Origin of the sequence: Paenibacillus baekrokdamisoli, from assembly GCF_003945345.1 — a bacterium.
Classification (GTDB): Bacteria; Bacillota; Bacilli; order Paenibacillales; family Paenibacillaceae; genus Paenibacillus_Z; species Paenibacillus_Z baekrokdamisoli.
On sequence record NZ_AP019308.1, the window covers coordinates 461371 to 519041 of the forward strand.

General features: G+C 45.7%; 49 protein-coding genes, 3 pseudogenes, 2 riboswitches and 1 other annotated feature (1 of these 55 running past the window's edge). Of the genes and pseudogenes, 45 read left to right on the forward strand and 7 right to left on the reverse strand.

Annotated features, from left to right (window positions below):
- The 4 genes from EKN16_RS01900 to EKN16_RS01915 all read left to right on the forward strand — a co-directional run.
- Nucleotides 1-243: the 3' portion of an ATP-binding protein gene (locus EKN16_RS01900; protein ID WP_232016154.1), read on the forward strand. The gene continues 2877 nt to the left of window position 1, outside the view; only the last 243 of its 3120 coding nucleotides appear in the window; its start codon lies beyond the left edge, outside the window; it ends in the stop codon at nt 241-243.
- A complete protein-coding gene (locus EKN16_RS01905) occupies nt 240-1367 on the forward strand; it encodes a response regulator (protein WP_125653451.1) in 1128 nt (375 codons plus the stop codon). The genes EKN16_RS01900 and EKN16_RS01905 overlap by 4 nt, the downstream gene beginning before the upstream one ends.
- Nucleotides 1368-1657: 290 nt before the next feature.
- The gene (locus EKN16_RS01910) at nt 1658-5248 is read left to right on the forward strand and encodes a collagen binding domain-containing protein (protein WP_125653452.1); all 3591 of its coding nucleotides are present in this window, start codon (nt 1658-1660) and stop codon (nt 5246-5248) included.
- Nucleotides 5249-5372: 124 nt separating this feature from the next.
- Nucleotides 5373-5454: riboswitch (cyclic di-GMP riboswitch) on the forward strand.
- Between the two features lie 39 nt (nt 5455-5493).
- A riboswitch (cyclic di-GMP riboswitch) is annotated at nt 5494-5576 on the forward strand.
- Nucleotides 5577-5591: 15 nt separating this feature from the next.
- Nucleotides 5592-6407 (forward strand): transglutaminase-like domain-containing protein, encoded by an 816-nt coding sequence (locus tag EKN16_RS01915; protein ID WP_125653453.1) that lies wholly within the window; start codon nt 5592-5594, stop codon nt 6405-6407.
- Nucleotides 6408-6477: 70 nt separating this feature from the next.
- On the opposite strand, the gene EKN16_RS01920 is transcribed toward EKN16_RS01915, so the two are convergent.
- The 3 genes from EKN16_RS01920 to EKN16_RS01930 form a co-directional block, all read right to left on the reverse strand.
- Complete coding sequence (locus EKN16_RS01920) at nt 6478-7143, reverse strand: class D sortase (protein WP_125653454.1); 666 nt, start codon at nt 7141-7143, stop codon at nt 6478-6480.
- A gap of 270 nt (nt 7144-7413) precedes the next feature.
- Entirely contained in the window at nt 7414-8286 is an 873-nt protein-coding gene (locus tag EKN16_RS01925) for a carbohydrate ABC transporter permease (protein WP_125653455.1), read from the reverse strand.
- 15 nt (nt 8287-8301) lie between these two features.
- A complete protein-coding gene (locus EKN16_RS01930; protein WP_375782029.1) occupies nt 8302-9159 on the reverse strand; it encodes an ABC transporter permease in 858 nt (285 codons plus the stop codon).
- 238 nt (nt 9160-9397) lie between these two features.
- Here EKN16_RS01930 and EKN16_RS01935 point away from each other — a divergent pair, with 238 nt between their 5' ends.
- The 18 genes and pseudogenes from EKN16_RS01935 to EKN16_RS02015 all read left to right on the forward strand — a co-directional run bounded on the left by EKN16_RS01935 (nt 9398) and on the right by EKN16_RS02015 (nt 29836).
- Nucleotides 9398-11230 carry a sensor histidine kinase gene (locus tag EKN16_RS01935; protein WP_232016155.1) on the forward strand — a complete coding sequence of 611 codons (1833 nt, stop codon included), beginning with the start codon at nt 9398-9400 and terminating at the stop codon, nt 11228-11230.
- Complete coding sequence (locus EKN16_RS01940) at nt 11211-12845, forward strand: response regulator (RefSeq protein WP_125653457.1); 1635 nt, start codon at nt 11211-11213, stop codon at nt 12843-12845. Before EKN16_RS01935 ends, EKN16_RS01940 begins: the two co-directional genes overlap by 20 nt.
- Before the next feature lie 79 nt (nt 12846-12924).
- Nucleotides 12925-14607: a type 2 periplasmic-binding domain-containing protein gene (locus EKN16_RS01945; RefSeq protein WP_125653458.1), complete on the forward strand. Its 1683-nt coding sequence runs from the start codon at nt 12925-12927 to the stop codon at nt 14605-14607.
- Nucleotides 14608-14837: 230 nt separating this feature from the next.
- Nucleotides 14838-15869, forward strand: coding sequence for an ABC transporter substrate-binding protein (locus EKN16_RS01950; protein ID WP_125653459.1), 1032 nt, complete (start codon nt 14838-14840; stop codon nt 15867-15869).
- Between the two features lie 157 nt (nt 15870-16026).
- On the forward strand, nt 16027-16659 hold the full coding sequence (locus tag EKN16_RS01955) for a hypothetical protein (RefSeq protein ID WP_125653460.1): 633 nt from the start codon (nt 16027-16029) through the stop codon (nt 16657-16659).
- A gap of 38 nt (nt 16660-16697) precedes the next feature.
- Nucleotides 16698-16820: pseudogene (locus EKN16_RS33655) on the forward strand (helix-turn-helix domain-containing protein); the annotation flags it as partial.
- Between the two features lie 78 nt (nt 16821-16898).
- Entirely contained in the window at nt 16899-17684 is a 786-nt protein-coding gene (locus tag EKN16_RS01960) for an ABC transporter substrate-binding protein (RefSeq protein WP_183530627.1), read from the forward strand.
- Between the two features lie 76 nt (nt 17685-17760).
- Nucleotides 17761-18219 (forward strand): hypothetical protein, encoded by a 459-nt coding sequence (locus tag EKN16_RS01965; RefSeq protein WP_125653461.1) that lies wholly within the window; start codon nt 17761-17763, stop codon nt 18217-18219.
- A 130-nt stretch (nt 18220-18349) separates the two neighbouring features.
- Nucleotides 18350-19596: pseudogene (locus tag EKN16_RS01970) on the forward strand (ABC transporter ATP-binding protein); the annotation flags it as partial.
- Between the two features lie 113 nt (nt 19597-19709).
- Nucleotides 19710-20744 carry an NAD(P)/FAD-dependent oxidoreductase gene (locus EKN16_RS01975; RefSeq protein ID WP_125665762.1) on the forward strand — a complete coding sequence of 345 codons (1035 nt, stop codon included), beginning with the start codon at nt 19710-19712 and terminating at the stop codon, nt 20742-20744.
- A gap of 285 nt (nt 20745-21029) precedes the next feature.
- Nucleotides 21030-21389, forward strand: coding sequence for a DUF1304 domain-containing protein (locus tag EKN16_RS01980; RefSeq protein WP_125653462.1), 360 nt, complete (start codon nt 21030-21032; stop codon nt 21387-21389).
- A gap of 315 nt (nt 21390-21704) precedes the next feature.
- Complete coding sequence (gene nikA / locus EKN16_RS01985) at nt 21705-23357, forward strand: nickel ABC transporter substrate-binding protein (RefSeq protein WP_232016156.1); 1653 nt, start codon at nt 21705-21707, stop codon at nt 23355-23357.
- A 19-nt stretch (nt 23358-23376) separates the two neighbouring features.
- A complete protein-coding gene (nikB, locus tag EKN16_RS01990) occupies nt 23377-24327 on the forward strand; it encodes a nickel ABC transporter permease (protein ID WP_311545628.1) in 951 nt (316 codons plus the stop codon).
- A gap of 6 nt (nt 24328-24333) precedes the next feature.
- Nucleotides 24334-25224: an ABC transporter permease gene (locus EKN16_RS01995; protein WP_125653464.1), complete on the forward strand. Its 891-nt coding sequence runs from the start codon at nt 24334-24336 to the stop codon at nt 25222-25224.
- A 14-nt stretch (nt 25225-25238) separates the two neighbouring features.
- Nucleotides 25239-26051, forward strand: coding sequence for an ABC transporter ATP-binding protein (locus tag EKN16_RS02000; protein WP_125653465.1), 813 nt, complete (start codon nt 25239-25241; stop codon nt 26049-26051).
- A 12-nt stretch (nt 26052-26063) separates the two neighbouring features.
- Nucleotides 26064-27260, forward strand: coding sequence for a staphylopine family metallophore export MFS transporter CntE (cntE, locus tag EKN16_RS02005; RefSeq protein ID WP_125653466.1), 1197 nt, complete (start codon nt 26064-26066; stop codon nt 27258-27260).
- Complete coding sequence (locus EKN16_RS02010; RefSeq protein ID WP_125653467.1) at nt 27257-28039, forward strand: ATP-binding cassette domain-containing protein; 783 nt, start codon at nt 27257-27259, stop codon at nt 28037-28039. The genes cntE and EKN16_RS02010 overlap by 4 nt, the downstream gene beginning before the upstream one ends.
- Nucleotides 28040-28723: 684 nt before the next feature.
- Nucleotides 28724-29836 (forward strand): slipin family protein, encoded by a 1113-nt coding sequence (locus EKN16_RS02015; RefSeq protein WP_125653468.1) that lies wholly within the window; start codon nt 28724-28726, stop codon nt 29834-29836.
- A gap of 97 nt (nt 29837-29933) precedes the next feature.
- Here the strand turns inward: EKN16_RS02015 and EKN16_RS02020 are convergent, their stop codons facing one another.
- Nucleotides 29934-30611, reverse strand: coding sequence for a TetR/AcrR family transcriptional regulator (locus EKN16_RS02020; RefSeq protein ID WP_125653469.1), 678 nt, complete (start codon nt 30609-30611; stop codon nt 29934-29936).
- Between the two features lie 172 nt (nt 30612-30783).
- Between EKN16_RS02020 and EKN16_RS02025 the strand changes: the two genes are divergently transcribed.
- Nucleotides 30784-32235 carry a DHA2 family efflux MFS transporter permease subunit gene (locus EKN16_RS02025; protein ID WP_232016157.1) on the forward strand — a complete coding sequence of 484 codons (1452 nt, stop codon included), beginning with the start codon at nt 30784-30786 and terminating at the stop codon, nt 32233-32235.
- Between the two features lie 341 nt (nt 32236-32576).
- On the opposite strand, the gene EKN16_RS02030 is transcribed toward EKN16_RS02025, so the two are convergent.
- On the reverse strand, nt 32577-33395 hold the full coding sequence (locus tag EKN16_RS02030) for a helix-turn-helix domain-containing protein (RefSeq protein WP_125653471.1): 819 nt from the start codon (nt 33393-33395) through the stop codon (nt 32577-32579).
- A 247-nt stretch (nt 33396-33642) separates the two neighbouring features.
- Here EKN16_RS02030 and EKN16_RS02035 point away from each other — a divergent pair, with 247 nt between their 5' ends.
- The 9 genes from EKN16_RS02035 to EKN16_RS02075 all read left to right on the forward strand — a co-directional run bounded on the left by EKN16_RS02035 (nt 33643) and on the right by EKN16_RS02075 (nt 44201).
- Nucleotides 33643-34452 carry a phytanoyl-CoA dioxygenase family protein gene (locus EKN16_RS02035; RefSeq protein WP_125653472.1) on the forward strand — a complete coding sequence of 270 codons (810 nt, stop codon included), beginning with the start codon at nt 33643-33645 and terminating at the stop codon, nt 34450-34452.
- A 120-nt stretch (nt 34453-34572) separates the two neighbouring features.
- Entirely contained in the window at nt 34573-35319 is a 747-nt protein-coding gene (locus tag EKN16_RS02040; RefSeq protein WP_125653473.1) for a phytanoyl-CoA dioxygenase family protein, read from the forward strand.
- A 41-nt stretch (nt 35320-35360) separates the two neighbouring features.
- Nucleotides 35361-36206 carry an AraC family transcriptional regulator gene (locus EKN16_RS02045; protein WP_164522641.1) on the forward strand — a complete coding sequence of 282 codons (846 nt, stop codon included), beginning with the start codon at nt 35361-35363 and terminating at the stop codon, nt 36204-36206.
- 88 nt (nt 36207-36294) lie between these two features.
- Nucleotides 36295-36858, forward strand: coding sequence for an FAD-dependent oxidoreductase (locus tag EKN16_RS02050; RefSeq protein WP_125665766.1), 564 nt, complete (start codon nt 36295-36297; stop codon nt 36856-36858).
- Between the two features lie 156 nt (nt 36859-37014).
- Nucleotides 37015-38178 (forward strand): metallophosphoesterase, encoded by a 1164-nt coding sequence (locus tag EKN16_RS02055; protein ID WP_125653475.1) that lies wholly within the window; start codon nt 37015-37017, stop codon nt 38176-38178.
- Nucleotides 38179-38288: 110 nt separating this feature from the next.
- On the forward strand, nt 38289-40619 hold the full coding sequence (locus EKN16_RS02060) for an alpha/beta hydrolase family protein (protein ID WP_125653476.1): 2331 nt from the start codon (nt 38289-38291) through the stop codon (nt 40617-40619).
- A gap of 133 nt (nt 40620-40752) precedes the next feature.
- Nucleotides 40753-40978 (forward strand) — a binding site (T-box leader).
- Between the two features lie 55 nt (nt 40979-41033).
- Nucleotides 41034-42899 (forward strand): arginine--tRNA ligase, encoded by a 1866-nt coding sequence (locus tag EKN16_RS02065; RefSeq protein ID WP_125665768.1) that lies wholly within the window; start codon nt 41034-41036, stop codon nt 42897-42899.
- Between the two features lie 165 nt (nt 42900-43064).
- Nucleotides 43065-43493 carry a MarR family winged helix-turn-helix transcriptional regulator gene (locus tag EKN16_RS02070; RefSeq protein WP_375782028.1) on the forward strand — a complete coding sequence of 143 codons (429 nt, stop codon included), beginning with the start codon at nt 43065-43067 and terminating at the stop codon, nt 43491-43493.
- 72 nt (nt 43494-43565) lie between these two features.
- On the forward strand, nt 43566-44201 hold the full coding sequence (locus tag EKN16_RS02075) for a nitroreductase family protein (protein ID WP_375782027.1): 636 nt from the start codon (nt 43566-43568) through the stop codon (nt 44199-44201).
- Between the two features lie 422 nt (nt 44202-44623).
- Here the strand turns inward: EKN16_RS02075 and EKN16_RS02080 are convergent, their stop codons facing one another.
- On the reverse strand, nt 44624-45640 hold the full coding sequence (locus EKN16_RS02080; protein WP_125653478.1) for a LacI family DNA-binding transcriptional regulator: 1017 nt from the start codon (nt 45638-45640) through the stop codon (nt 44624-44626).
- Nucleotides 45641-45773: 133 nt separating this feature from the next.
- Here EKN16_RS02080 and EKN16_RS02085 point away from each other — a divergent pair, with 133 nt between their 5' ends.
- The 12 genes and pseudogenes from EKN16_RS02085 to EKN16_RS02135 all read left to right on the forward strand — a co-directional run bounded on the left by EKN16_RS02085 (nt 45774) and on the right by EKN16_RS02135 (nt 56794).
- Nucleotides 45774-47564 carry an L-fucose isomerase gene (locus EKN16_RS02085; protein WP_125653479.1) on the forward strand — a complete coding sequence of 597 codons (1791 nt, stop codon included), beginning with the start codon at nt 45774-45776 and terminating at the stop codon, nt 47562-47564.
- A gap of 98 nt (nt 47565-47662) precedes the next feature.
- Nucleotides 47663-48322, forward strand: a complete 660-nt coding sequence (locus EKN16_RS02090; protein WP_125653480.1) for a class II aldolase/adducin family protein — start codon at nt 47663-47665, stop codon at nt 48320-48322.
- A 51-nt stretch (nt 48323-48373) separates the two neighbouring features.
- Complete coding sequence (locus tag EKN16_RS02095; RefSeq protein ID WP_125653481.1) at nt 48374-49867, forward strand: rhamnulokinase; 1494 nt, start codon at nt 48374-48376, stop codon at nt 49865-49867.
- A gap of 130 nt (nt 49868-49997) precedes the next feature.
- Nucleotides 49998-50426: an L-fucose mutarotase gene (gene fucU, locus EKN16_RS02100; protein ID WP_125653482.1), complete on the forward strand. Its 429-nt coding sequence runs from the start codon at nt 49998-50000 to the stop codon at nt 50424-50426.
- Between the two features lie 17 nt (nt 50427-50443).
- Nucleotides 50444-50566, forward strand: coding sequence for a hypothetical protein (locus EKN16_RS33400; protein ID WP_260182343.1), 123 nt, complete (start codon nt 50444-50446; stop codon nt 50564-50566).
- A gap of 560 nt (nt 50567-51126) precedes the next feature.
- Nucleotides 51127-52287, forward strand: coding sequence for a GerAB/ArcD/ProY family transporter (locus tag EKN16_RS02105; protein ID WP_125653483.1), 1161 nt, complete (start codon nt 51127-51129; stop codon nt 52285-52287).
- Nucleotides 52217-53650, forward strand: a complete 1434-nt coding sequence (locus EKN16_RS02110; RefSeq protein ID WP_232016158.1) for a spore germination protein — start codon at nt 52217-52219, stop codon at nt 53648-53650. Before EKN16_RS02105 ends, EKN16_RS02110 begins: the two co-directional genes overlap by 71 nt.
- 3 nt (nt 53651-53653) lie before the next feature.
- On the forward strand, nt 53654-54796 hold the full coding sequence (locus tag EKN16_RS02115; RefSeq protein ID WP_125653485.1) for a Ger(x)C family spore germination protein: 1143 nt from the start codon (nt 53654-53656) through the stop codon (nt 54794-54796).
- Between the two features lie 148 nt (nt 54797-54944).
- Nucleotides 54945-55286, forward strand: a pseudogene (locus EKN16_RS02120) (GH36 C-terminal domain-containing protein); the annotation flags it as partial.
- Between the two features lie 57 nt (nt 55287-55343).
- Nucleotides 55344-55772: a phage holin family protein gene (locus EKN16_RS02125; protein ID WP_408636344.1), complete on the forward strand. Its 429-nt coding sequence runs from the start codon at nt 55344-55346 to the stop codon at nt 55770-55772.
- A gap of 144 nt (nt 55773-55916) precedes the next feature.
- The gene (locus EKN16_RS02130) at nt 55917-56291 is read left to right on the forward strand and encodes a YhjD family protein (protein WP_125653487.1); all 375 of its coding nucleotides are present in this window, start codon (nt 55917-55919) and stop codon (nt 56289-56291) included.
- Between the two features lie 125 nt (nt 56292-56416).
- Nucleotides 56417-56794, forward strand: coding sequence for a cupredoxin domain-containing protein (locus tag EKN16_RS02135; protein ID WP_125653488.1), 378 nt, complete (start codon nt 56417-56419; stop codon nt 56792-56794).
- Nucleotides 56795-56867: 73 nt separating this feature from the next.
- Here EKN16_RS02135 and EKN16_RS02140 read toward each other — a convergent pair whose 3' ends face one another.
- Nucleotides 56868-57125, reverse strand: a complete 258-nt coding sequence (locus tag EKN16_RS02140) for a hypothetical protein (RefSeq protein WP_125653489.1) — start codon at nt 57123-57125, stop codon at nt 56868-56870.
- Between the two features lie 158 nt (nt 57126-57283).
- Here EKN16_RS02140 and EKN16_RS02145 point away from each other — a divergent pair, with 158 nt between their 5' ends.
- A complete protein-coding gene (locus EKN16_RS02145) occupies nt 57284-57571 on the forward strand; it encodes a Dabb family protein (RefSeq protein ID WP_125653490.1) in 288 nt (95 codons plus the stop codon).
- The last annotated feature ends 100 nt before the right edge of the window (nt 57572-57671 follow it).

Consider the following 57671-nt stretch of genomic DNA (forward strand, 5'->3'; position numbering starts at 1 on the left):
GTGGCTATTATCGACAACGGTGTCGGAATGGATGCGAATGCGGTGGAGAAATGGCTTGAAGGAAGCTCGAATCCGACTACTGGAATTGGACTCCGTAATACGGATAGAAGGCTGAAGCAAATCTACGGCAAAGGCTTGCAAATACAAAGCCAACCGGATCAAGGTACGACGGTTGCTTTCCGGATTCGAGAGAAGATCTTCCCCTCGCTATTCGATACCTCATCAAAGGAGATGAAGGAATGAACGTGATATTGCTAGACGACGAGCCACTTGCACTCAGAAGCTTGGAGCATCAGTTGAAACGATTCAGTGGCGTGAACATTATTGGGACGTTCTCCTTCCCGCAGGATGCTATCGCAGCCGCAGAGAAGCTAAGGCCGGACGTTGCTTTTATCGATATTGATATGCCGGAAATGAATGGTATTCAAGTAGCGGAGAAGCTCCTGATAATGGATGATTCCATGTCCATTGTCTTTGTTACGGCCTATGAGGAGTATGCAGTTAAGGCGTTCGAATTGAATGCTCTTGACTACGTGTTAAAGCCGGTGCAGCCGAGTCGTCTTGAACAGACGGTTACCAGACTTCTCAACGAGGTGAGGATATCTCGCGCGCAAGCCCACTCGATTGAGGAGGAGGAGCCTGAAGCCGATGTCCGCGTGCAATGTTCTGGAACCATGAACGTCTTTGGTCTCGATGGGAAGCCTCTGTCATGGAGAACAGCCAAGTCCCGCGAATTGTTCGCCTATTTGGTTTACAAACGAGGACAACCGGTGCGGAAGGAGACGCTGCTTGAATTACTGTGGCCTAACTTCGATGAGAAAAAGGGCTTTACCCAATTGTATACGACGATCTACAGGCTCCGTAAAAATTTTGAGTCCGCGGCACTGAACATCAAGCTGCTGAGCAGCGGGGACGGCTACTGGCTTCGGAGCGAAGACCTCGCGATCGATATGTTGGTTTGGGAAGAGGCCATTAACAAGCTTCCGCCCCTTGGGGCCGAATCAGCGACTGCCCATCAGCGTCTACTAGATGCCTATCCGGGCGATTATTTGGATGAACATGACTACCTGTGGTCGGAGGGGGAGCGCCAGCGTCTACGGAGTTTGTACTATCGACAGACCGTGCAGCTTTGCCGCTTCTGGACCAGTGAAGGCTTGGGTAAAAAGGCGGCAGATTTGTACGAGAGGCTGCAGCGGCAGTTCCCTTTCGCGGAGGAAATATATGAAGCTCTGATCGAGTTATATGCTAATGAAGGTCATTATTCCTTAGCCCAGAGGCAGTATGAGTTTCTCGCCGACATGATGCGTTCGGAATACGATTCGGAGCCATCAGAAGAAGCGATAAGGCTTTATAAGGGAATTCGTTAGAGAGTGGAGTAATTCATAGGAGTCGAGCAGAAGTAAGACACTGCTCGACTCTTTTTTTGTTGTCAGCGGTCCCAGAAGCGGGTTTCTCGAATTTGGTCAGATTTTGTATAGTTATGGACTTTATGATAGAGATTGTAGGTTTTGTTTGTCGAAAGGAAGAAGAAGCGTTAAAGAAAGGATTCGAGAAAGTGCTGATGCTAGGCTAGCCCGTAGTAGCGAGGATACTTAGCAACAAGGGAATTACATAATCACTAGGCGGGTAATTAAGAAATGGAGGCAGTTACAGAACTATGGTGAAAAGAATAGGAATGGTCGTTATTGGATTTTTGCTCCTTTTGCAAAGTGTGAATGGATTAAATCGCATGAATGAGGTTAATGCGGCATCCAACCAAGGGGTTATCGAGGAGAATATCTTGACAAGTGCGTCAATGAACGTAACAAAGAATGGCGCTGAGGTACCGCTAGACAAGCCGATAGAAATCGATGACAACATGGTTGTCACCTTAAATTACACATGGGAGTTTCCAGATCAGCATGGTTATGTGGGCGGAGATACATTTACATTCTATCTTCCGGACCAGTTCAAAATTGTTGGCGGTCCTCTCTCGGGTGTTCTGACGGACGAGTCTATCGGGACGTACACCGCTTCTACTGATCCTTCAGATCCTACTTCACCCGATAGGGTCAAAGTCGTCATGACATTCTCCCAAGATATCGATGCTGATAAGGTAGGCGGTACTCTAACTTTTAACACAAAGTGGAACAAAACTAAAATTACGAATACGACGGAAGACATTAAACTTGTTAAGATTGGTAACGATTGGACAACTTACACGCTTCATTTCACGCCTACTGTCAGCAATACCATTGAAAAGAAGGGTACTCCTGATAAAAGCAAAAATGCTAAAAACATCAACTGGACCATCGATGCGAATAAAAAGCTGGACACGGTTACTAATGCCGTCATAACAGACTTAATTCCGGTTGGACTAGAGCTAGATCCAGCATCTATTCGAGTAACCCCCTTAAATGTAAATCTTGCAGGTCAAACATCAGTAGATCCCGCTGCTATTGATCTTGATCCAACTACCGATTACACGGTTGGAAAAACGGGTGCAGGTAACGATAAGGACTTTAAAATTACCTTCACACATGCGATAACATCTGCCTATCGCATTCAGTATTCAACGAAACTAACACAGCGAATCGAGCATTTTGAGAACACGGCTACATTAAGCGGTGATGAAATAGCTCCTGCTTCTACTACCGCTACTGTTAATATCGGCTACGGTAAGTTATTGGAGAAAGACTCTTCCTATAATTCCACTACTCAAACGATCACTTGGAAGGTCAAATACAATTACGGAGAGCTGGATATTCCGCAAGTCAATGCCAAGCTGATCGACCTGTTCAATGATAGTCAAAGCTTGGTTCCCGGATCGCTTAAAGTATATGAAATGACCATTGATGCAAATGGAAATGGAACTCGGGTCGGCGAAGTACATAATTATTCAGCTCCGACAATTCCAGCTGCAAATAATAAGGTTGGATTTGGAATTGAATTTAACACGGACATTCAATCTGCTTATGAAATTGAATACCAGACCCAGCCAGTCGAACCCGTGTATGAAGGTACTACCATTACGAATACCGTTACTTTGGACGGTGGAGATTCGGTCGATCGAGGACAATGGATTAATCAGCTATTTGGAAGCAAATCTCGTGTGAGTGTGGATTACGCAACCAAAACCGTGAAATGGAAAATCAACATCAATGGCAATAACCTGCCTATGAATGCATTGACGATTAAAGATAGTTTCCTTGGTAGTAAGCTTGAATTGCTGCCTGGCACACTGACGATCAATGGATTAAATCCATCTGATTATAATGTGATCTACGATGGAACTCCAGCTGACTACACAAAGGGATTTGAAATTCAACTAAACCACCTGATTTCGAACGCATTCGAAATTACGTACGAAACTAGTTTCTTCAAAGATGATTGGAATGTGAGTACAGCTAATAACTCTTCTAATAAGGCTGTAATCGCTTGGACAGATGCTCAAGGAAGTCATTCCATTAACGCTACTGCATCTTTCGATCCGAATGAAGAAACCAAGCACAATGGCTTCAAGAATGGCTCTTATAATCCGGTTACGAAGCTAATCACATGGAATGTTGGTGTCAACTATAATGGGAAGGCGATTAATGCTGCCGAGTTAGTAGACCCATTGCTTGCTGGACAAACATTAGTCCCTGGTTCATTGAAAGTGTACGGCATGACTGTCAAGAACGGTGGGGGGGTCGATATAGATGCTACCCCTGCTGACGCAACTGTTTATACCAGTACTGTTGATGCAGACAACAAGCTGCATGTGAAATTTACAAACCCAATTACCACCCCGTATTATATCACTTTCCAAACAAGTCTAGATAACAAGATTATCGCGGATAAGGTGGAAAATACGGCTCTATTACTAGAGGGTACCAGCCCGGTATCAGAAGATTTATACGCAAAAGTAACTATCCCTCACGGAACCGAGTATGTCTCTAAGACCGGTAAGCAAAATGGAAGCAAGATCGATTGGACGATTGATATTAATCGTGGACAGTCCTATGTGCTAGATGCCAAGCTCATTGATGATTCAAGCGATGGACAACTGCTTATCGATAATTCGTTCCATCTTTATCAGACAAATGTCGCTCCGAACGGCGATGTGACGAAAGACTTAAGTCATGAATTGGTAAGAGGAACAGATTATACGCTTGCGATTACAACCGCGAACAGTGGAGGGCAATCCTTTGTTCTTACTTTTGCTAATCCAATTCGTACAGCTTACATTTTGGAATACCAATCTTCCATCTTAGCGGAGGATGGAGAACCCGTAAGCAATTCCGTCCGATTTGAAGGAACGGGTGTCGTAGTCACAAGCTTGAGCTCAGAGAAGGTTATTTTCATCGGCTCTTCGTCAGGTTCTGGAACAGGAAGCGGTATAAGAGGCGCTCTGACCATTCTTAAGGTGGATGAGAATGATAGCAGTGTCGTGCTTCCAGGAGCCGTATTCCAATTGGAGCGTAAGCTATCCAATGGAACATTGTTAGCGGGTACGCAGTTGACGACCGATGCAAACGGTAAAGTGGAGTTTGCCAATCTAAGATACGGTAACTATATCCTGAAGGAATTAACCGCTCCAGTAGGATATGAACGGAATGCAACAGAAGTAACCGTTACGATCAACTCGGCCAACAAAATAGAAACGGTAACGAATAAAAAGCTCCCTGTCATTCCGTGGATTCCACCGGTAGACCCGGGTACTCCACCAACACCGACAACACCGACAACACCGACAACACCGACAACACCGACAACACCGATAGATCCGGGAACAGTGGTCAATCCAGGAAAGCCGACAGATCCAGGAACTCCAGTAGTGCCAGGAAAGCCGACTGAGAAACCGGAAACGCCGACAAAACCAGGAAAGCCTACACCTCCTAAAGAGACGGTCAAGACGCCTGTAGATCAGCCTAAATCAGGAAAGGTGGATGTTCCAAAAGGTGGAAAGCCAGAAGTCGGGAATAAACCGAAGCACGGTAAAGTAACAGTAGCTCCGAACGGCAAATGGGATTATACACCTAACAAAGGGTATACGGGCAAAGATTCATTCACGATTATCGTCAAGGATAAAGACGGGACCGAAGAAGAGATTCTGTTTGACGTCGACGTGGATAAGGTGCCGCTCGGCGGATTGAACGGCGATGGAAAAACGCTGCCGAAGACGGGAGAAGCCAGCCATCTGCCGATTCAATTGGCAGGTATGGGCCTTATCACCTTTGGTGCATTATTGTTACTCAGAAGACGTTTTAGCAGCAAAACGGAATAATCTTGTGCTTTTAAGGTCAACGCTTGACGACAAACATCGTCACGCGCTGACCTTTCTTTACAATAGATTAGGAAAAATATGGTCAGTAGCTTTTTAGTGTAGTATAATGGACCAAGAATAAGCCACACGATAACGGCAAACCTGTCGAAAGGCGGGGACGCAAAGCTAAAGGGCCTTCCCATTTTGGATGGCAGCCAGCTACCGAAAGTCCTGGCTTTTTTTTGTTTGTTAGAAAGGTAAAACAAGTACGATAATGGCAAACCTGCCGAAAAGCAGGGACGCAAAGCTAAAGGGCCTTCCCCGTTTTGGGTGGCAGCCAGCTACCGAAAGGAGTTTTATCTATATGAGAAGATTTACGATTATGTTGTTGGCTTTATTAGTAACGGTCGGCATACTCCCGATGTCCGTTACTGCAGCAGATGAGTTGGACAGCGATTGGCTGGACACGTCGAAGTTGAACAAAGGAACAATCGGCATTCGCTATGATGCGCCGTCGGACAAGATTACGAAAGTAATCATTTCGAAAGGCGGTTCCTCTTATACATACGATTTGGATAAAGCGAAGGAATCTCAGCCCCTTTGGCTGCCGCTGCAGATGGGCAACGGCGTATACAGCATTGCGATTCTGGAGAACGTCAAAAGTAATAAATACCGATCGATCTCAGCGAAAACGATTACTGTCAAAGTATCGAACGCAACGGATTTGTATCTGAATTCGATACAAAACGTGAATTGGATGGATGCGACTAAAGCCGTGGCTAAAGCAAAAGAACTGACTCGCGGCAGCAAGACGGAGGAAGAAAAGGTTAAAGCCATCTATCAATACATCATTGGCAATGTGAAATACGATAATGCGTTAGCTGGTAAAGTGACCTTAGCGTACATACCAGACATTGATAATACACTCACAACGGGTAAAGGAATCTGTTATGGTTATGCGTCCTTGTTTGCCGCCATGCTCCGCAGCTCGGGAGTGCCGACCAAGCTTGTAATGGGAACGACGACTATGGTTGCTGTATACCATGCTTGGAACGAGGTTTACTTGAATGGCAAATGGATGGTTGTGGACACGACGGTTGACGCAGCACTGAAGAAAGCCGGTAAAACGTATTCGTTTGAGAAATTAACCAAAAACTATAAAGCTGAAAAAACATATTAATCTTGAGAACGCAAAAAACTGCCGGATATTATAAATCCGGCAGTTTTTTGCGTGTTTGGATATGTTGCCGTTAAGTTTCAAGCTTGGCTTGCACGATAAGACGGTGAGTCGGATTCACCAGCGGGTCACAGGTAATGAGGGTTAGAATGGATGCCTTGTCGTTACTTGATAGAACGGATAGATCCGTCGGCTCAACGACCGATATTTTACTTACTGTATAGATTAATCGCTTATCTTTCATGATAATTGTTATTTTATCACCTAGCTCAAGCTCGTTTAGTCGGTTAAATAATCGGCCTTTAGTTCTTGCCCGATGTGCAGCGATAGCAGCATTGCCGATCTTGCCAAGTGAATTCGTTCCCGTAAGATGAGTGGCCGCATATCTCATATTTGCCTTCGTGGCTCCTTCTAAGATAGGCAATTTGAGATCGATTTTATCAATGGCAATGATTCCAAGTGCTTGATCATCTAACCCTTGCATTGGCTTCGACTCAGCCGTGGGAATTGGCAGTGGTTCTTGGCTGGTTGCAGCTTTAGTTAACAAGCCAGATAGCTTCTCATACTCTGCTTTGACCAAGGTATCTGAGCTATCCTTGGTATTCGCCTGAGGAGCGGATTGTTCGAATTGACTGAGGAGCTGATTCTCTTGCCAATCATAGTAGTACTCTCTGGCTATTGGAAAGAGTATAAGAAGGAATCCGACGATGAAGAAGAAATAAGGTAGTTTTTTGATCATGATCATTCTCCACTCCGTTTATTTCAGTAGGCTTCTACTATTATAAGGACCGAAACTATCCAGTTACTGAACATTCGGCAAATAAACACCAGTACACAGCAGTGAAAGCATGAATATTTAGGGATTACCACTTGGATTATAAACGCTAATGAAAAAGAAGCCTCAAGCTCCACTTTAAAAGTGGTTCTTGAGGCTTCTTAATTCGAATTGTGGGACTGGCTCATTCTTCGTTACCTTTGGGACAGCCCCATCAATCTTTAAACCGGCAAGCTATTCCTTGACGGCACCGATAACGATCCCTTTAACAAAGAACCGTTGCAGGAAGGGATAGACCAGAAGAATAGGCAAGGCGCCGATAAAAATTTGCGATGCACGGATCGTTCGTTGAGACATATTGGCAATCATTGTGGGATCAAACTTCGTCATGTCGGCTTGCACAATAATGGTTTGCATGAAGCTGGCAAGAGGGAGTTTCTCAGAATCTTTAATATAGATCAATCCGTCAAAATAAGCATTCCAATGACCAACCATCGTAAACAATGAAACGGTCGCAATGGCTGGCAACGAGATCGGCAGATAAATCGTAATGAAAGTTCGGAATTGACCTGCTCCGTCAATAAAGGCCGCTTCCTCAAGATCTTTTGGGACAGTACGGAAGAAGTTAAGAAGCAGAATGATGTTAAAGACCGCTACCATACCTGGCAGGATAAGGGACATCATTGTATTCATCATGCCGAGCTTCAGGATAAGAATATAACCTGGAATTAGGCCGCCGTTGAATAGCATCGTAACTACAAAATACCAAAGATAGATATTGCGTGAACGAAAGACACGGGAATCTTTTGACAGGGCGTAAGCCGCAATTAAGTTAACGAACATGGCAAGCGCCGTTCCGATAACAGTCCGCTGCACGGATACCCAGAGGGATGAGAGAAAGTTAGCGTTGGCAAACGTTTTTACATAGGCTTCAAAGGTAAGGCCGATCGGCCAAAACGTAACCAATCCAGCATTTGCGGGAGCCGTTGAGCTTAAGGATACCATCAGCAAGTGGACTAAAGGCAGCAAGCAGAGAATCGCAAGAGTCGTCAAAAATACATTGTTGAATATGGTGAATATGCGGTAAGATAATGTTTTGTGATACATAAAGTGTCCCCCTTTCTAGAAGATACGATACCCGGCGAATTTATAAGCGAGACGGTAGGATATGACGATTAAGATGAGACTAATCATTGATTTGAATAAGCCAACTGCGGTAGCAAAGCTGAATTGTCCGCTCAGAAGACCTTCACGGTAGACGAAAGTATCGATAATATCGCCCTGTTGATAGATCAGCGGACTATATAAGTTAAACACTTGGTCGAAGTTCGCATTCAGTACATTGCCTAGCGCTAATGTTGCAATAACGATACCAATCGGTATGAGAGAAGGTATAGTCAGATGAATAGTTTGCTTCCAACGAGTCGCTCCATCGACCTCTGCGGCCTCGTACAGCGCTGGATTAATGCCAGAGAGTGCTGCTAGGAAAATAATCGTATTGAAGCCGAATTCCTTCCAGACATCGCTGAAGATAATAACAAATCGGAACCAATTGCCGTCGCCTAGAAAGAATATCGGTTTAATGCCGAATAAATTTGTCAGGATTTGGTTAACGAGTCCAGTCTGGGCAAGAACATCAACCAGAATTCCTGCAAGGGTGACCCAGGAAAGAAAGTGGGGAAGGTAGACAAGCGTTTGAATGGACCTTTTGAGCCCCATATTCCTTACCTCGTTCAATAATAAGGCGAAAATAAACGGAATAATTAAGTTCATGACGATTTTGGAACAAGCAAAAAACAGGGTATTCCAAGTTATTTGCAAAAAATATTCATTTTCAAGCATGTAGCGAAAATGTTTCAAGCCTACCCATGGGGATTCTGCAAATCCTAATGCGGGCTTATAATCTTGAAATGCCATAACGATCCCGGACATTGGCAGATAAGAGAAGACGAAGACTAGTAGGACAGCAGGCAGCACCATGAAATGAAGCGTCCACGGTTGCTTATAGCCGTTTTTTCTTTTCTCGCGTCGAGTAGTCTTAAGGGACAATTGCTGTACATTTTTTGTGTCCATATTTCTCTCCTGTTCCATAAAAACTCATTTGTATATTGTGAGAAACCCTGATATATATAGTAACAACAAGATGTATCATTGAACTATAGGACATTGTTAGGATCGATAGGATTTTGTTAGGGAACATCTTTTGGAGGGATCGATAATGGAGCTGAGTAGAGGTATTGCGTTTATTAAAAGAAAAGTTCGTTCCAGGTACAGTCTTTTCGCCAAAATGAACTTTTTGATCTTAATTTTGTTCATTCCGATTATCATCATGTTTACCTATTCGAACCGTATAGCATTAAATGTGATAAGCAATGAGCTTCAAGTATCTAACACCAAACAGCTCTCCTTTCTGTCCAGCCAGATTGGCGATAGAATCAATCAGACGATGGATTTTATGATTACCTTCTCGAGAGATCCGAATGTTCAGAAATTCAATGGATTAAATATATGGGATGATCGTTATGATCGGATGCAGACGAGATATGTTATTCAGGAGAAGATGGTGCTCCAGTCTGGGGTTACGAATATATGGCCGGTGAAATACACGGTTTATTCCCAACAAAACAAAGAGATCATTTCTAATTACAATAACTCGGCCCTGTATAATGAGGATTACCTGAAGAGAAATATGACCGGAAAATGGACCTACGGTGATGGCGAAACCGAGCCCCCCGGAGAATCAAAAAGTTTTTATTGGTTCTATACCGAATCATTCGGCCAGAAGGGAATGCTTAGAGGAAGTAATCTGGTGCTCGAAGCCAGCATCGGTCATGGAAATATACAAAATATGCTGGACACGTATAAGGCCGGTGGACAAGGAGATCCGTTTTTTTACCACAAGGGAGATACTCCGATCCTGAATCGCAGCGCTTCCAAGCATCTATCGAATGAGCTGATTCATTATTTAGACAAGCAGTCTCTGGAAGATACGATGCAGCAGGTCGTGAGATTGGGAAATGAAAATTATTTGGTTAGTGCTGTGAAATCGCCCCAATTGGATTGGTATCTAGTTGACATTGTTCCATTCGATCAGATAATGGGACCGATATCATTCAGTCGTAATCTATTCTATTTATCGATGGTTTTGCTTTTCGTATTCGGTATTTCTGCATCTGTATTGCTTTATCGGAATGTTCAAAGACCGATTAGAAAGCTAATCCGAGGATTGCAGAGCGTACAGCGAGGGGATTATTCGGTGCGTATCAACTCCAACGTGAATAATGAATTTTCGTTTCTGTTTTATCGATTTAATGATATGTCGCGACAAATTCAAGACCTGATTGAAAATGTACTTAATGAGAAGCTGCGAGCCCGGGAAGCAACTCTGAAGCAATTACAGGCCCAAATTAATCCGCATTTTCTGTATAACTGTCTTGGATATATTATTAATATGGCCCAGATGAAGGACGAGGAGGCAGTCGTTTCGATGGCTCATAATCTAAGCTCCTATTATCGTTACACAACCCGAATGGAGCGGGAAACGGCTAGCTTGAATGAAGAAATTCGATTGATCATAAACTATTTGGATATTCAGAAGCTGCGTAACGGCAGAATTAACTATCATATCGACATACCCGAAGAGATGTTAAGTCAACATGTTCCGCGCTTGATGCTGCAGCCAATCGTCGAGAATGCCGTCATTCATGGAGTTGGGAAATCTTATTCTTCAGGTGAAATTCGGATCAGTGGTGAAGTATCAGATGGCTGCTGCAGGATTTATATTGATGATGATGGACCTGGGATGAATCCAGAACTGCAAGAAGTGTTAAATCGTAAAATGCGAGTACCTTTACAAGAAGAAATGGGCTGCGGTCTTTGGAATACGAATCAGCGAATAATTCACTTATTCGGGGATAATTCTTCTCTTTATTTCACGAAATCGCTTCTAGGCGGATTCCGGACAGAGATCATTTGGGAGATACCTGCTAAAGAAGAACATCATCATTCAACGCTACAAGGAGACGAATTACATGCAGATGATCATAGTTGACGATGAAGCTCACTGGGTAGATAACCTAGCCATGCACAAACCCTGGCACAAGCTCGGTATTGAGCAGGTCCATAAGGCTTATTCTGCGCATGAGGCGCTTCAAATTCTCGAGACTCACCCTATCGATATTGTAATATCGGATATTATTATGCCTGAAATGACCGGTATTGAACTCATAGAGCGAATTCGCATTCGCGATAAAAAAATAAAATGCATTATTTTGTCTGGTCATTCAGATTTTGAGTATACGAAAGAAGCGCTCCGGAACCAGGCGGTGGATTACCTGCTTAAGCCGCCGACGGATGATGAATTGTTCGGGGCAGTCAAGGCTGCAATCGATCAATTGAATACGGAATGGGAAAACATAAGCTCCTATGAGCGTACGCAATATACCCTTCGGGAGAATCTGCCGCTTCTTCGCGGTCAGCTGCTTCTTGATGGTTTGCATGGCCACCGGATGCCAGCAGATGAATGGAGTCGGAAACTAACTAATTACGGATTGCCATTCAGCAATGGAGACTGCGCCCTGCTGCTCGTCCGAATGGAGGAAGATTTCGAGCAATATAAAAACAATGGGCAGCAGTTGATGGAATATGCGATTGTGAACATGGCCGAAGAGATTATCGGTGAATTCACAGAGGTTTGGGGCGTTAAGGAAGAACATGGTTATCTTGTTTTCCTGCTGCAGTTAAAAGAAGATTGCTCGGACATTGGGAAAGAAACGATTTTGGAGAAGCTTGCTATACAGCTTCAGTATAAAGTGAAACAGTTCTTGAAGGGATCACTGTCCATTGTAATGACAGAGTGGTTCCGCTTCCCAGAGAAGCTGGCGGATCGTTACCTTAAGGCGCTGGCATATTTTAGGCAAATTGTAGGAGAAGAGCGGGAATTCGTCATGCGGGTCGGCGAATTGGCTCAGAACGATTCACATGGAACATTAGATGTTATCCATATGCCTCCCACATTGATTAATTTACTTGAGGCTGGGCGTTGGGATTCGGCGGAGGAGAAGCTGGTGACCGTGTTCGCTGAGCTGGATGACAAATGGTCCGAATCCTTAGAGCATTGTATGGAGGCTGGATTCTTGATTGCTTCTTCTTTCGCTCATCTAGCCCACCGCAACGGTCATACATTGAGCAACTTATTAGGGCCTGATATTGAACCTATGCAGAGCGGAGAAGCTTTCAGTTCCATTAACAAGCTTCGTAAGTGGTCAATAAGCGTCCTTGGCAAGCTGAAAGAGGGAGCATCCAATGAAATTAAAGATATACGGTTACTCTATGTGCAAAAAATCCAAGAATTTGTAGAGAAAAACTTGCATGATGATGTTTCACTGCGTAAATTGGCTGACCATGTGAATCTTCACCCGACGCATTTGTCCAAAATTTATAAGATTGAAACCGGTGAAGGCATAAGCAATTATGTGTCCGCTTTGCGAATGGATCGTGCATGCCATTTATTAAAGACGACCGATAAAAAGGTGTATGAAATCAGTATAGAAATTGGCTATTTGGATCCAGCTTACTTTATCAAAGTGTTTAAACGCCAATTCGGCGTAACCCCTCAAGAATATAGAGACGGCATTAATAACCTAACAGAGTCTTATGAAAACTAAAATTCTCATATAGATACCTTCCTCGCTAGTTGGTAGAGTTACTCATGTAGACATCTTACATCGTAGGGGGAAAAGGAAAATGCGATTTAAAAAATCATTGCTGCTGCTCGTGACTACGGCACTCGTTGTCATCACGGGCTGTAACGGAAAGAATGCGGAGCCCGGGAATGTAGTAAATTCCGGAACGGATAAAACGAATGCTACAGAAACCGCTACCAAGTCTGGTTTCGACGTTGGGAAATACGATCCGCCGATTGATATCAGTACAGTAATAATGCCGACTAAGTTCACTAATGGCGAAACCAAGGAAAACAATGTCCACGATCGTTGGATGTTGGAGCAGTTCGGGATGAAGTACAAAGATACCTGGTATCCGGCTGGTAACGATCAATATAGGCAGAAACTTCAGCTTGCTATCGCTTCTGGTGAGAAACTGCCTGATTTCGTACCTGCATTCACCGACCCTGTACTGATCAACCAACTGATCGATTCCGGCCAGTTTATGTCGGTCGACGATCTGTTCGAAAAGTACGCCAACAAAACTCTAAAAGACCATGCTGCGCAGCATCCGGAATTGTGGTATCCCTTCTCAAAAAACGGTAAGAAATACGCCCTTCCGATCCTTGAATATACGGACAATGATGATACATTGTTATGGCTCCGGGAAGATTGGATGGAGAAGCTGAAGCTTCAGGCACCTAAGACGATTGCGGATTTAGAGAATATTATGGACAAATTCAAAAATCAAAATCCGGACGGATTGGCTCCGAAGGATGTATATCCACTTGCGATTTCCTTGAAAAATAATACAAACACATGGATGGGTGGGCTCGATTGGCTGTTCGGAGCATACGGCACGATTGAGGAGCAATGGAACAAAGATGCAAATGGCAATCTTGAATACGGTTCCGTCAATCCGGGAGCTAAGCAAGCACTTGCGAAGCTGCAGGAATGGATGCGCAAAGGCTATATTAATCCTGACTCCGCTTTGTGGGCCGAGGATAAAGCTGCTGAAAGCTGGACAAAAGGAAGTGCAGGTATCTTGCCAGGTGCAAACTGGGTCCCTGACTGGCCGGCTCCAGATTTGTTGAAAAACGTAAAAGGATCCAAATTTAAAGCTTATCCGGTTCCTGCAGGTCCTGATGGAAAGATAGGCACAAAATGGCAAAACTCTGGTGTTAACGGAAGCTTCATGATTAATAAAGACGCCAAACATCCCGAAGCGATTTTCCTATATTACAACTATTTGCTGGACAATTTGGCCAATCCAGCTGTCGGCAGCAAATTCGAATATGGCTTCGCCAAAGGGTTCGACTGGGATATCGTGGATGGACAACCGACAAGTAATAAAGACAAAATCAAAAACTTCTTCAATTCATTCCCGTTCATAACTGGACCGGCTAGAATTCCGGATCTTTATATGAAAACGCTGGTTAAGCTTGCGGACGGCAATAAGCCGGAAACGCCTTACGAGAAGCAGCTTGCTGAGTTCCGGAAACCTGAAAACTGGTATGCCGCGAAAGTTGTTATGTCGCAAATAGATATTCGCAAGCAAAACTATTTTACTGGTGCAGCGACACCGACTATGATTACCAAATGGAATCTGTTGCGTCAGTCTGAGCTAGAAACATTCAACAAAATTATTTATGATAAACTGCCGATAACTGCTTTTGATCAATTCGTTTCCAGCTGGAAAGCGAATGGCGGAGATCAGGTAACGACGGAAGTTAACGATTGGTTCAAGTCCGTAACAAAAAAATAAGTACCTCTTCGTCCTCTACTTTGCTCATTAAGCAAGGTGGAGGACGACTTTTTTTATGTAGGCAAATGAAATCCTTTAGGCGGGGATGCTGCTAAACCGAGTCTTGTACTAAATTAATGAGATCAATTTGAGTTTATCTATTGCGAGTGAACCCCGAATTCCATACTCTATTCATAGAGAATGATTATCATTATCTCCAAAAAGAATAGAATAGTGGGGGAACGGGAATTATGAAACAGGTAAGATCTATCCTTGCAGTATTGGCTCTTATTGTGGTAATGGGAGTTATGCTGCTTGGTTGTGCTGGTGGCAATAAAGATGAGAATACAGCAGGGGCGGAGTCGGGGACCAAGGCTGGAAGCAGCGGAAGCGGGAACAAGACAGGAAGCAGCAGCGGAGCGCCAGAGTCGAATTCTTCTGAGGAATCCGCTACCCGCTCATACACGGACTATAAAGGGCATAAAGTGGTAATCCCGGTAGCTCCTAAGCGTGTGATATTCGCCGGGGAAACAACTGGGGATCTTATAGAACTGGGTATTCAGCCCGTTGGTATATTTGGTGGAACCGCTCTTAAAGGCAGATTATATGAGCATGAGCTGACTCAGGCGGAGGATATCGGCTTCCCTATCAATCTGGAGAAGGTCACTTCCTTGAATCCTGATTTCATTATTGTTGGGGATACGGATCCACAGGCCTATGAGAATCTTGTCAAAATTGCGCCTACAATCATGCTGGATACGTTTGCTGCACTTGATAAAAGGATTACAGAACTAGGCGACCTCTTCGGCAAAAAGCAGGAGGCTGCGGATTGGCTGAAAGCCTATGATACTAAGGCGGCAGCCATGTGGAAGCAGCTGCATGAAACTGTTCTGAAGCCGGGGGAGACCGCATCCGTATTTACGTATTATCCCGGTGATCGCTTGTTCGTGATGGCGCGAGCTGGACTTCCTCAGCTGCTCTACGGCAAGGGAGGCTTTAAAGCAACTGCGCCGATTCAGAAAATTCTGGATGCGGGAGATGGATTCAAAACGATTTCGCTGGAAACGATTGAACAAGTGGCTGGAGATCATATCTTCATTCTTGGTCCAGTAGCGGATGAAGCGAAACAGTCGACAGAGGATCTGTTGAAAAACCCAATTTGGAAGTCGCTTCCTGCTGTTAAGAAGGGTCATGTATACAGCTTGGATATTTTAAAAAGCGACTCCGATGCTTATACACGCAAATGGCTGCTGGAAGAACTGCCTAAGATGCTAAGTAAATGAGTATTCAGTTTGTGATTTACTCCTATCGAAGTCAAATGAAAGTAGGTATCTGTTAGGCAGCAGCAAGTTTTTCAATCTTCGGGTTGATAAACATGCTGTTTTTTTATACAATAACATTGATAATAATTCTCATTATCATTTAAAGGAGACATACAAGATGACTAAGCAGCCTGCACCTTCTTCTGTTGCAAGATCGCTGCTCTTACATTTGAAGGATTCCGGGATGTATCAGGTACTGCATGGTGGGAGAACAGAAGAGAATTCCAGTTCACTCCATACGCTGATCGTAGTTACACAAGGGCAAGCAAAGTTTATGACGGATAATCGGGAGCTTCGTTTGCTTCCTGGCATGGCATTTCTAGCCGGTCCGGAAAGCAGCTTTCAGCTTCAGAATGAAATGGAAGGTGTGCTTATTTACTTTTGTCTCTTCTTTTCTGCTATTGGCATGCGCGGACTGGAGCCCTATGTGCACAAGAGTGAGCTAGCACCGGGATTGAAGAATCTGATGGCTTATCCTTTGACCCGCTCTCTACGCCTACTAGAGCTGTTGGCAGAGGAAGACCGACTATTATCCGAGTTAGAGGACTACAAAAGGCAGCTTTGCTTTCAGGAGCTGATGGTGCTGCTGCTTCAGTATAATCTGGAGACGAAGAGCGTCAGTGGGAGCAGCCTCGTTGAGGAAACTCTTATCTTTATGCAGACACACTACATGGAACGAATCACCGTTCGGCAGCTTGCCGAGCTGGCGGGGATTCCTCATCATCAATATAGCCGATATTTCAACAGCTAACAGGCAAAAAGCCGCTCGATTATCTGAACGGGCTGCGGATTGAGCGATCCAAGGAGTGGCTGCGAAATTCCACTGCGCCGCTGCGCGAGATCGCTCAGCTAGTAGGCTTTCAGGATGAATATTATTTCAACCGCCGTTTCCGCCAAATGACGGGACAGACACCGCGGCAATATTCGCTGGTAGCTCCGGGACGCATCCGAATAAGGGACTGGATGGGTAGAAATGTTGAGATCCCTGCTATGCCTCGAAGGATTGTTTATCACGGAGAGACATTCGGCGATTTACTGGCGCTTGGCGTAGAGGCGGTAGGCGGCAGCGCCTTTTGGGAGCAGCGCTCCGTATTGGGCGATCGTCTCCAGAACGTAATGGATATTGAATTCTCAATCAATGTCGCTAAGCTTGTCGAGCTGGAACCGGATCTGATCATCTTAGCAAGCAGCGATGAGGAACAGTACAACAAGGCGGCGGGAATTGCGCCCACGGTGACTTTTAATACGTTTGCTCCGCTTGAGCAGCGGCTGCTCAAGCTTGGTGATTTGCTGGGTAAAAGAATGGCGGCCGAACAGTGGCTGGAGACGTACAGGGAGCGTTCGGAACAGATGTGGCAGATGTTGAAAGGGGAGCTCGCGCAGGGGGAGAGCGCTTCGGTGTTCGTTACCGCCCGCGGGGGACGCTTGTTCGTGATGGGTACAATTGGACTTTCGGTCATGCTGTACCATAGATCTGGCTTCCAAGCCCCATCCAGCATTGGACAGCTGCTCAGCGAGGGAATAAGCTACCTGGAAATTTCAGCTGAGGATCTGCCTGCTTTCGCTGGTGACCGGATATTCATGGTTCTTACGAATGAAGCTTCATCCCGACAGGCCGCTTATGAGCTTGCTGGAAGCAAGCTGTGGAAGAGTCTGCCTGCCGTGCGCAGCGAGCTTGCGTACTGGGTTGAGGATTCTGAGTGGAACTATGGGGACGCTTTTACGAGCAGCAGCCTTCTTGAGAAGCTTCCAGCCCTGCTTCGAAGGTCTTCGTAAGCAAATCGGGTGACTGGGGGAGATGAGCAAAACGATGAATTGGAACTAATATGTAAACTTTTGGAATTATGCCGATGTGAGAATCATCGATATCCGTTATACGGCCATGATGCCTGGAGATGAGCTGATCGACTATCGTTTGCCCACGGGTGCCTTCCTGTATGCAGTCCAAGGAGCAGCGAGGGTGGTGCTGGACGGTACAGTCCATGAAGCAGGACACTTCCATGTGCTGCATGGGAGTGGGGGCGCTTACCTAGATATCTTGTCTGCGGGGACAGGGTTTCACTATTTTCTACTCCTGTACAAAGCCGCTCTAATAAGTTCCGGACGGGCGGAACTGGCAATGCGGATGGAGGAAAGCAATCCCACGCAAGCGGTCCTGCCCGGCTTGAATCCAACGTCGGTTTGGGTGCTTTCAGGAGGAGAAATGGGAGTCAACCTCATTTTTGTACAAAGAAATCATCTGGTTTGTCCATTGTATCAATGGGGAAACAGGTTTAAACTATTCATTGATAATGAGAATCGATATCATTAAATCGATCAATGGTTTGTAGAAGAAACATTTGCCTTATGTATGGCTATTGCCATTCAGCTGGATAAAAGGAGAACGCAACATCATGCTGAGTCGTTTTTTTGCTTAATACCGTCCTTATAAAGCACTATTTATCCTGGACTTTTCCTGTGCCATACTGGCCGCTCTTTTTGAGCTGGCCTTTCCCCTGGCGGTCAACCGAGTGGTGGACGATCTGCTGCTTAGCGGCAATTGGATCTGGATTCTATACGCTTGTCTGGGGCTGCTAGGGATCTATGTTATGAGCTCGGCGCTGCATTTTGTTGTTACCTATTGGGGACATAAGCTAGGTATCAGCATTGAGTCAGACATGCGGAAGAAGCTGTTTGACCGTGTTCAGAAGCTGTCGTTCCGCTTTTTCGACAACAACAAGACTGGCCATCTGGTCTCCAGGATGACCAATGATCTGATGGACATTGGGGAGATTGCCCATCATGGGCCGGAAGACTTGTTCATCGCGGTGATGACTTTGCTGGGAGCATTCGGCATTATGCTCAGTATCAACTGGAAACTGGCGGTGCTGACATTTATTATTGTCCCGCTCATGATTTATTTGTCGATTTACTTTAGTCGCAAAATGTCCAAAGCCTTCAAAATCATGTTCGCAGATATCGCAGATTACATTGCACGCGTAGAGAATAATGTCAGCGGCATCCGGGTCGTGCAAGCGTTCGCTAACGAAAAGCATGAAATCAACCGTTTCGCTGGGAACAATGAGCGATTCCGTCTGACAAAGCTGCTGACCTAGACCTATCCCAAAGGAGTTGCGGGCTTCAAGCGTTACTTGGAGCTCCTGGAAACAGAGCCTGATGTAGATGACGCCCGGATGCCAAGCCAGTCACTGAGGTGAAAGGAGACATTCGCTTCAGCGGTGTAACCTTCGGCTATGAGAATAAGGAGAAGGTACTGCAAAATGTTAACCTGTCCATTCAGGCAGGAGAGACGCTCGCACTTGTCGGTCCATCAGGCGCAGGCAAGACTACCCTGTGCAGCCTGATGCCCCGCTTTTATGATGTGGAAGCCGGAGATATCACGATAGATGGAATAAATATTCGAAGTATGTCACTGGAGTCGCTGCGCTCTCATATCGGAATCGTACAGCAGGATGTATTCCTCTTCGATGGCACGATGCGTGAGAATATTGCTTACGGCAGACTGGATGCGGCCGAAAAAGATATCTGGCAGGCAGCTAAAATGGCTCAGCTGGAGGAGCTGATCCATTCCCAGCCGGAGGGACTTGATACGCTGATTGGTGAGCGTGGTGTCAAGCTCTCCGGCGGTCAGAAGCAGCGTTTGTCCATTGCACGAATGTTCCTCAAAAACCCGTCCATTCTGATTCTGTGGTGAAGCCATACACGAATTCTGGCTGCAAGCAGCCCGATCCTTACCAGCCCGACTTGCAATCAGGCTGGTAAGGGTCAGCCTAATACGAATATTAATTGGAGGTGTTCATCATAGACGAGCAATTGGATTTATATGATGTGACGATTATCGGAGGCGGACCTGCTGGAATGTATGCGGCTTTTTACAGCGGCATGCGTGACATGAAGACGAAGCTGATTGAAGCGAAGGATCGGCTTGGCGGAAGAATGCTTTTCTACCCAGAGAAAATGATTTGGGATGTAGGAGGCGTAACGCCCATTCTCTGTGAGAACCTGATCCGTCAGCTGGAGGAACAGGCCAGAACCTTTGAACCAACCCTTGTTTTTGAGCAGCAGATCGAAGGGCTGGATAGACAAGGGGACGGAACATTCCTATTAACCACAGCATGCGGAGAAAAGCACTGGACGCGAACGGTCATTATGGCTATTGGATATGGCATCTATAAGATGGCTAAGCTCGAGCTTGAGGGAGCGGATCGGTATGAAGTGACGAACTTGCATTATACGGTGCAGGAGCTGGAGCCTTTCCGAGACAAACATGTACTGATTTCTGGAGGCGGGGATTCCGCTGTGGATTGGGCTAATGAACTGGAGGCACTAGCCAAGAGTGTAACTGTTGTTCATCGACGGGAGAAATTCGGGGGCTTGGAGCGTAATGTGCTGCGGATGAGAGAATCCTCTGTGGACGTACGTACGCCTTATGCTGTAGATAAGCTACATAGCATAAGTGGCGACCGAATCGAGCAAGTGACTATCTCCCATGTGGAAACAGGAGAAAGCGAAATGCTGGAAGTGGACGCTATTATTGTGAATCACGGGATGAAGAGTGATTTTGGACCGATTCTGGATTGGGGCCTAAATATGGGCGAGTGGCATGCTAATGTGAGTGAGAAGCTGGAGACCAACATTCCCGGAGTGTTCGCGGCTGGTGATTTTGTTATTTACGGCAGTAAGCTCCACCTGATTGCAGGAACGTTCACGGACGCTGCGCTGGCCGTCAATAGCGCTAAGCTGTATATGGATCCAGAAGCGGATAAAGTGGCTTATGTGTCCTCTCATAACAGTCGCTTTAAGGAGAAAAACAAGGCTCTTGGTGTAGTTGAGTGAAAAGTGGAATCAATTGTATACAACGCAGCAGCCTCGGGGCTGCTGTTTTTTCATAAAAATGACCCGCATCTCTGCGGGTCATTGTCTTGCTATATATAAAGGGGGTAACACTTATTATGAAGGCTGAACATGAAAACTAAATGAGCGTCACCTGATAATTTGCTTAATGTCCGCTTTTATTCTATCGAACAGGTTTGTCTATTACAAGCTGCTCTCGTTGTGCTAGAATAAATTAACAGATCTGTTACACAAGATATGAATGAGATTCGCAGGGAGGAAGATACAATGATTGCTGCCATACTTGTTGCCATAGTAGCTGCAGAGCATATCTACATTCTGATCTTGGAGATGTTCCTTTGGACAACGCCTCGAGGAATGAAAGCCTTTGGAACGACAAAGGAAGAAGCGGAAACTTCGAAAGCACTTGCCGCTAACCAGGGGCTATATAACGGATTCCTGGCTGCGGGTCTCGCATGGGGACTTGTTCATCCTGATGCGTTGATTGGCCGATCGATTGAAATATTTTTCCTAGTATGTGTGATCATAGCTGCCTTATATGGTGGAGCAACAGCGAAGAAATCGATCCTGGCTTTGCAAGGCTTACCCGCTTTAGTCGCTCTAATGTTTGTTCTTATATCGAATTAACGTCGTGGGAAATCCTTTCCCTCGATTTTTTTTTGTCTTCTTTATGTTTATCATCGTTTAAAAAACGGTTGAAGAGACGGACTTGGATGGCGATGGAGTGGAAGAAGTCATTACGCTATTTCCAAGTCACCTCGGAAGACGGTAATCGAGAGAAAACTTCCAAGAAGTAGTTGTATTTTGCGATAGGGTGTAATAAAATAGGTCAAGTGAACATGATAATCATTATCAATGAAAATAATTATCATCTGTACACGTACATAAGTCGCATGACGATGAATCAGAATTAGGGAGAGATGAGCAGCTATGTTTCGCAATATGAGGGGTCTATCAGTACTAATTGTTTCTGTATTCTTATTATCTATCCTACTTAGTGGCTGTAACACGAATTCAAAAACGAATTCGGATTCGAAAACCAACGCGGCGTCTACGAAAGTAACAGACAAAGTAGAGCCAACTGCAACTTCTTCGGACAAGACCTTAACGATTTCATGGCCGAAGGATATTGGACCGCTTAATCCGCATCAATATACGCCAAATGAGTTTTTTGCCCAAGGCATGTATTACGAGCCGCTAATTGACTACGGAGAAGGCGGCAAGCTTATTCCCAAGCTTGCTGAATCATGGGATATTTCAAAGGATGGCAAGGTATACACGTTCCACTTACGTCAAAATGTGAAGTTCTCCGACGGTTCGGATTTTAATGCGGACGTAGTGAAGAAGAACTTCGATACAATCTTGGCGAATCGCGACATGCATAGCTGGCTTGGATTGATCGCTCAGATCGATAAAGCTGAAGTCGTCGATGCCCATACCTTTAAGATCACCTTGAAAAATCGCTATTATCCGGCACTGCAAGAGTTTGCCGTTGTACGACCTTTGCGCTTCTTGGGCGCTGCGGGTTTCCCGGATGACGGCAATACCGCGAATGGAATTAAAAGTCCGATTACGACAGGACCTTGGGTGCTGTCCGAATATAAGAAGGACCAAATGGCCGTATTCACCCGGAACGATAACTACTGGGGAACGAAGCCGAAAATCAACAAGTTGATTGTTAAGGTTATTCCAGACGGTGAGGCACGTGTCCTTGCACTTGAGAAAGGCGACATCGATCTCATCTGGGGCGAAGGCATTATTAGTCTAGACTCGTTCGTTAGCTTAAGAGATTCAGGTAAGTTTGAAACCTCCGTTTCGGATGCCGTTGCAAGCCGCGCATTAATCGTAAATACGGCGAAGGGCCCCTTTGCAGATTTGAAGGTTCGTTTGGCTCTACAGCATGCCGTTAATAAGGAAGCCATTGTAAATGGCGTTACGAATGGCGTTGAGAAGGTTGCGGATACGATAATATCTAGCAATTTCCCCTACGCGAATGTTGGACTTAAACCTTATGATTATAATGTAGAAGAAGCCAAATCTTTATTGGATCAAGCGGGCTGGAAGCTTCCAGCAGGCAAGACGGTTCGTGAGAAAGACGGGAAGCCGCTGGAGATCGAGCTTGTGTATATGGGGCCTGATGAGGTAGAGAAGCCGATGGCTGTCGCTATTCAGTCTGATCTAAAGCAGCTTGGTGTTTCACTGAAAATTACTGGACTTGAGCGTGAGCTTCGCAACAAACGGATGGAAGCAGCGGATTTTGATCTTCTGTTCTGGGGGACTTACGGTGCACCTTACGATCCTCATTCATTCGTAACGACGAATTACGAGCCAGGCTACGGTATTTTTGAATCGCAGCAGGGACTTGCAATGAAGGATGAGCTTCATCAACAGATGAAGGATGTATTGTTGACGGTGGATGAGCAAGAACGCCAGAAGCTGTACACATCCATCTTCACGACTCTTCATGATCAAGCGGTATATCTGCCGATCTCGTACCTGACGAATATCGCGGTTTACCCAAGCTATGTGAAGGATCTGAAGTTCCCGGCTCACCGTGATGAAGCGCCGTTCGATACATTAGATATCCAAAAATAATTGACAAGGTGTTTACGAGATGCAGATGTGTATGTATATCTTGAAAAGACTTGCAATGATGGTCCCCATACTATTGGGGGCCACCTTTGTTTCTTATTTACTCCTGCGCTTATCTCCCGTTGATCCGGCGAGAGCGTATTTGTCTGCTTCGAATATCGTTCCAACAGAAACAACGATTACCGCTGTCCGTGCACAGCTTGGATTGGATCGACCATTCTGGTCCCAATACGGGCATTGGCTATGGCAGCTTTGTCATTTAGATTTTGGCACTTCTTTTTTTAGTAAGATTCCGGTTTCACGTGAGCTTCTCACAAGGCTGCCGATTACTGCAGCCTTGGCGCTATTAAGCTTATCGGTTGCCATTGTTATCAGCATTCCACTAGGCATTGCTTCTGCACTTCGCAACAATAAATGGATTGATCAAGTGTGCCGTTTGCTCGCTTATGTCGGAGCATCCGTACCGCAGTTTTGGCTCGCATACCTGCTTATTTACTTTCTCTCGGTTAAGCTGGATTGGTTTCCGCTGCAAGGTGCAGACTCAATCATGTATTATATCTTACCCTCCTGTACACTAGCGCTTGCATTAATTGCAACCTATTCTAGGCTGCTTCGGACGGGACTTCTGGAAACGCTGGAAGAACCTTTTGTGCGATATGCGAGGGCAAGGGGACTTAAGAAAGCAATAATTATCGGACGTCATGTGCTTCGACATGCGATTCGACCTGTTATTACCGCCGCGGGTATGAATCTGGGGAAGCTGTTTGCAGGTACGGTCATTGTGGAGCAGATCTTCGCACTTCCCGGAATGGGCGGTTTCTTCCTAGAAGCCGTCTATCATCGAGACTATCCGGTCATTCAAAGTTATATTCTAGTGATGGCGACTGTTTTTATAATTGGGAACTTGATTGCAGACGTGCTGCAAGCTTGGCTGGATCCGCGCTTGAAGCAACAAATATTGGAAGGGGAGTAAGCGAAGATGGGTGTAGGACAATTTGGACTCATTAAGACTGCGAAGGACAAACCGGTCATCATGTTATGTATACTGCTGCTGCTGATTATCGTATTAGCTGGTTTATGTGCACCTCTGCTTGCTCCTCATGATCCAAGTCTTGTTGATTTAACGCATAAGCTGGAGGGTCCTTCTAAGGCCTATCCGCTTGGAACGGATCAGTTAGGTCGCTGCATGCTCTCTCGAATGCTTTATGGAACGCAAGTTTCATTAAGCTTAGCTCTATTCATTGTATCATCTTGCTTACTAATCGGTCTTGCAATAGGCTGCTTTGCGGGTTACGCTGGAGGGAAACTTGATAGCCTCATTATGAGGGTATGCGACACCCTTCTTGCCTTCCCCTCCCTTATTCTTGCGATTAGTCTAATTGCGATTTGGGGAGCGGGCTGGAAGCAGATGGCAGTTGCGCTTATCATCGTTCAGTCGGTCTATTATACAAGATTTATTCGGGGCTTAGTCGTGGGCATTAAACAGCAGAATTATATCGCTGCCGCGAAGATAAGCGGTACATCGGCCTACCAAATGATGAGAAGACATATAATCCCCAATCTACTGCCCTCGTTGTTCGTTGTAGTATCCTTGGAGATCGGTTGGGTGATCATGGATATCTCCGCTTTATCGTTTATTGGGCTTGGGGTTCAAGCTCCGACACCGGAATGGGGAGCCATGATTAATGAAGGCAAATCATTCCTGCGCAGTCATCCTAGACTGATGATTACGCCTGGTCTGATGATTTTCATAGTCGTAGCACTGCTAAATAGGCTCGGCGAAGCCCTCAATGACAAGAATGGACACTCGAGGTCTCTTCGCAAATTAGCGAAGAGGGCTAAGTTAAACAAGGTTGCGAATGACCATTAGGAGGCAGCAGCTTTATGAAGGAAAGGAATGCGATTCTTGAGGTAGATCGCTTGCATGTTGAGATTCAAACCTATCAAGGCTCGGTACAGGCTGTGCGAGATATTTCGTTTCGAATCGATGAAGGAAAGGTGCTCGGTCTTGTTGGAGAGAGCGGATGCGGCAAATCGATGACCTGTCTCGCGATATTCGGCCTGCTGAGTCAATCCGCAGTGCTTGGGAAGAGCAGTCGGATTCGACTGCAAGGACGTGAGTTATCCACGATGAGTGAAGAGGAACTAAGGCAGCTCCGAGGGTTGGACATGAGCTTCATCTTGCAGAATCCGATGAATGCCTTCAATCCTGTACTGACAATCGGCAAGCAATTTCAAGAAACGATCCAGGCACATACCGACTTTACGCGTAAACAAGCGCTAACACTTGCGATTGAAGCACTCGCGCAAATGAATTTATCCGAACCGGCCAAGCTGCTGAAGCAATATCCTTTCGAGCTTAGCGGTGGCATGCTCCAACGAGTCATGATCGCATTATCGCTATCGCTGAAGCCTGCTCTTCTTATTGCAGATGAACCGACAACTGCGCTTGATAATGTGAATCGACGGAATGTCATTGAAGCTTTTCAGGCTGTAAAGGCTGTAGGAACCACTGCATTATTGCTTGTATCCCATGATCTTAATGTGATTGGCGAATTAGCGGATATGGTTGCTGTTATGAAGCAGGGGGAGATTGTAGAGATGGCTCCAACGAATGAAATCTTCTCCAATCCGCAGCATGAGTATACGAAACTTTTATTGGATGCTAGACTTACGGCTAGCAGTAGGAAGGAATAGGAGTCGAATCCATTGAATGCGATAATCAAGGAACAACCATTCTCAAGCCGCGCGATCTGGCTATATGCGGTAGCTTTTACCTTTTATGCAACGAATCATATGCTTATTATTGCACTGCCATTCTTCTCGCAGACACTTGGGGCAGGCCGGTCCGAGATTGGTATTATTATGGGAGCGTACATGTTCGTCTCCATGTTTTTGCGTCCGGTGGCGGGAGCTGTGGTAGACCGTTATGGTCCAAGAAAGATTTTTCTGATCGCACTTGTGCTGAATGCGATTGTACTCGTTACCTATACGGCGGAAAGTCTATGGGCTTTTGCTATAATGAGAGCTCTGCAGGGTGTTATACTTGCGTTTTTTTCGATGACTGTTCATCTGCTCATTATGGATTTGTTATCAGATAAGGTGCGGGGGCAGGGGCTTTCCTTGCTGTCGCTAGCTTCGATGCTGCCTTATACTTTTGTACCCGCACTTGTGCTTTATATGAAGGATCAGGTTACAATGACGCAAATGTTCCTGCTTCTTGCGGGATTAGGCGCCTGCAATGTGCTGATCGGTATCTCCTTGTATCGCAAGATAAACATACGAAAGCCAGCAGGGAATGAAAGGGTGAAGCCAGCTGAGTCTCCAACAGGCATGACCAAGGGTCAGGCACTCAAAGCGCTTGTATTGCCTTCCATTATTATGCTGTTAGCTTCTATCGTGTTTAGCATTGGTCCTACCTTTTTGCCTTTGTATCTAGAAAGCCGGGGCTTGCATTCAGCACCGCTCTACTTTTTGACGGAGACAGCTGTTCTAATCTTTATCCGTTTCTTCGGGCGTAAGTATATCCCATCTTCAGGTACCTATCCCAAATGGCTGCTCGTTATTCTGATTGCCTGCTTTACTTTGTCTCCAATGCTCCTCTTCCAATCGATCTCTACACCCGTTATATTGTGTGCTGCCGTATTCAACGGCTTGGCTTTGTCTTTGTTGTATCCAACGCTAATGACATACATTTCTTTCGTCGTTCCAGAGCGTGTCCGGGGTTATTCAATTGGATGGTTTATTGCTGCAGCAGATCTAGGGACATCTTCAGGTGCTTTTATCATGGGGGGACTGGCAGACCTGTACTCCTATCAAACGATGTTCAGCGTGGCGGTAGGTATCGGTTTTTTCACCTTATTACTGGCTATTCTATCTCGTGGACAAAAGGCGGTGATCACATGAGCTTGCTTGTGCTGGAGAACATCTCAAAAACGTATGAAGCCTCCGGATGGTTCGGCATGAAGAAAACGTCGGCTGCGAAGGCATCGTCCTCCGGTGTGAGAGATATTTCGTTGGTTGTTGAACCGGGGATGTGCCTTGGGATACTAGGGGAAAGTGGTGCGGGAAAAAGCACGCTAGCCCGGATTGTTCTTGGCCTTCTTGCTCCTGATCATGGGCGTGTAACGTTTCAGGATGTGGATCTCTATCGTTGTGATCGAAGGACAAGACAGCGGCTGCGAAGGGATCTGCAGGTTGTCTTCCAAGATAGCTATTCAGCCGTTAATCCGCGTCAAACCGTTCAACAGATTATTGGTGAACCCTTGCGGAATTTTGAACGTTTTTCTGCTCAGGAAGAGAAGCGGATTATTGCGGAACTGCTGGAGACGGTTGGACTTCGCGCGAGTGATATGGTGAAGACCCCGAAGCAAATGAGCGGAGGACAGCTGCAGCGCGTCAATATTGCTCGCGCGATTGCATTAAAGCCGAAGCTCATTGTGCTGGATGAGCCGGTCAGCAGTCTGGATATGATCGTTCAGAAGCAGATTCTGCTCCATCTGAAGGAACTGAAGCAGCACCTGAATCTCTCTTATCTCTTCATCTCTCATGATGTGATGGCGGTTCATGTTCTATCTGATCAAGTGGCGATCATTGATAATGGCATGATTATGGAGTCCATTAACACGGACGATTTGTTCGAGTGTAATCATCCGGTATCGCGGCGAATTGTCCATTCCGTATAAGTATAGGGGCTTGAAGCTGAACCACGCCGAACGACTGCGTGGTTTTTTGCTATGTCTGTTTTCTCTTTAAAAATGCAATATTTCCTAATGTCGCCATACTTCCGCCGTGTTCAGCGCATCGCTCGTAAGTGATAATGAGATTGTTCCTAACACGAACATGTTGCTTGATTGCTAGGCCAGATTACCTGGGCATGGATTTCTGAATAATCCAGCAGTACCATGCATACTGTGCGATGGTGTACTGTAACTGGCTGCAGCAAGTAACCCAATTGCTTGGGTTCAAAGCCCAATCGCCTAGGGAGCGATAGCTCAAGATCACTCGACTGCTAATCGAGAGTAAAACTTCTGATCTAAACCGGAACTCTCAGCCTGCCAAAAAGGAGGCACCAAGATCAGGACCTTGCAGTTTGCGGATACCGAGCGAAGCCTTTCCGCCCGCTTAGAGAAAGAGACGTAGAAGCTGCGTAAGTCTGAGGGTGAGACCTGCAAGCTTTTAACGAATCTTCTATCTAAAGGGCGGTCTACCTTTTCTCTCAAGCTAACTCCGTTCCTTCATCAGGGAGAGTTCTGCGGGCAGATCATCAACTATTTCATTAGCTTATGAATCCGCTGTCGTTTTTGTTGGAAGCACCGTATTCCGATGACCTCAGGCAGAGCCTCACAATAACTTTCAGGAGGTAGACCATGTTTAATAAAGTAATTATACAGACGGATCAACGCGGACTTCAGTTCACCAAGGGCAGCTATAAGCAATATCTCAAGCCAGGTACATACCGCTTCTCCCCTTTCTCGGATAGTAAAGTAGAGGTGCTTGATATATCCAAGCCATTTGCCGTGGCAGGAAAAGATTTGCAATTGTTTCTTCAGGATGAGCAGCTGCTTGAAGATCTTCATATCATTGATGTTGCCGATGGAGAGCTGGCTCTTCGTTATGAAGAGGGGAAATTCCTAGGGGTGCTGACCGCTGGTAAATACGCCTACTGGAAGGTATACAAGAATTACCGCTTCGTGCATGTGAATCTCCGGATTCCAGCGCTATCCTCTGATATTGATGCTGCTATCGTTTCGAAGCTTAGCGGCTTTGTCCATACCTTCGAGGTAGCCGAGCATCAAATAGGTCTGCTTTATTACAACCACACCCTTCAGAGGGAGTTGACACCTGGGGCATATGTATTCTGGAAAGGACCTGCTGCCGTCGCTGTGAAGACATTGGATATGAGACAGCAGCAGCTTGATATGACCGGACAAGAGATCATGACAGAGGATAAAGTACCGCTGCGGTTGAATTTTGTATGCCAGTACAAAATTATTGATCCGCTGAAGACGCTTCAGATCCGATCGTTCGAGGATCAGCTGTATATTCTGCTGCAGTTGATATTGCGAGAGTATGTGGGCACGCTCAAGCTGGATGATTTGCTGCGCATGAAGCAGGAAATAGCTGGATTCGTGCTATCCCGGCTGCAAGAGAAGCAGGCCGACTATGGCGTAGAATTTCTGTCTTCGGGGCTGAAGGATATCATTCTGCCTGGAGACGTCAAGGATATTTTGAATATGGTGCTGCTCGCAGAGAAGAAGGCGCAGGCCAACCTGATTACCCGCAGGGAAGAGACGGCTTCAACTCGCAGCCTGCTGAATACGGCTAAGCTGATGGATGAGAACCAGACCCTCTTCCGACTGAAAGAGCTTGAGTTCTTAGAGAAAATCTGTGAGAAGATCGGTACGATCTCCCTGACTGGTGGAGGGGGATTGCTGGAACAATTGAATGCCTTGATGAAAGCAAAGGCGGATCAGGCATGATGATCCGTCTTCCAGCTCCGATTAAGGATGACTCTTGGATCTTGAATAATAACGAAAAAGTCGACCTTCGAATCATTGAGGTCGACTTTTTTGTTGTTTATGCGCCGTAAGAAACCTTACGGACGAGATATTCGATTTTCTCAAGCATTTTAACGTCATCGGTACTGGCATACAGGGCAGGCGAGAAGAGCAGTAGTTTTTTTATCTGATAATAATCGTGAATTGCATTGCGCAGTGTAAGATTGTTTTTCATTAAATAGACAGGGTCCAGAAGATTACGGAACATGAGGTCATCCTGGAGAATTAGCAAGGTGGCATTAAGTCGGTTGAACGAACCTTCTTCCATACCGCGCTCATAAAACTGCTGCAGACGCTCATTTCGCTGACTGACTGCTATATCGATTCTAGACATCAATTCCGGGTAAACCTCTCGCATGTCCTGATAGAAGGCTTCGGTCCCATAGTTTGCAATAATCAATGACTGTGCGAATGAAGATTGAAAGCCCTGCATGTACATCTGACTGCCCTCGGGCAGCTGTTCTTCTGCTTTGATGACGTACGTAATGAAAATCTCAGATAGACGCTCAATAATCTCATCCCGCGAAGGAAAGTATTTGTACAGGGTTGCCTTGGATAGATCCATATACTTGGCGATATCATCCATCCGAATATGCTGGAAGCCGCTTGTCTTAAAGGGATGGAGCAGTTTGGCAACATACTTGCTTTTTATCGATTCATCTGTGTACCGACAGGTTTGAGCTTCATTATTTTCCATAAAGCTTCACACTCGCTCTCTAATGCACAGTATACACAAATCGACTCGAAAAATAAACCGAATAAACAAACTAAACTCGAATAGACTAAAGTAGTTTACATTATATCATTTCTGATATATAATCAGCTTACTCAAAATAGAGAAGAGAATGAATGATGGAGGAGAGAATACGGTGACAGTAACAGAATTAAAAAATGTCCGTTTTTGGCCGATTATGACAGCTATTTTCTTCGGCGCTTTTCTGAGCATACTAGGCATTAGCATGATCAATATCGCCTTGCCTATTCTAATGACGGATTTTCACTCGGAGCTAAGCGTAGTCCAGTGGACGTTAACCGGTTTTATGCTTTCTCTTGGCACGATTGCACCGCTAACCGGATATTTGGGTGACAAGATGGGCTATAAGAAAGTGTACTTATTCGCCATGGTTGGCTTTGTTGTCTTCTCGTTATTATGCGGATTTGCATGGAATATCGAGTCGCTTATCACGTTTCGTATCATTCAAGGCTTATTCACTGGACTTGTCGTTCCAGCAACGATGACGATTATATTCCAAGTGATCCCGAAGGAAAAGCAGCCATTTGCGGTGAGCATCTGGGGCTTGTCGGCTATGCTGGCACCCGCGTTCGGTCCAACAATAAGCGGTTGGCTTATTCAACAGTTAAGCTGGAAATGGTTGTTCTTTATTAACGTTCCAATCGGTATTGTAGCGATCTTCTTCATTATCTGGATGATTCCCGATTACCGGATAAGCACGGCCAAATCCTTAGATAAACTAGGTCTTGCTACGGTTATTCTAAGCAGCGTATCCGTTCTGATCGCCCTAAGCCAAGGTCATCAATGGGGCTGGACTTCCTTTAAGACGCTCGGATTGTTCGCTTTCGGCGCGCTGATGCTGCTATTGTTCATCGTTCGAGAGCTGACAGCCAAGCAGCCGCTGCTCGATCTTCGCGTATTCCGTAATGGGCGTTTCTCGATCACACTTGTTGCCAATACAATCATTACGATCAGTCTTTACTCAGGAACGCTTCTAGTGCCTTTATTCCTTCAAAATGTTCAAAAAATCACGCCAATGGATACAGGACTTATCCTGCTTCCAGCCTCCTTAGTAATGGCGATGGCGATGCCATTAGCCGGTAAGCTTTACCCCCGGTTTGGAGCGAAATGGCTGTCCATAGTGGGGATTATCCTCATTATTGTGGGAAGCTACGAAATGACTCAACTATCGACTGGTGTATCGCATTTCTACATCATCTTCTGGATGACTGTTCGTAACTTAGGCGTTTCCTTCGCCGCAGCAGCGACCAGCACAGCAGGGATGGAAGAAATCGAGCCGATCATGGTTGGCCATGCTTCATCCGTAACAAACTGGGTACGTAATGTCGGCGGCTCATTTGCTATCGCTCTATTTACAACGCTGCTGGCGTCACATACGATTTCACATATCAAAGACTTGACGGTAGCAGGCAAAGACACGAAGGAAACCATTCCATTCCTATCCTTCACGATGAGCGTAAATGATGTATTCATGGTAGCGACCTTCATTGCGGTAGCCGCTATTCCCTTCACCATTCTAATTCGTAAAAAAGTAAAACGCGCAGTCCCGGCTTCAGTAGCTGCATAATCAAGAGTATCCAATGACAAGAAAAGAGAGAAGACCGGTACCTCCATTTGAAGTGGAGGCCGGTCTTCTTTCATTGCTGAAGCTTAACCTAGATAATTCTTAGTGCGGCATTCTAAAAATCTTTTTGTATTTATTCTCATCATTTCTTTGGGACTTTATGATTCATAATGGTGATAGCGAAGCGGACGGAATCGTTCTGAAGAAGCGATAGCGTTCGCCTTTGTCTCCTTATTTCTACCCTTAAGGGATAAAATCAAGAAATAGGGAGACAACAGCGATCGTAAGAATGATCCGTCCGCGTAGCGGGCTTCTATGCACAAGACAAGATAGAATGCGTTAAGTTACTTTTTTGGGGTTTGCTGGGCTTGAAAGGCACGAGGAGACATCGCATAGTGCTTCCGGAATTGGTTAGCAAAATGATTATAGTTCTGAAATCCGACATCGAGGGCGACCTCGGAGGCGATTCGGTCTGTATGCTCCAGAAGAAGGGCGGCTTGTCGAATTCGCATCTGATTCAAGGATTCCACAATCGAGATACCGATGGTTTCTTTGTACAAATGGGAGAGTCTTGAAGGAGATAATCCCACTTTCTTCGCCAAATCCTCAATACGGAATGTCGCAGACATCGTGGTAGAAAGCAGATGCTGCACTTCTTCAATTCTTGCATCGATCTGCTTGCTTTCTCTTTGTGCTACCAACAGTAGAATTTCTCTTAGATTATTCTCGCACAGCTCACTCCAATAGGCGCTTCGTTCAATAGAATCCGAAATTACACGCTGAAAAGCCTTATAAATACGTTCCCGAGCGGAATCGTTATCCACAGAATGGATGAGCAGTGGAGTAACTGGAAGCAGGCTGGTTTCCATCATACGCGAGGAAAAATGTGCCCAAACAAAATTCCAAATCTGCCCTCTACTCGTACCATATTGGTGGGGCGTCCCCTGTCTCAGCAAAGCGACATCGCCGATCCGGCAGATATCCTCTCTTCCGGGCGTAGAGAAGTAGCCTTCCCCATCAAGCGTGTATGTGATAAGCCAGTCACTCATTCCACTCGGTCGTTTCGTGAAGTAGCTATCTGTCTCGTCGAAGTGACCGGCTATAATCATTCCTTTGACATGCTCTCCATAAAAGGAGGGCTTGTCAAATTTATCTTCATTCATCCTTATGACTCCTCTCATTTATCTACTTGCTTATCGCAATCAGCAATCTATCTTATTCCGTTCTGGATCCGAACTCCTATTTACTCTTCTGCCATTATCATAGCCCTTTCTTTATAATTCCACCAGTCAGGATAGCAGGATTATAGGAGTTATTAGCATGATCGTTACTTCTCCATATGCGATGCAGTCCCTACAATAAAGGTATAACAAGGTTACTCTCAAGGGATGTACTAGAGGAGGAAAACAAATGACTGCAATTATGCGTGTACTTACAGCAGAGCAGAAGCAGCAATTCGATCAAGAGGGCTATTTAGTTGTAAAGGGGCTATTCTCCACTCCTAATTTAGCGGAAATCGAGCAGACGTTTGAAGAGATCAGCCATCAGACCATACCTGATCATTTTGAGCCTGATCTGGATCAGACGTCGAATGATCCGCTCAAGCGTTACCCGCGTGTTATGCATCCGCACCGATTCAATGAGGCAGCCAAACGATACATGCTTCATCCACCTGTACTTGATGTTCTAGCGGATTTGTATGAGGAAGAAGCTTTAGCTGCGCAAAGTATGTTCTATTATAAACCACCAGGTTCCCGTGGGCAGGCGCTCCATCAGGATAACTTCTATTTGAAGGTTGAACCAGGTAACTGTATCGCGGCTTGGACGGCGGTTGATGCGGCTACGGAAGAGAACGGGGGACTCTTGATCGTTCCCCGTACGCATGAATATGAGATCTCATGTCCCGACGAGGCAGATACCAAGGAATCCTTCACCACCCATTACGTTAAGCCACCTAAGGACAGCACCATTATGCCCGTTATTATGGATAAAGGGGATGTATTATTCTTTAATGGCAACTTGATTCATGGTTCTTATCGGAACAAGACGAAGGATCAATTCCGCAGAGCCTTTATCTGTCATTATGCCAACAGCTCCGCAACGAGCATCGGCCAGCATTACAAGCCGCTCTATAGGGCAGACGGATCAGAAGCGCATGAGATGGAGTCTAATCCAGATGGGGGACCGTGCGGCGTAGAGGTCGATGGTTACTATCATTAAAAATGAGCTGATCCGAAAATAAGCATACTTTTCCCGTAAGGAAGAAGAGCATGAGAAACGACATCGAGCGATAATAGGGAGGTAAAGCAGGCAAGTAAACCTTCCAAGGGGGTAGCACGAATGTCGAATCAATTGAATGGAACACTTTCACAGGAAGAAGTAGCAGCTTACAAAGAACAGGGATACATCCTTCATAAGAAACCATTGTTTGGCGTTGAGAAATTCGCAGAGCTCTCGCAGATCTTCGAAGAGCAATGGGAGCTGGTCGGCAGAAAATTGAACAGTGAGCTCGATACACCGCATTTTCGCGATGAACGACTGCTTAAGTTTCTGCTGAGCGATGAAGTATTGGATTTAGTTGAGCCAATTCTAGGCCCGAATATCGGATTATGGTCCAGCCATTTTATATGTAAAGAGCCTGTCATTGGTAAACAAACACCTTGGCATGAGGATTCCGCTTACTGGAAGGGAAGACTGAGCCGCTTTGACAAAATCGCAACGGTCTGGCTGGCGATTGATCGCAGCTGGAAGGAGAACGGCTGCATGCGTGTCATTCCTGGTACGCATTCGAATGGGTTCTCGGATTACGAGGAAGTGAGTGAGAGCGAGAATATTTTCAACACACAGGTTAAAAATATTGATGAATCAAAAGCTGTATATTTTGAGCTTGAGCCTAATGAATGCTCGATTCATGACTCTCGTATTATCCACGGAGCTACACCAAATCCGAGCCCATATCGCCGCTGCGGCTACACGATGCGTTATTTCTCCACAGAGGCCAAAGTTATTCCTGAGAAGAATCCTGGCTTCAAGATCTGGCTTGCTCGCGGGAAAGATATCGCCGGAAGTGACTTTGTTAACGTATAATAGATTGTATAGGAACGGTTTACTTGAAGGAGGCGATGGTATTGTCCGTCCATAGAACGCCAGAGAGGCTCATGAACGAGCAATACATGCCTGCGTCGTCTCCTTATCAAATTTTTCTGCATGCGATCGAGCATACGATTATTACGCATTGGCATGAGTTTTACGAAATGGCTTTTGTCGTCTCTGGTACGGGTACGCATGTAAGGAATGGAGTGCCGTCGCGGATTGAAAAAGGTTCAGTATTTCTCATGACACCAGCGGATTTTCATGAAATTAAAGTGGATGAGGGGCAAATCCTTCATTTATACAATCTTATCTTTACAGAGCAGCTTATTCGGGAGCCGCTGATGGAGCTGCTGTTCGATCATGTTTCCGAGCTTACGCATACATTTGTCGGAGCTGAATGTGCGCAGGTGGAAGCGGAGTTTAAGCGATTATGGGATGAGACGCTTCATTGGCAAGCAGGCAGCGAAGTTATCGTTCAGGGAAGTTTAGAGCGATTATGGATTGATCTGTCCCGTAAATGCCGTTCCATGCCAATAACGATCAAGCCAGCAGGTGAGCCGTTCTTACAATCCCCCATTCGTAAGGCCTTGATCTATATTCAGCATCACTTTCGTGAGCCTCTTCCGCTTGATGAGGTGTCACGGTTATGTGGGTTATCTACTAATTATTTTAGTGAATGCTTCCACAAACAAACAAGAACAACCTTTCAGTCCTATGTACAGGAATTACGCCTTCAGTTTGCGAAGTCACTATTGAAAGCGACTCGTCTTCCGATAACCGAGGTTAGCCTTGCCGCTGGCTTTAACACATTGCCTCATTTTGAACGGACGTTTAAGAGAAGGTTTGCATGCTCACCTAGAGAGTTCCGCAGATCTATCTAATTCCGACTCAGGTTGTTTCGCTAGTTTTGAAAGCGTATAATTAGGTGGTACCTATATCTATGTACGTAACTTGAGGAGGTATCGGATGATGTTTGAAATTGCCATTATTGGCGCTGGTCCAGCAGGAGGAAGTGCCGCATTATTCACGGCGAAGGCTGGTAAGAAAACGTTACTCATCGATAGCGATCAAAGCATTACGAAGAAAGCATGGATCGAGAATCATTACGGCGTACCCGAGATCAAAGGTCCCGATCTCGTAGAGACAGGGATTAGTCAAGCGACGAAATTCGGAGCTGAGCTGGTACGAGCGAAGGTGGCTAATATTCAACAAACAGATGAAGGCTTCCGTATTGCTGCTGAGGATGGCAGTGAGTATCAGGCGAAGGTGATTATACTCGCAACCGGACTGCTTGTTGATCTGGCAGAGAAGGTTGGACTGAACACGAGGCCAGGTACAGAGCCGCGAATCAAGACCGTCCTCGATGTCGATGCTGCAGGCAAGACGAATATTAACGGTATTTGGGCAGCTGGAACAGTTGCAGGGGTGAGCGTACATACCATTATCACCGCTGGAGATGGCGCAAGAGTAGCTGTTAATGTGATTAGTGAAATCAACGGTGAACGTTATGTGGATCATGATCTACTGAAATAGCCATATGAATCATAGAAGCCTTAGAAGTTATACTGAAAGCTTTAGGATGAAAGCCTTTTGAGCAGAAGCTCAAAAGGCTTTTTGTTAGTTGTGTATATAAAAAGCTATAATAGAGAAATAACTTCTTCACATAATGAAAGAAAAGGGAGTAAACCTATGCGAGTTGTTCGAAACATTTTGACCGCAGCAGCCATCTTCTTCATATTTTTTGGTCTTCAATATTTGATTGGATGGCATGCGAGAGTATTTCTATCCTCTTTAATGGCTGACATCCCGACCGTCATTTATTGGGTATGCTTTTGGTTTATAGCGCTATCTTATATTGTATCCAGATTACTAGAGATGTGGATTCCGGGTCCATTCGCTAGAGGACTCAAGTGGATAGGCTCTTATTGGTTCGCTATTCTTCTCTATAGTGTAATGATCCTTCCGATTGCTGATTTGACGGCTTGGCTGCTTCGTGATGTTTTCGAGGTGAGCGCTCATCATTCTGTCCTAGCAGCAGGATTCGCAGCTGTTGTGATTTATCTCGCTATTCTTGTGCGAGGCTCATGGAATGCATGGAATCCTATTATTCGTCCCTATCACTTAGATGTCTCCAAGCAGGCCGGCAATCTAGAGCAGCTGCGCATCGCAGTTGCATCTGATATTCATCTGGGCACTTTGGTCGGTAGACGTCACCTTCGTCAGCTGGTAGATCGTGTGAATGAGCTGAAGCCGGATATCGTACTGCTTCCGGGGGATGTCATAGATGATGCTATTGAACCGTTCAAGCGTAATGATTATGGCAGCATTATAAGCGGATTTCAATCCAAGTTCGGAACCTATGCGGTTCTGGGCAATCATGAATACATTGGTGGCAAAATCGAGGAATTCGTTATGCTTATGGCGGATGCTGGCATCCCCGTACTGTTAGATCAGTCTGTAAAAGTGGCTGATAGCTTCTATGTGGTGGGACGAAAGGATAAGTCCGCCGATCGATTCCGTGGTAGTAAAGGTGAAGGTCGATTATCTACGGAGCAGCTCGTAGCTGACTTAGATCATTCCTTGCCGCTTATTCTCATGGATCATCAGCCTTCAGCGCTCAATGAAGCAGCAGATAGTGGTATTGACATTTCCTTGTCCGGTCACACGCATCGAGGACAGATGGCACCGAGTCATTTTATCACAAGGCGGATCTTCGAGCTGGACTGGGGTTATATGCGCAAAGGAATGATGCATGTTATTGTTTCCTCTGGCTACGGAACATGGGGGCCTCCAATTCGTATCGGAAGTCGGTCTGAGATTATCGATATAACGGTCCATTTTGATAAAAGCTAGCCAAATCCGCTAATAAGTTTGTATTGGAGTGAATAGCGAACCCCTATATAATAAAAAAGGGAAATGGCTTCTCAAACTAGCTAACTATCGCCTAAGGAGGCGGACTTCATATGGATACACAGCTTGAGCCCTCGGCGTTCATCCCGTTTGAACCGCCGACTCGCAAAAGGTTTTCTTTTCTTAAATGGTTAATGAAACGTACAAGAGTAACTCTTAATTATGATACTTCGTTCTGGCGCACTTCACTTACAGGTATTTGGACGGTATATAGTATCGTTCTCATCATCACTAGTCTTGGGATGCCAACAGGCCTTGGGATTACGTTCGATACGGTAATGATGACGCTGATTGGGACAATCGGGTTAACCCTTGCAGCGATTGTAGTAGCATTCCTATTGTCCTTGGCTTATATACCCGTCCCTCGCTTATACGTAGGATCTATTGTTGCTGCTGCGGGAGTAATTGATTATTTATTCGAGCATGCGGATATTGATTTTCCGCAATCTATCGTTTTGACCGCCCTTATTATCATTTGCGGAATGCTGGGAGGCTCAATGATTGCTCTGCTGGCAAGCCGGCGAGTGAAGCCTAAAGTAAAGCTTTCCGTAATCATTGCCGTAACGATTGTTTGTTTGTCCTTTAGTTATTGGCCTGCTGAGAATAAAGCTTCATTGGTCTCAACCTCGTTAGATGCGATTGCCGAAGAAAGTGGCGTAGCTGCGCTGCAAGCACATAATCCGAGTGAGCCTGGTTCCTATGACTATCAGACGTTTACCTACAGCAGCGGCAAGGATCGCCACAGGAACGTGTTTGCAGGTAAAACGGATTTGGTTTCTCAATCTGTCGACGCATCTACCTATATCCGTAACTGGTCCTGGCTGCGAAGCTTCTTTTGGGGATTTGATCAAAAAGCACTGCCGGTAAACGGGCGGGTTTGGATGCCGGTGGGGGAGAGCCCTTTTCCCTTAGTACTCATCGTTCATGGCAATCATCTCATGGAGCAATTCTCAGATGAAGGCTACGGGTATTTAGGAGAGCTGCTTGCGACCCGAGGCTTCATTGCAGTCTCTGTTGATGAGAACTTTCTTAATTATTCAGTTTGGGCAGATATTCCAGCTCAGGATATGAAGGTTAGAGCATGGATGCTGCTGAAACATCTTCAGCAAATTAATGACTTTAGCAAGCAGGAAGGAAACCCCTTCTCAGGTCGGGTAGACATGCAGAGTATTGCTTTGATTGGACATTCTAGAGGTGGACAGGCGGTCGCTATGGCTGCCGATAGCTCCAAATGGTTCTCTGAGGATAAGTCTCTGATGGGGATAAAGAGCTTCCATATCGGGGCCGTTATCGGCATTGCTCCTACGGACAAAACGGTAGATAAGCAATCTGCCACGCTCAAGGATACGTCTTATTTGACTCTTCAGGGAGCAAGTGATGGAGATGTAGATACCTTCAATGGGGAGCGTCAGTACATTCGGACTTCGATTACATCAGGCTCCCAGTCTTTCAAAACCTCTCTTTATATCGGGGAAGCGAACCACAGCCGCTTCAATACCTCTTGGGGGGCGATGGATGACAGCTTGCCTGGAGGATTGCTGCTTAAGCGCAGTGACATGATTGAGGCAGCCGATCAGCGTGAAATTGCGAAGGTGTATGTATCAGCCTTTCTGGAAACGGTGCTGCATGGAAGCAAGGACTATCAGGCTTTGTTCCGAGATTATCGGACGGGTCTGGCATGGCTGCCTGAAGCAACCTATATTAATCGCTATGAGGATGGCGGCTTTCAAGAGCTCATAAGATTCGATGATGACTTTAATAAGATGACCTACAAGAATGGAATAACGGTAAAGGCTGTTGATTTGGAGTGGTCGGAGGAATCGGCAGAAGACCGGGATGGCAATGGCAAAGGAACCCGAGGAGCAGCTCTTCAGTGGAAGCAGAAGGGTGGAACTTACACGATAGAGATACCTAAGAATTTCCGTGATCAGCTGCAATTCGGTAAAGGTGCTGCTCTCGCTTTCTCCATGACGAATCTGGAGAGGGATCTGCTGTCACCTGCTCCAGTTAAGGATACGAAACTTTCGGATACTAAATCTGGTACCGCTGCAGAAGCTGAGATTCCCGCTCCATCGATTATGATTGAATTGCAAAGCAGCAGTGGAGCAACCGTCCGATTGCCCCTGAACAGCTTCATGAAGGCTGTTGAATTGCCGCATACGACATTCACGATCTTTCCTTGGCTGGAGAAGGAAATCAAAGATGGTAAATACAAAGAATCTTCAGAGCCGGTATTCCAAACCTACCAGCTGTCGCTTGAGCGGTTCCATGAGGCTAACGAACAGTTCGATCCTTCTCAATTAGCACGGATTACTTTTCGCTTCAGTAATGGTCCCGGCAAAATCATGCTGGATGATATTGGAATTGAGGCGGATACGCCTTAATAAGGCAGTCTTATTCCATTTTTATCCTAATGCTTGACACTTGTTTCAACTTGCTGTATAAATACGTTTAAGCAACATCTGTAAGGCATGGAGGATTTACGCGCGTTTGCAGAATCAATGAATCGGATAGCAATGAACATTAATGAATGGGACAGTAATCCATGACAGATAGTCGCAGCGAGCCGGGTTGGTGAAAGCCGGTACGGATGTTTTGGATGAAACGGACCCAGGAAATGGTTTGCTGAACCTAATAAAGTAGGCAAATCCGGTCTTCGACCGTTAACAAGTGGAGTGGTCAAACCTACTGGGGTCTGACACTTAGAGTGGTACCACGGGATCTTCAGGCTCTCGTCTCTTATATAGAGACGGGGGCTTTTTTTATTTTCATAAAGCTGGAGGGTGAGGACGATGACGATGATAAACGAAGTGATTATTGCAGCAGTTCAGGAAATCTTACAAGAAGTAGTCGAGCATGCGAAGCAGCCGTGGCCGCAAGGCTTGAAGATTGTTGTTGAACATCCTGCGAATCACGAGAATGGGGACTACAGCCTTAATATTGCGATGCAATTGGCCAAGATTCTCAAGAAATCCCCGATTATCATTGCTAGCGAGATCCAAGAAAAGCTGCTTGAGGACAGTAAGATAAAATCGTTATTTTTCAAGGTTGAAGTAGCTGCTCCAGGGTTCATTAACCTTTACCTCAATTGGGAGAAATGGGGCTTGAATTCGGAACTAGAAGCGTCCTTCCCTCCCGTGCCTTCAAAAGTCGTCATTGAGCATACCTCCATTAACCCGAATAAGTCTGCGCACATCGGCCATCTGCGTAATTCTTGCATCGGTGACACATTGGCTAGAATGCTGAAGAGAGTCGGTCACGAAGTTGAGGTTCACAATTATATCGATGATTTGGGGAATCAATTGGCAGATACGCTTGTCGGAATCCTGCATACGAATACGGAGAAAGCCTTCAGTCGTTTTGGTGATTTCTGCTGGGAGACATACGCTAAGGTCAACAAGGCTTATAAAGAGACACCAGAGCTGCAGCTTAAGCGCGCTGATGTTCTGCATGAATTAGAGAAGGGGAATTCGAATCTAGCGTGGATGGGATTGCTTGTTGCAGAACGTATCGTTCGTGAGCATCTGGAGGAGATGAAGCAATTTGGTATTCGTTATGATGTTCTGGTGTGGGAGAGCAGCATCGTGAGGGAGGGATTCTGGTCCAGTACTTTTGAGCTGCTGCGCGCAACGGATATCTTTTATCAAGAGACAGAAGGGAAATTAGCGGGCTGCTGGGTACTTAAACATCCAGAAGGGGATGCTGAGCAGGAGGCACATGCAGACTTTCAAGCAGATAAAGTGCTCATCCGTTCCAATGGCATTTTAACCTATACGGCAAAAGATATTGCGTATCATCTATGGAAATTCGGTGTGCTCGGAAAGGATTTTCGTTATAAGAAATTTGCAGATCGTCTGTGGTCGACGGACCTTGATGGTGTGAGGAAGAGAATCGGTCAGGCAGATAAGGTTATAAATGTCATCGATTATCGACAAGAATATCCTCAGATTATGGTCAAGCAGGCTTTGCTGGCGCTCGGCTTCGAGAAGCAGGCTAATCAATTAAGGCATGTCAGCTATGGAGTCGTTTCTCTAAGTTCAACAACAGCTGAAGGCCTAGGGGTAGATACTTCAGAGGGTAAACATTCCTATCCGATGTCGGGCAGACAAGGCATTGGCATCAAGGTTGCTGATTTACTGGATCGAATGGAGCTAGTCATTGAAGCGAAACGTCCACGTCAGACAGGGCTCTCCAGCCGGACAATTGCAGCCGCTTCGATCCGCTATTATTTGTTGAGATTTCATATGCAGACTGAGGTTGTGTTTGACTTAGAGCAAGCAACAGAAGTCTCAGGGAATACAGGTGTTTATTTGCTCTATAGTTATGCTCGCTCTTACAGTATTCTCGAGAAGGCCAAGCAAGAGATAAGCAGGGAGGAACCGCTGCGATTTGACAACCTGGAAGCTCAAGAAGCGAGTTTGATGAGACAGCTTGCATACTGGCCAGAAGTTTTGGAGGCCGCAGTAAATGAGCTTGCACCACATCATATTTGTACGTATGTCCATGAACTGACCAATCTATTCAATCACTTCTATGCTACCTGTCCTATATTGAAAGCGGAAGGGGACAAGAAGAAATTCAGACTGTGGCTTACAGCACGCTTCAAAGCTGTGCTTCACGGTGCACTCGAGATTCTTGGACTTCCTACTCCGAAGAGCATGTAATCCGAAGAGCATGTTATTGTTAAGCTTACAGGGCACCCAGTTTTTGATAGTTGTTTATTAGAAGGAGAACGTTTATAGTAGTTGATAGATCAATTATTGATGCATCAATTAATTACACAGCTGTGGTTGTTGATGAATAAACAGCAAGGGGAGAGGAGGAATAGCTTGACCCAATCCAACGGTGATTCAGCTTATATCTTATATAGGCTGCTCTGTCTGAACAAACAGATCAGTCCCAAATTTGAGCGCTGTACGGGCATTGGTCCTACGCGGCTTGATCTATTGCATCAGCTTTATCAAGTGGACGAGATGAATCAAACCGATCTTCAAAAAGAAGTGAATATTGACCCAGCAGCCGTTACTAGGCATTTAAAGCAGCTGGAAGCCGATGGAATGGTAACGAGGCGTAAGAGCGCCGCGGATAATCGAGTGACATTTGTCTCCTTAACGGATCATGGGCGAACAGAGATTATCTCATTTCGGGAGGAAAAGGGACATTTTCTAAGTCAGCTGCTCCATAATTTCACCCAAGAAGAACGCCATCTACTCGCGGATATGCTCAAACGAATGCAGCATAATATGAATGAGCTTTAGGTTACACCAGCGTTACGGGGAAGTCAGTACGTCATCTAAGATATACCTAGGGAGGATTCAAACATGAATACGATGAATAAAACGCTCAACAATGACTTTAAAGAAATTATCAACGGGCGTCGCTCGATTAAGAGCTATGATACTTCGGTGAAAATCAGCCGTGAAGAAATGACAGAAATATTGGAGAAAGCTATGCGGGCGCCGTCTTCAATTAATATGCAGCCTTGGCGCTTCCTCGTTATAGATAGCCCGGAAGGAAAGGCGAAGCTTGCGCCGCTGGCGCGCTTCAATCAACAGCAAGTTGAAACCTCTTCAGCTGTCATTGCCATATTCGGTGATCTGAATAACTTCGAGAATGCTGAGGAAATTTACAGCAAATCGGTCGAGCTTGGTTATATGCCCTTAGAAGTTAAAGAACAACAGCTGCCTAGACTGGCTAGTTATTATGCAGCTGTTCCGACGGAAGTTATGCGCGATGTTGTGCTTATCGATTGCGGCCTTGTCGCTATGCAATTCATGCTTACAGCCCGTGCTCATGGCTATGATACCAACCCGATTGGCGGTTACGAGAAGGATCAGATCGCAGAAGCTTTTGGACTGGATAAGGAACGATATGTGCCCGTCATGCTGATCTCAATTGGTAAAGCAGCCAGCAGCGGTTACAACTCAGTCAGACTTCCAGTCGACAAAGTTACAGAGTGGAAATAATAAGAGGTATTCGAGTAAGACATTTCCTTTTCGCGCCACTTGAGGCGAAAGCTTACAGTGGTGAACTGCTAAGCTAACTTGTATCTGTACCTTGTATCTTGCATCAAAGGGAATTGTTCAGTGCTTGCCACACGACTAACCTAGCGAAGCGGACGGAATCGTTCTGAAGAAGCGACAGCGTTCGCCTTTGTCTCCTTATTTCTACCCTTAAGGGATAGAATCAAGAAATAGGGAGACAACAGCGATCGTAAGAATGATCCGTCCGCGCAGCGGGCTTTTACGCACAAGGATTCGCATTTATCAAGTACTTATTTTAGTGTTGAGCTGAAATTATAGTGTTGAGCCGAAAAAGGAGCTAACCATGAATAGCGATTGCTATTTGCTGGTTAGCTCCTTTTTTCTTAATGGGCCATGAGTGACACCTATTCTGATATCGGCAGCACCGACCGCCTAATAATAAGCTCCGCAGGCAGAACGATTTTCTTCCAAGGCACTGCAATATTCCGCTCCTGTATGCGCTCGATCAGCATTTGCATCCCAAGATAGCCGAATTGATAAGCCTGCTGGGCAGCAACAGTCATGAATGGATCCATCTCCGAATAGGGACCAAAATCATCGATACATACAATGGACTGATCCTCAGGAATACGTAATCCCCGCTTGCGAAGCAAGCGAATAACCTCAATAGCGAGTACGTTATTACCAGCCATGATTGCCGTCGGCATTGGCTCCATGCTATCCAGCCATTGCTCGATCTGGGCCAAATCACTCTGGGGTCCGAAGCTTGCTTCATGCACATAGGCTTCATCATAGATCAGATCATTCAGCTTCAATGCTTCCTGATAACCTTGCAGCCTAAGACGAGCGCTGGAGATGGAGGAGGAGCCGTTAATCATCGCAATTCGGCGATGGCCTTGCGACATCAGGTAGTCAACTAAGCTTCGCGCGCCCTCTTTGCTATCACCAAGCACGATGTCGCACTCAATGCCCGGCACTTCTCGATCGAGCAGGACGAACGGGACATTGTGCTTGCGAAGGGAGTCTAAATGGGGGAAGGAGGGATCGCCAGCAGGAGCGATGAGTACGCCATCCACGCGTGAGGAGAGAATGGTTGTCAAATAATCGGATTCCTTCTCCAAACTTTCGTCGCTATTTCCAAACAGCAAGCGATAATCACTCTTCTTTGCGGCATCCTCGGCTCCCCGCGACAACGTCGTATAGAACGGATTCGTAATATCCGTAATTAATAGAAACAGAACTCGGGTTTGCTGCAGCACAAGACTGCGTGCCGTATGATTAGGAACATAGTGAAGTTCTTCCATAACCTTCTTTACCTTGGCCCGTGTTTTATCGCTAATCTTGCCAGTGTTATTGATAACTCTAGAAACGGTCATGGCAGAGACATTAGCTTTTTCTGCAATATCGTAGATTGTAACCATTATTTTTACTCCTTATCGACAAATCATACTTTTATATTACAGAAGAAAGAGATTGACAGCAAGCGTTTACACTGATATTTTAAGGTTATCGGTAACATTTTAGCGTTAGAATTGACTCAGGAGGGATTTTATAATGACAGATACAACTTTCCGTTTCCAAAGCAAGTTCCCGAAGATCGGTATTCGCCCGACGATTGATGGCAGACGCAAGGGTGTTCGTGAATCGCTAGAAGAACAAACGATGGAGATGGCCAAATCGGTAGCCAAGCTGTTCGCGGAGAACCTTCGTTACCCGAATGGTGAGCCTGTGGAATGTGTAATTGCCGACACTTGTATTGGCGGTGTTGCTGAATCCGCAGCTTGTGCAGATAAATTTCTACGCGAAGGTGTAGGTGTTTCTCTCACGGTAACTCCATGCTGGTGTTATGGAACGGAAACTATGGATATGGATGCGTCTATTCCAAAAGCGGTTTGGGGTTTTAATGGAACAGAGCGCCCGGGAGCTGTTTATTTGGCAGCGGTATTGTCCGGTTATGCACAGAAAGGTCTTCCTGCTTTTGGTATCTACGGTAATCATGTTCAAGATGCTGGCGATACCTCGATTCCAGATGACGTAAGAGATAAATTGCTTGGCTTCGCTAAAGCAGGTCTTGTTGTTGCTTATATGCGCGGCAAATCCTATTTATCCATGGGGTCGGTTTCCATGGGTATCGCGGGTTCGATCGTCAACGATCAATTCTTCCAAGAGTATCTTGGCATGCGAACAGAATATATCGATATGTCTGAATTCGTTCGTCGTATGGATGAAGGCATCTATGATGGCGAGGAATTCGAGAGAGCGCTTGTGTGGGTGAAGGCCAACTGCATCGAAGGTGCGGATAACAATGCAGAGAGCATGCGCACAACTCGTGAACAGAAGGATCAGGATTGGGAAACAGTTGTAAAAATGACTCAAATCGCGCGTGATCTCATGGTCGGCAATTCCCGTCTTGATGAGCTTGGTTTCGGCGAAGAGGCGATGGGCCATAATGCGATCGTTTCCGGCTTCCAGGGGCAGCGCCAATGGACCGATCATTTTCCGAATGGTGATTTCATGGAAGCGATTCTGAACTCATCCTTTGACTGGAACGGTATCCGCGCTCCTTATATGGTCGCAACAGAGAATGATAGCTTGAACGGTACAGTTATGCTGTTCGGGTACCTCCTGACGAATACAGCGCAGATTTTTGCAGATGTTCGCACATACTGGAGCCCTGAATCCGTTGAACGCGTGACGGGTCACAAGCTGGATGGCTTTGCAGAGAACGGCATTCTACATCTTATTAATTCAGGATCAGCTACATTAGATGGGAACGGTGAACAATCACGCGATGGTCAGCCTGCGATGAAGCCGTTCTGGGAAATTAGCGAGCAAGAAGCACAGCAATGTCTAGATGCTACTTCTTGGCGTCCGGCATCGGTTGAATATTTCCGCGGCGGAGGTTATTCCTCTGATTACCTGACTCGTGGCGGTATGCCGATGACGATGTCTCGTATTAACCTTGTGAAGGGAATTGGTCCGGTTCTGCAAATCGCAGAAGGCTACTCGGTTGATCTTCCTGAGCATGTACATGAGACACTCGACAAACGGACGGATTCCACATGGCCAACGACTTGGTTTGCTCCGATAATTACAGGTGAAGGTGCATTCCACTCGGTATATGAGGTCATGGACAATTGGGGAGCCAATCACGGCTCGATCAGCTACGGACACATTGGTGCTGATCTCATTACACTCGCGTCCATGCTGCGGATCCCAGTGAGCATGCATAACGTATCGGAGGAAAATATTTTCCGTCCACGTGCATGGGGGCTGTTCGGTACCAATAATCAAGAAAGTGCTGACTACCGTGCGTGTCAGAACTTCGGGCCATTATACAAATAATTAGAAGCAACGTAGTCGCTTGATTCTTGCATGTTGGGGATCAAGCGACTGTTTCAATAATGGAAGGCCAATTCTATTTACTGGAGGAATTTCAAACCATGAGCATTGCAAACATTCGGCAGGAGCTTTGCAAATACGCAAAGAAAACAGTAGCAAACAAGCTAGTAGTAGGTCCAGGCGGTAATATTAGTGCCAAATTCGAAGGTAAAATGTACCTCTCTCCAAGCGGCTTCGCACTGGATGAAATTGAACCTGAGCAATGGGTGGAGGTGGATATTGAGTCAGGCGAGATTACGGATATCGGACTGCGGCCTTCTTCTGAAGTCCTCATGCATTTGTACGCATATCGGGCGAATCCGAATATCGGAGCCATCGTACATACGCATCCTCCCTATTGCATTGCGTTTACTTTGGTTGAAGAAGAGCTGCCAGTCATGTTCCCGGATCAGGCTGCGCTGGTTGGTAAGACGGTCTATATTCCTTATGTGCTTCCGACTACAGATAAACTGGCAGATGCTCTATTGGAGAAGGTTAATGTGGCTAGCTCTATCCTCCTAGGCAATCATGGTTTGGTTACGACAGGCCGTAATCTTCGTGAAGCTTATTACCGTACAGAAGTAGTTGAGGAAAGCGCAAAGATCTTCCTCATTGCAACAGCGATTAAGAAACCGAAGGTCTTGACAGATGAAGAGTACGAAGAGATCGCATCTCTAGAGAGCGAAGCGTACCGCATCCAACTGCTCCAGAAGATGAAATAATAATGAATGATCATGTCTATATAACAAGCTGGGTAAAGGGGAGCTGGTAGAATGACTCTGCTTTCGACCGTCTTGGCCTTCGACCTTGGAGCCAGCAGTGGCCGTGCCTTAATCGGAGAGTTGATTCAAATCGGTGATGAAGAACCGAAGCTGCAGGTGAAAGAGATCCATCGTTTCCCGAATCAACCCATTCAGATTGGTAAACATCTGCACTGGGATATATTGAGGCTGCTGCATGAGATCAAAACAGGGATACGAATCGCCTTTCAAGAGGGCTACAAGCCGCTGACATTAGGGATTGATACATGGGGTGTTGATTTTGGCTTAATTGATGCCAATGGAGAGCTGGTGGGCAATCCTTATCACTACAGGGATGCACAGACCGAAGGTCTAATTGAAGAGGTTAACGGACTTATTGGCAAGGAGGCCTTGTTCAAGCAGAGTGGCCTGCAGTTCATGCCCTTTAATACCATCTACCAGCTCTATGCAATGAGGAAAGCATCCTCGCCCAAGCTAGATATCGCCCAGACGCTGCTGTTAACGTCTGATTTACTTATTTATTTCCTTACCGGCAAAAAGGTTTGCGAATTTACGATGGCCACCACGACGCAGCTTCTCAATCTGGAGAATCAGACTTGGAATGTGGAGCTCATGGATCGTCTTGGTATCCCGTCTCGTCTATTCCTAGAACCGGTTGCACCAGGAACTCGCATCGCACCACTTTCACCAGAGGTATATGAGGAACTGGGCGTACAGTCGATTGAAGCGGTTGCTGTGGGTACGCATGATACGGAATCGGCTATCGTAGCTGTACCAGCTAGCTCAGAGCCATTTGCCTATCTAGTATGCGGCACATGGTCCTTACTAGGGACGGAGCTTGCAGAGCCTCTGCTCACCCCAGAGACGATGGAACTGGAATTTTCTAATGAAGGTGGCGTCGGCGGGACCTATCAATTGCTTAAGAACATCATGGGGCTATGGATCTTACAGGAATGCAAACGGGAATGGGATGAGCGGGGTAATGTCATCTCCTTCGCTGATTTAGCCAAATTAGCGGAGGAGGCTGAGCCGCTCCGAAGCTTCATCCAACCGGATGACCCGAGATTTTATTCGCCCTCTGGTATGGTAGAGAAGGTACGCAGCTATTGCAAAGAGACCAACCAGCCTATTCCACAATCGGAAGGTCAGGTTGCAAGATGCATTCTTGAAGGTTTGGCGCTGAGGTATCGGCAAGCACTTGAACAAGCAGAGAAGCTGACAGGGCAAAGCTTCAGTGGCCTGCACATGGTTGGCGGTGGCATTCAGAATGAGCTGCTTTGCCGACTTACAGCAGGAGCGCTTGGTCGCCCGGTCTGGGCGGGACCTGTCGAGGCAAGTGCAATCGGTAATATGCTCATGCAGCTTGTATCCCTGAGACAATGCAAGGATTTGGCGGCCGCGCGCAAGCTAACGGCTACTTCTTTCCCAGTGCAGAGCTATCAAGCCGAGTCAACGGATTTGTGGGATCAAGCTTACAAGAAATTCATTCAATTGAGGCCAGCGTGAATTTGTCATAAGCTGGCTTTAACGTGCAGCTTAATAATAAGACGGGAGCATGGGTTGACTTTTTCTTTGTCATTGTCATTGTCATTGCCCTAGCCGTTGTCATTGTCGTATCAACAAGGAGGCCATTAACATGTTAATTGGTGTATCCAAGCTTATCTCTCCGGAGCTGCTCAAAATTCTTAGTGAGATGGGCCACAGTGATGAGATCGTGCTAGCTGACGGAAATTTTCCTTCTGCTAGTCATGCTCAACGGCTAGTGCGATGCGATGGTCACCCGGCTCCTGAACTGCTTGACGCTATTCTTCAGCTGTTTCCACTTGATCAATACGTCGAGCGGCCAGTATCACTTATGCAGGTCGTTCCGGGTGATACGGTAGAGACGCCGATATGGCAGCAATATAGAGAAATTATTGCGAATCGTACAGGTCTTAAGCAGCCCTTTGAAGAAGTGGAAAGATTCGCTTTCTATGAACGTGCTAAGAAAGCCTATGCCGTTATTGCCACGGGTGAGAGTGCCCTATATGCGAACTTAATTCTCAAAAAGGGTGTTATTTATTAGGCTCATCACTACAACTAGTGGTTGACGACGAAGGTAATCAGATGATGTTGAGCGGACAGGAGAGCTCTTATTTCAGTCCAATCGCTGCATTAGGTAGACTAAAGGACAGAGAAGCCGCTATTCTCCAGCAAATCATCTGAAATCAGCTGCATTTTAGTTGATAGCGGAACCTGTGTCCGCTGAATTTGTTTGGAGTCGTGTTTTGATCTGAATAGCGGTTCCACAGTCCGCTCAGCAAGATTAACGGGAAAAGCTCCTGTTATTTCTTATTGAACGCCTGAAACGCTGTGTAGAATCACCTATCGGCGAATAAAATGCGGCTTAGACTCGAAACGGGCCCGTTACAAAATAGTCAACCACTGATTATGAGATTGGGCCATTCAATAAGCAGCTTAATCGCTTTTATTTTGAATCTATACACTAATCAGTGGTTACCTTCACGTCTAACCTAGCGAAGCGGGCATCAACGCACCATGTTTCGCATTTATCAAGCACTTATTTTAGTGTTGAACCATAAAACTATTATTTCTTTAAGTCCTTTTTTCATCACCAAACCGGTTCCGCTGCTGTTTAAGAAGCAGCAGGGACCGGTTTTTTCTTATGCTGTTTGCGTGATTGCGATTATGCATGGAATAAGGTGGCATAGGATGATCCAAGTCGGGGAAACATTTGGAAATGGTCATAAATGGAGGCGTGAGCGATGGATCTGAAAAAAATAGGTATGTGGCCTATCTTTATGATGTTAGCTCTATCGGTGGGGCTCTCGAGCCATGTCATTACCCTCCCGACCATTCTTGCAGTCAGTCGGCGTGATTCTTGGATGTGTTCAATCGTGGCTTGTGCGGTTCTTATTCCATGGTTTGTAGTCGTAATTGGCGGCATTATGAAGCGAACGAATCAGACTAGTTTAAGACAGTGGCTGGTTCAACGATTATCTCCGGCAGGTGCCTGGATTATTCTTGGACCGATCCTCTTTTTTCTGATAATGACAAGCTTCCAGACCTTCATCGAGACAACGGCATGGACATCGTCTACCTTTTTGCCTGCGACACCCGATATCATTCTTGCTATTTGCTTGATGCTGCTTGTTGTCTACGGGGCCTGGAATGGACTCCGAACAATTGCTTATATGTCTTGTATTCTGCTTCCTCCGGTCGTGCTGCTAGGGGATTTGGTGATGACTGCCAATATGCCGGACAAAAATTACAGCTTTCTTCTTCCCATGCTGGAGAACGGTTGGGGTGTGATGCTCGAAGGTTCATTTTATGCCATTTGCGGCTTGATCGAGCTATCCCTGATTATTTTCATTCAGCATCATTTACCCGGAAAATTGGCAAATTGGAAGCTGCTAGTACTGCTTATTTTCTTAATGCTCTTAGGGGTAGGTCCAGCGATGGGTGCGATTACTGAATTCGGACCGATTGAAGCGGATAAGCTTCGTTATCCTGCCTTCTCTCAATGGAGATTAGTTACGGTGGGTAAGTATATTGAGCATCTTGATTTTTTTGCCATCTTTCAGTGGCTTTCTGGTGCCTTTATTCGAGTGTCATTAGGTCTTGTGCTCGCAATGGAGCTAATCCCTCTTCGAACAAAGAAAAGCCGTTCGCTTTTTTTGCTTGTTGTTAGTGTGCTCTTCATTGCTAGTGCTAAGTTCCTTATGTCTAGATCCATTCAAGTGCAAACGGCCATAAAGATCACTTTTCTAGTAGAAATCATTATCATTGTTTTCGTCACGACACTTCTATGGCTGCTCTCATTCAAGCAGCAGAACAAGGGAGGTAGTAATGAGGATGGGCCAAAACCAACCAGACAGCCACAATCAGACTCCGAAACTAATAAACCGCTTCAAGCCCACTCGTGAATGGTTTGATGAGACGTTAGGAGGCTGTGGGGATGTCACGATTAGTGAATTAAAGCGTGGAAGCGGAGACACGAACGGCATGTTAACGGTCCTCTATTGCGCGAGCATGATTGATCGGAATGTGCTTCAAGACGTTCTCTCTTCCAGTAGTGATTCCCTAATTGACCCTTTGAATAGTCCGCTGCTGCTCAAATTTGATCCGGGAGAGGAGGGTCAGAATTTATTTAATTGTTTATTTTCTGGCAAGCTTATTGTGTGGGAGCAAGACAACCAAAACTTATATAGCTTGGATATTTCTAATCAACCGACTCGAAGCCCGGAAGAATCGACCATGGAGCTTTCGCTTAAAGGGCCTAGGGATGGATTCGTGGAGAGCGTCGATATCAATCTTGCTCTTGTTCGCAAGCGTCTTCGGACACCGAAGCTCCAAGTCGAACGGTTCAATATTGGGTCGGATTCTCAGACACAGGTTTGTTTGCTATTCATGATTGATCTCGCCCCGCCTGAAGTCATTGAAGAAGCAAAGAGAAGGCTTAACAGTATTGATATTAAAGCTCTTCATGGCTCAGGTGAGCTGGAGGTGCTGATAGCTGATCGTTCCTTAGCGATGTTTCCTCTCGTTGACTATACGGGACGGCCAGACTTTGTTGTGCAATCGCTGATGAATACAAGATTTGCACTTCTGGTTGATGGCTCACCGTCGGCAATTATCGCACCTGCCAATATGTCGCTTCTCGTCAAATCGCCAGAGGATTCTACACTGCCTTATTATTTTGTTTCCTTTGAACGGTTTCTTCGTTTAATTGGCTTGATGCTTGCCGGATTTCTGCCTGGCTTCTGGATCGCACTTCTCGCGTTTAACACCGATCAAATCCCGCTGCCGCTCCTAGCAACAGTGACGGTATCGAGAACTGGCCTTCCGATGAGCTCGCAAATGGAGATTTTCTTGATGATGCTGATGTTTGAGCTGTTTCGTGAGGCTGGAATCAGACTTCCTCGCGCTGTTGGGCAAACGGTTACTGTAGTCGGTGGACTGATTGTCGGGGATGCAGCCATACGTGCAGGACTTACCTCTCCGACCATGCTTGTAGTTGCCGCTGTAACGGCAGTTGCAACCTTCACGCTAGTGAATCAAACTTTGAATGGATCAGTGACCGTTATTAGGCTTTACATTCTCTTTGCCTCGGCAACGTTGGGTTTATTTGGGTTCTTTCTATCCATGTTCTCGGTATTCATCTACTTGTGCTCGCTCGAATCGTTCGGTGTACCCTATCTTCAACCCATTGCTCCTTTTAATCCGCATAAAGTGTTAACGGCAATTCTGCAGCTCCCGTGGAAAATACGAGCCAAACGGAGTGGATGAACGGTGAATACAAAACTTCGATTGCTGCCACTCAAGCTGCTGCTTCTTATCGGACTGACCTTGATGATTAATGGCTGCTGGGACTCCTCAGATCTTGGAAGTGGTGCCTACGTTACAGGGATTGGAGTCGATTATATCAATGGTCAGTATGTGGTCTATACGCAGATGATAGACTTTGGGGCAGTTGCCAAGAGTGAAGAGCAGAAGACCACGAGACCCTCGGTATGGGTGGGCAGAGGCAAAGGTAAAAGTATCAACTCAGCTATTGAAGATATAGCGTCAACAGCTCAAACGAGTATGAACTTGGAGCAGATCAAGGTGGTACTCATACGTCAACCGGCCATGATTCATTTGGATGCTATCCTAGACGCTCTTAATCGCGTCCGCGTAGCGCGGTATACCGCGTGGATTTTCGGTACGAAAGACAGTATCCTTGAGCTGTTTAACGGGGGCAGCTTCTTTGGTAAATCGGAGCTTGCGAGTCTGCTTTACAATCCAAAGGACCAGGGGATGAAGAGCAGCTTTATTAAATCGCTTTCGATGCAAAATTTCGTATCTGCTTTTAACGAGGAAGCGATGACGGCTTTGCTGCCTTCTGTGAAAATAAACAACAAAATATGGAAAAAGAATAAAGAAAAAATGCCAATCGAAATCATTGATGGGATATTCACCTTTAAAGGCAAAGAGGATATCCACCATTTCCCTCTTGCTCATCTAATTGGTATTCGCTGGATGAATTCAAACTTCCAGCGCCATGTTATCGTCATTTCGGCGGGTGGGAATCTAGCTAGTTTAGCGGTTCGTAATGTGAAATATTCCATTAAGACAACCATAAAGGACGGGCAGCCTTCCTTCTTATTAAAGCTGTCTCTTACAGGGGAGCTAAACGAGATGGATGGCGAGCTAGGTATTGCTGCAATCAATAAGGAAGTACAGCAGGTGATTAAAGAAGAGATTCTGCAGACCTACAACTATGGTGTGAAGAAAAAGGTGGATTTGTTCAATTTGAATGAATCTTTCTTTCGCTATCACGCAAAGGAATGGAAGAAGCTGCAGGCTGCTGGAGGCTGGCAGCCGAGCAATAACGATTTGAAAGTGCAGGTTAAATTTACATTGAAGAATTCAGGCGGTTTTCAACTTAAATAAGTTTTCCTACATTTGTCCATATAGCGGTTAAATGCGTCCATGTCCGAAAGGACAGACTCCTCCTATGCTTGAATCGACATAGAGATATATAAAACTGTTCCGAAGCTTTAATGGCTGCGGTCAATCTTAAGGAGGATATTATCCGACTACGCGAGGCGATGTAGCAATGTTAGGCAATTTCGGCTATGAGCTTGATCTGACGCAGTTCACGGTTGCGGAGAAAGAAGAAGTTAAGCGTCAAGTTGCGCTCGTCAAGGAAGTGCGAGAGCTCGTGCAGTTCGGTACTTTCTATCGGCTCTTGAGTCCTTTCGATGGCAATGAAACCGCGTGGATGTTTGTTTCTAAGGACAAGAAGGAAGCCTTCCTAGTCCATATTACAATACTGAATGAGCCTAACGCTCCGCTTAGTAGATTAAGACTGAAAGGATTGGATCCGAACTACAGCTACGAGTGGGTAGGGGAGAATCAGTCCTTTGGCGGTTCTCTTCTGAGAAGTTGTGCGTGTAGCAGGGTACAATCTGACGGACAACCTCACACTCTCTAGCATATGGTATATAGAATTCCATCTAGGGAGAGTGAGGCTGTGCAGCACTACATGGTTTGCTCAATAACAGCATTTATTGGGGCGATACTTACGTTTTCCTTTGGCATGTGGCCAGAGTCTTTAACATTGCTTGTTGTTGCAATGGGAGTTGATTATGTAACCGGAATATCGGCCGTACTGAAGGAAAAGAGTGGCCTAAACAGTGGTGTAGGTGCGTGGGGACTCGCTAAGAAAGGAATTATGCTGCTTGTCATTTTGCTAGCACATCGCGTAGATGTGCTGTTTGGTCTTGCAAACGTTACTATGGGCGGTGCTATTTATTTCTACTTGGCCAATGAGTTCATTTCCATAACAGAGAACCTTGGACGTATGGGGGTACCAATGCCCGATCAGCTTCGTCAGGCCATTGAAGTGCTCAAGAATAAAAAATGATGCCGTATAGCTCTCCTTATTGAAGGCCATCCTGTGAAGGGTGGCTTATTTTGTTGTCTGAAGCTAAGCTACTTGCTACCTGTCATTAGCTGCGTTATAATGAGAACAAATGTTCTTATTTAAACAAAGCTTGGAGGAGTAATAATGGCCGTGGACACTGGATCTCAACCACCCATTCAAATTGGCAAAGAGCTGGAGCTTGTTAAGCATTATGTTATGCTGGGCATTGTTATGCGTATTCTCGACCATGATATCCGGATTATCGGATCGACTGCTACTAAGCTCCCAAGATTATATGAATCGATTCTTCGGGGCTTGCAGGATAGAGTGCTTTTAGAGCTCGCAAATATGCGCAGGCAGTTTCGTGAAAGTGGTATTCAGGTTAACGAGGAGATAAGAAGCAAAGAAGGCTTAACGGCGATCTACCGCTGCAGGGGATACCAGCATACGTTTTCTTTTCTTTGGACATTTGTTAAAGCAGAGGCAGAAAGACTTCTTAAAGCGTATACAGTTCACTAAAAGTTCATCGTTTTGTCAAAATAACGAAAAAAGTTTATCTTTTTCAGCAGTTTAAGGTTGAGAAAAAAGGATGATCTTAGGTAAGATAAGAAGTAGACATTTAACGATGAAGGGGAGCAATTGCAATGCACAAGTGGATTATGTTCGTATTATTCGTAGCTGCCTCGGTTCTGGGCGTTTATTTGCTAACAACTCAGCTTCCTGCTAAGCCTGTTGATGAAGCAGCGTCATTGCCAGCTGACACTACGCTTTTGAAAGTGGAAGCAAATAGTGATTTCACGTTCGGTGAGAAGGAATACAAAGTTAAAGCGGGTAAATTCAAGGTGAAGCTTATTAATAAGAGCGGCGTTCATGGTCTAGCTATTCCTGATCTTGGCGTTGACCTTCAGGGCGATAAGATGGAACAAGATATTGTGTTGAAACCGGGTAAGTATCCTATGCACTGCGCGGTTATGTGCGGTACAGGCCATGCAGATATGAAGTCTGTTCTTATTGTAGAATAAACGAAAAAAGGAGCCCCTAGCGCGGCTCCTTTTTTTGAAATTATTAGGGGTTATCCAGGAGTGTACACTGCTGCTAGTCATGTGATTGTCTGCTTCTTCGGTTCTTAGCGATAATAGCATCGCAAATGAATCCAAGAACAGCATAGCTAGCGATTGTCAGTACATACATCGTTACAACGCTTACCTCATGGATATCCAAGAATAGATCAGCAAACCAACCCGGTACACTAAACATGAAGAAAACAAAATTATGAGGGTCATACCCCGTATAATTATACAAGCATAGAGCGACACCGATTAACGTGGCGACAATCGTGACTGAATAGCGCATGCATCGTTCCCCTTTGCTAGAAGATTGCCGAGTAGCGGCTGCTTAGGTTATTATGTGACAAAAGGATGCTTGTCATGCAATCCGCGTAGGAGCAAGAAAGACGCGATGCTTGAGACAAACAACCATTATCTTACACAAGAAGAAGGAGCGATATTACTATGATTACGCACATTGTATTTTTCAAATTAAAAGACCGTTCTGAAGAAAGCGTAGCCCGTACAGCACAGGTATTGAAAGATATGGAAGGCAAGATTGCTGAGCTGAAGCTGCTTGAAGTAGGAACAGATATTATTCATTCTGATCGTTCGTATGATATTGCACTCGTTACAAAATTCGATACTTTGGATGACCTTAATGCTTACCAAATACATCCTGTTCATAAGAAAGTCATTGAACATATGTCAGAGGTTCGCGAGTCGTCCGTTTGTGTCGACTACGAAGTTTAAGAAGGCGGGTTATCAATGGGTGACGTGTTCGAGATGATGACTTATCTGGTGGTTGTCATTTTAAGTTGCATTATAATGACGGTATGGCTTAAACGTAAGT

Excerpts from the sequence above, each read along its gene's own strand:
- EKN16_RS01905 (WP_125653451.1), top strand. The coding sequence starts at position 240 with ATGAACGTGATATTGCTAGACGACGAGCCACTTGCACTCAGAAGCTTG.
- EKN16_RS01910 (WP_125653452.1), top strand. The coding sequence starts at position 1,658 with ATGGTGAAAAGAATAGGAATGGTCGTTATTGGATTTTTGCTCCTTTTG.
- EKN16_RS01915 (WP_125653453.1), top strand. The coding sequence starts at position 5,592 with ATGAGAAGATTTACGATTATGTTGTTGGCTTTATTAGTAACGGTCGGC.
- EKN16_RS01920 (WP_125653454.1), bottom strand. The coding sequence starts at position 7,143 with ATGATCAAAAAACTACCTTATTTCTTCTTCATCGTCGGATTCCTTCTT.
- EKN16_RS01925 (WP_125653455.1), bottom strand. The coding sequence starts at position 8,286 with ATGTATCACAAAACATTATCTTACCGCATATTCACCATATTCAACAAT.
- EKN16_RS01930 (WP_375782029.1), bottom strand. The coding sequence starts at position 9,159 with ATGGTGCTGCCTGCTGTCCTACTAGTCTTCGTCTTCTCTTATCTGCCA.
- EKN16_RS01935 (WP_232016155.1), top strand. The coding sequence starts at position 9,398 with ATGGAGCTGAGTAGAGGTATTGCGTTTATTAAAAGAAAAGTTCGTTCC.
- EKN16_RS01940 (WP_125653457.1), top strand. The coding sequence starts at position 11,211 with ATGCAGATGATCATAGTTGACGATGAAGCTCACTGGGTAGATAACCTA.
- EKN16_RS01945 (WP_125653458.1), top strand. The coding sequence starts at position 12,925 with ATGCGATTTAAAAAATCATTGCTGCTGCTCGTGACTACGGCACTCGTT.
- EKN16_RS01950 (WP_125653459.1), top strand. The coding sequence starts at position 14,838 with ATGAAACAGGTAAGATCTATCCTTGCAGTATTGGCTCTTATTGTGGTA.
- EKN16_RS01955 (WP_125653460.1), top strand. The coding sequence starts at position 16,027 with ATGACTAAGCAGCCTGCACCTTCTTCTGTTGCAAGATCGCTGCTCTTA.
- EKN16_RS01960 (WP_183530627.1), top strand. The coding sequence starts at position 16,899 with ATGCCTCGAAGGATTGTTTATCACGGAGAGACATTCGGCGATTTACTG.
- EKN16_RS01980 (WP_125653462.1), top strand. The coding sequence starts at position 21,030 with ATGATTGCTGCCATACTTGTTGCCATAGTAGCTGCAGAGCATATCTAC.
- nikA (WP_232016156.1), top strand. The coding sequence starts at position 21,705 with ATGAGGGGTCTATCAGTACTAATTGTTTCTGTATTCTTATTATCTATC.
- nikB (WP_311545628.1), top strand. The coding sequence starts at position 23,377 with ATGCAGATGTGTATGTATATCTTGAAAAGACTTGCAATGATGGTCCCC.
- EKN16_RS01995 (WP_125653464.1), top strand. The coding sequence starts at position 24,334 with ATGGGTGTAGGACAATTTGGACTCATTAAGACTGCGAAGGACAAACCG.
- EKN16_RS02000 (WP_125653465.1), top strand. The coding sequence starts at position 25,239 with ATGAAGGAAAGGAATGCGATTCTTGAGGTAGATCGCTTGCATGTTGAG.
- EKN16_RS02010 (WP_125653467.1), top strand. The coding sequence starts at position 27,257 with ATGAGCTTGCTTGTGCTGGAGAACATCTCAAAAACGTATGAAGCCTCC.
- EKN16_RS02015 (WP_125653468.1), top strand. The coding sequence starts at position 28,724 with ATGTTTAATAAAGTAATTATACAGACGGATCAACGCGGACTTCAGTTC.
- EKN16_RS02020 (WP_125653469.1), bottom strand. The coding sequence starts at position 30,611 with ATGGAAAATAATGAAGCTCAAACCTGTCGGTACACAGATGAATCGATA.
- EKN16_RS02030 (WP_125653471.1), bottom strand. The coding sequence starts at position 33,395 with ATGAATGAAGATAAATTTGACAAGCCCTCCTTTTATGGAGAGCATGTC.
- EKN16_RS02035 (WP_125653472.1), top strand. The coding sequence starts at position 33,643 with ATGACTGCAATTATGCGTGTACTTACAGCAGAGCAGAAGCAGCAATTC.
- EKN16_RS02040 (WP_125653473.1), top strand. The coding sequence starts at position 34,573 with ATGTCGAATCAATTGAATGGAACACTTTCACAGGAAGAAGTAGCAGCT.
- EKN16_RS02050 (WP_125665766.1), top strand. The coding sequence starts at position 36,295 with ATGTTTGAAATTGCCATTATTGGCGCTGGTCCAGCAGGAGGAAGTGCC.
- EKN16_RS02055 (WP_125653475.1), top strand. The coding sequence starts at position 37,015 with ATGCGAGTTGTTCGAAACATTTTGACCGCAGCAGCCATCTTCTTCATA.
- EKN16_RS02060 (WP_125653476.1), top strand. The coding sequence starts at position 38,289 with ATGGATACACAGCTTGAGCCCTCGGCGTTCATCCCGTTTGAACCGCCG.
- EKN16_RS02065 (WP_125665768.1), top strand. The coding sequence starts at position 41,034 with ATGATAAACGAAGTGATTATTGCAGCAGTTCAGGAAATCTTACAAGAA.
- EKN16_RS02075 (WP_375782027.1), top strand. The coding sequence starts at position 43,566 with ATGAATAAAACGCTCAACAATGACTTTAAAGAAATTATCAACGGGCGT.
- EKN16_RS02080 (WP_125653478.1), bottom strand. The coding sequence starts at position 45,640 with ATGGTTACAATCTACGATATTGCAGAAAAAGCTAATGTCTCTGCCATG.
- EKN16_RS02085 (WP_125653479.1), top strand. The coding sequence starts at position 45,774 with ATGACAGATACAACTTTCCGTTTCCAAAGCAAGTTCCCGAAGATCGGT.
- EKN16_RS02090 (WP_125653480.1), top strand. The coding sequence starts at position 47,663 with ATGAGCATTGCAAACATTCGGCAGGAGCTTTGCAAATACGCAAAGAAA.
- EKN16_RS02095 (WP_125653481.1), top strand. The coding sequence starts at position 48,374 with ATGACTCTGCTTTCGACCGTCTTGGCCTTCGACCTTGGAGCCAGCAGT.
- fucU (WP_125653482.1), top strand. The coding sequence starts at position 49,998 with ATGTTAATTGGTGTATCCAAGCTTATCTCTCCGGAGCTGCTCAAAATT.
- EKN16_RS02105 (WP_125653483.1), top strand. The coding sequence starts at position 51,127 with ATGGATCTGAAAAAAATAGGTATGTGGCCTATCTTTATGATGTTAGCT.
- EKN16_RS02110 (WP_232016158.1), top strand. The coding sequence starts at position 52,217 with ATGGGCCAAAACCAACCAGACAGCCACAATCAGACTCCGAAACTAATA.
- EKN16_RS02125 (WP_408636344.1), top strand. The coding sequence starts at position 55,344 with ATGGTATATAGAATTCCATCTAGGGAGAGTGAGGCTGTGCAGCACTAC.
- EKN16_RS02130 (WP_125653487.1), top strand. The coding sequence starts at position 55,917 with ATGGCCGTGGACACTGGATCTCAACCACCCATTCAAATTGGCAAAGAG.
- EKN16_RS02135 (WP_125653488.1), top strand. The coding sequence starts at position 56,417 with ATGCACAAGTGGATTATGTTCGTATTATTCGTAGCTGCCTCGGTTCTG.
- EKN16_RS02140 (WP_125653489.1), bottom strand. The coding sequence starts at position 57,125 with ATGCGCTATTCAGTCACGATTGTCGCCACGTTAATCGGTGTCGCTCTA.
- EKN16_RS02145 (WP_125653490.1), top strand. The coding sequence starts at position 57,284 with ATGATTACGCACATTGTATTTTTCAAATTAAAAGACCGTTCTGAAGAA.